Genomic DNA, 56,781 nt, shown 5'->3' with positions numbered 1-56,781 from the left:
CGGCTGCAGGCCAATGCGGTCAGCGGCAGTGTGTCGGCGGCCGGCCGCAGCGGCGAGACCACGTTGAGCACGGTCAGCGGCGGGATCCGTTCGCAGGTGCAGACGCCACGCCTGGACCTGCGCGCAGTCAGCGGGTCAGTGCAGGCCGCTGGCGGGGTGTCGGGCGAGGTGGCGGTGGAAACGGTGTCGGGCAGCATCAAGGTGGACGCGGGCCGGGTACAGCGTCTGGCCGCCGAAGCGGTATCGGGCAGCTTGAACATCGCCGCATCCGGCGTGGCGCCGGGCGGGAAGGTGACGTTGCAGACGGTGAGTGGTTCGATCGGGCTGCAGTTGCCGCGGTCGGTGTCGGCACAGCTGAGCGTGAAAACGTTCAGTGGCGATATCCAGTCCGATGCGGGTACGGTGGAGCGGCCGCGTTATGGGCCGGGCCGTACGCTGGATACGAAGCTGGGCGGTGGCGATGGGGACATCGCGATCAATGCCCATTCGGGCAATGTGCGGGTGGGGCTGGGCGGACGTTGAGTGCGGCCACCGCACCGGCACTGGGCCGGTGCGGACGGCTGCAGGTCAGCCGGCTCTCTTCAGTGCCAGGGTGTTGCCGAGCACTTCGATCTTGCCACCACTCTTGCGGAACGCGGCCAGGTCGGCTGCGATGCTGGCGCTGTTGACTGCGGTGCTGGAACCTTGCTTGCGGTCAACGCGAACGGTGTTGCCTGCCTTGGGGGAGGTCTTTGGCGTACGGGCCATGGATGCTCCTGTCATGGTTAACACGTGGATAAAATCGCCGACAGGTCGTGCTGTTGTCGACGGTAGTCCTGCCGCACATGGCGGCAGTCATCGCCGCCCATGTCAAACTGGCGGCAGATGGCGGGACGCTGCGAATAGATCGTGCAGCGCAGGTGATAGGGGTCGATGGCGGCACACCAGCCTTCGTCGTTGCGCGCCATGACGGTGCGCCCGGCCTCGTCGCGGTCCAGCAGGTAGCCGGGAACGGCGTCGCTGGGCATGACGGTGACCGACATCCGGCAACACACCGCGTCACAACGGCGGCAGTCGATGGGGTCGGGTTCGGCAGCGGAAACTGGGGCTGGTACAACCAGGCGTTCGCCCAATCGAATCTCTCTTGGCGGCTCAGGGGCGGTGCGCTGGGAACGAGCCGGATCACAGCGTAAAAGCGATCCCGGCGCCCGGGACGGATCCGAAGGCGGCAGCATCGAGAAGGACGGTGGCCTGTACCAGGCCCGGGATGACATGCGCGTTGCGCACTGAAGCAGAAAGATGATAGCGCTTTTGGCGTAACGTTTTGTTAATGCCGTCCCGGAATGGGGCGGAAAGCCTTGTGCCGCCTGGATTTCCCGCTACTGCCGAGGTCTCTATCTGGGGCCAGAAGGTCGAAGTTCAAGTGCACAACTCAGGGCCCAGGCACGGGTCCAGCCACCGTCATCAGGGAACGTTCGGGAAGGGCGCGCCACAGGGCTTGAGCGCACCGACCATCAAAAACCGGTAGAGCCGACCGTTGGTCGGCTGGGGCGGCGCAGCCATCTGCGGTACAGAGCCAAGCGCTGCACGTTCTGCGCTGCCATCGGTAGTGCCGAGCCACGCTCGGCACCTCTCCATCCAACCATAACGGCGGCGCTTCCATGGGAACCGACGCACTGTCGAGGGGCGGGGGGTGTGGGTGGCCGGGACCGTCAGGCGCCAGGGATGGCGCCTGCGAGCTTACAGGGACGTACTTGCAGCGTGTCCGGGCCACCCACACCCCCCCGCACCATGCCAGCGAAACCGACGGCTCCAGACGCGCCTCGGATTCAATCAGCCGCCGCCCACGCCAACCCATGCACCACGCCGAAGGACGGATTGCCACGCACCAGCGTCGCGCCCGGGAATGCAGCAGCCACCGCATCCTGCAGATAACCGGCGCGCGACATCCCGCCGGTGAGGAACACCGCCGCCGGATCGTGGCCGATGTCGGCACGGACCTGCTCCAGCAGTGTCCGCAGTTCGCCCAGGTAGTTGCCCGCAGAGGCTTCCAGGCGTGCGCGCTCCACCTGCACGGCCATGCCGCGCTCGATGAAATCCAGCGCACTGTCGTGCGCGGCGGTGCTGCTCAGCGCGATCTTGCAGCGTTCCACCTCGCGGTACAGGCGCGCCGTGTTGCCGGTGTCCTGCAGCGCCTGCATGCGCTTGCCCCACGGCTGCTCGGCGTCGCGGTAGCTGTGCTGGCGGAAATCGCGTTGCCGGGTCATGTCCTGCACCATCGCCGCCTCCACGTAGTGGTGGGCGGGGATACGGCTCACGCCGCGACCGAACATCGGCATGTATGCGCCCAGACTCAGGGCCAGGTCGATATCGGTACCGCCGCGCGCGATGCCCCAGGCGCGATGGATCTTCGGTGCCTGGGTGCCGCCCACGCGCGCATGCGCGATGTCGGTGGTGCCGCCGCCGATGTCGACCACGATCGCCTCGTGTTCCTGCGTGCTTTCGGCGTGGTAATGCATCGCCGCCGCCGCCGGTTCCTCGAGGAAATCGACGTCGTCGAAACCGGCGGCGATCGCCGCGGTGTGCAGGATCTCCAGCGCCTGGTCGTTGCCGGCTGCGCCGATCGAACTGCGGAACTGCACCGGCCGGCCCAGCGTGGCCGTGCGTACCGGCCGGTCGAGCTGGCGTGACGCGGTCAGGCGGATGTGTTCGAGGATGTGGGTGGCGATGCCGGTGATGGTCTGGCGCGCGCGCGGATGCAGGTTGTAGCCGAGCATCGATTTGGGGCTCTGCACCAGGTTGCCTTCGTTCTCTTCGAAGTAGGCTTCCAGCGCATCGTCGCCGTAGACGGCGTTCTGCAGCAGCTTGGTGGAGGTGAGCGGGGCGCGCATCTGCTCTTCCATCCACTGCCGGCGCACCACGCGCAGGGCTTCGCGGCGCAGCGCATCGGGCGCGCGCTCCTGGCCGGCGGCACGCGCATCGCGTGCGGCCGCGTCGATCAGGCGGGCCAGCTCGTGCTCCAGCGCCGGGGTCAGCTCGAAATCGTTCGGGTCGCGCATCACCTCCGGGAAATACACCGTGGTGCGGAACTGCTCGGCCTGGCCGAACTGGATCGGTACCACCCTGCCGTCCACCACCGCAGCGGCGGCGGAGTTGCTGGTGCCAAAGTCGATGCCGATTTTCATGCAGGCCGGGCCGGAGGTCAGGGGGCGCGCACTTTGCGGCAAGCGGGCCAGCGGTGCAAGGGCCGGGGGGGCCGGGCGGTTACAATAGGGGTTGTTCAGTTTACGAAGGCCTCACCATGTCCACCGCTCCTGCCTGCCCTCAATGCTCCCTGGAAAACACCTATGCCGATGGCGCGCTGTGGATCTGCGCCGACTGCGGGCATGAGTGGACCGCGGCCGAGGGCGGCGGTGAGGCGCTGGTGGTGCGCGACAGCAATGGCAACGTGCTGGCCGGCGGCGATACGGTCACGGTGATCAAGGACCTGAAGGTGAAGGGCTCGTCGATCCCGCTCAAGCAGGGCACGGTGATCCGCAACATCCGCCTGGTCGACGATGACGCCGAACACATCGAAGGCAATTCGGACAAGATCAAGGGTCTGGTCCTGAAGACCTGCTTCCTCAAGAAGGCCTGAAACCGGCTCAGTTGACCGCGGCGCTGCGCTGGCGCCAGCGGTTCAGGCTGTCCAGCTTGGCCTGGTACTGGGCCTTGAGCACATCGGCGTTGTCGCCGGCCAGGTCGCGTGCGCGGGCCATCTCCTTCGATGCCCGTGCGTTGTCGCCGGCCAGGAAGTACGCCCGCGCCAGCCCGAAGTGGAACGGGTGCGCGGTGGGATACAGGCTCACCGCGCGGCGGTAATAGCCGACGGCCGCCGCGTAGTCCTGGCGCTGCTCAGCCTCGTTGCCGAAGCGGAACTGTGCGAACGGATCGCCGCGTTGCACCTGCTGCAGGCGATTGGCCAACTGCGCGGCCTGGCGGGTGTCGCCCAGGCGCCGATACAGCGCGCTGGCATTGGTCAGGCTGGCGGCGTTGCGCGGCTGCAGCGTCAGCGCGGTGCGGTAGTCGCGCTCGGCCTCGGCGAGATTGCCGCTGCGTGCGTCGAGTACGCCCAGATTGTTCCAGCCGGCGACGAAGGTGGGGTCCAGCGCCAATGCCGCCTGCAGATAGGTGCGGGCCTGTGCCAGATCGTCGGCCATCCACATCGCCCCGCGATTGTTGTAGAAGTGCGCCAGCGCGCGCTTCTGCTCGATCGGCTGCGGACCGTAGCGGTCGTAGAGCACGTTGCGGTCCAGGTCGACGACGGCGGTGTTGCCATTGAGGGTCACCCCCGCGTTGACGTGGCCCACGTTGTAGATCACGCCCTGGTCCTCGTACCAGGTGACCACCTGGGCCACTTCCTGCACGCGCGCGTCGATGCCGGCCGCGCGCGCCAGGGTCACGAACAGCAGGGTGAAAGACAGGCAGTTGGCGCGGTGGGTCTGCCAGGTTTCGGTCAGGGTGTGGGTGGCGTAGGGGTCGTAGGACAGCTGCATGCCGTCGTCGTCGAAGATCAGATGCACCAACCGCTGTACGCGCTGTTCGCGCGAGAAGCTCGGGGCGATCACCCGTTGCTGCAGCAGTGCGCGCAGTTCGGGGGGAATGGCAAGAATCTGTTCCGGGGTGGGGGGCGGCGGGGGCGCAGGCGACACCGCAGCGGCCGGTTCTGCCGCACCGGCTGACAGCGGCACCACCGCTGCTGCCAGCAGGGTCAGCACCAGCAGGAATCTCCAGGCGGACATCGCGTTTACCTCGCAGGGCTACCGACGTAGCCGCCCCAGTCTAGGCCTGGGCCGGGAGGATGGGGTGCCGCTCGTCGGCCCGATCGGCCATCCACAGCCGGTGTGGATCAGCCCCGGGCAAACCTGTGGATAAGCACGCGCACGCGCCGTGCACCAGGCGTGGCGCGTGGCTGGTCAAAAAACCGCCAATGACGATCCGCTTGCCAGTTGCCGCGGCGGCCGTCACTGTTTGCCCATGCGCTTTGAACCGATGCCCCTGCCGGCGGCGATGCAGGCCGACCTGGAAGCCGCCTACGCGATGCCGCCGCGGGCATACCACAACTTTTCGCACGTGCAGGCGGTGCTGCAGCATTGCCAGATCGTTGCCGACGGCCCGGGCTGGCAGCAGCCGCGCGAGGTGCAGCTGGCCGCGCTGTACCACGATGCGATCTACGACGCCGGGCGCAGCGACAATGAAGCGCGCTCTGCCGCGTTGGCGCGCGAGGCGATCCTGCGCTGGCTGCCCGCCGAGGGCATCGACGTGGCGCGGGTGGTGCAGCTGATCGAATTGACTGCCCGGCATGGCGCGCTGGCCGCAACCGACATCGACGCCGAAGCGGCGCTGTTCCTGGATTGCGACATGGCCATCCTCGGCGCGCCGGCGGCGGTGTTCGATGCCTACGACCAGGGCATTGCGGAGGAATATGCCGGCCATGTGCCAGGATTCCTGTTCCGGCTCAACCGGCGCCGCTTCCTCAAGCAGCTGCTGCTGAAGCCGCGGATCTTCCTGAGCGGGTTCTTCCACCAGCGGCTGGACGGCGCGGCGCGCGCCAACCTGCGTCGCCGCATTGGATAATGGTGGCTCTCCGCCCCCTTGATGCCCATGTCCGAGCTCGTCGCGCTTCCCGACCCCGATCCACGCCCGCAGCCACCGGAAGAACCCGGCCCGAACGAGTGCTGCGGCAGCGGCTGCCCGCTGTGCGTGCTGGATCTGTACAGCGATGAGCTGCAGCGCTACCGGGCCGCACTGGCGGCGTGGACGCTGCGTCATCCGGATGCGATCGACTGAGTACGGCGCCGATGAATGATGGCGCCTCGGCACGCCCGTCCACGCGGCCGCAGGCCAGGGCCGCGCTGCTGGCCATGGTCGCGTTGGTGGTGTTCATCGCCACGGCGCTGTGGACCCAATGGGTCCGCCAGGACCTGGATTGGGTGCAGGCCACGCTGAGCCTCTACCTGCACGGGCCATGGGGCCTGGCATTGCGGTGCGCCTACGGCGCGCTGGCACTGGCGATCATGCTGCTGGCGTACGCGCTGCACGTCGACAGTCGCTCGCCACGGCGCAGCGGGGCGGCGCCGGGGCTGTTCTGGGCGGGCGCACTGGGCCTGCTCGGCGTGGCCATCGGCGACAGCTGGTTGCCCCAGCGGGCGCCGCTGCTGGCCCCACTGGTGCATGGGCTGGCGGCGAACACCGCCTTCCTGTGCGTAAGCGTGGCGATGCTGCTGCAGAGCTGGTACCTACGCGCCGACCCCCGCTGGTCGCGTTGGGCCGGCCTGGCCTGGGCCTGGGCATGGCTGTGCTTCGTGCTGCTGTGGCTGCACGTGCTGTGGCGTGGTCCGCCACGCGGCGCGGGGCAGAAGCTGGTGATCGCCGTGCTGGTGCTATGGCTGCTGGCGGTGGCCGTACGGCAATGGCGGACGACGCGGGAGGCCGGGGTCGCCACGCCTGGCTGAGCGGTGCAGCCAGTCTGTGTACATGCCGTTGGCGGGGGACCGGCGTATCGTGGGCGCGACTCTTTTGGGATGCGTGACGATGCGGCGAGCCGGGTGGGGGAAGGTACTGGGTCTGGTGATCGGTGGATGGGCGTCGATGGCCGCGGCCGCGACACCGCAGCAGGTCAGCCATGGGCGGTTCCAGCAGGTGCCGGTGTTCCTGCCGGAAGGACACCTGCAGCGGGTGGTGGTGTGGTTCGACGGCGGCCGCGAGCACGAACGCACCCGTCAGCGCATCGATGCGCTGCGTGCGCGGGGCGCGCTGGTCGCCCAGGTCGATGTCGCCCGGCTGCGCAAGGAACTGGCCCGCGAAGGCGGCGGTACCTGCGGGTTCGGCGCCGGCGATGTGGAGAATTTCTCGCGCTGGTTCCAGGCCTACCTGCATCTGCCCGGCTACCGCCTGCCGCTGATCGGCGGCGACGGGGAAGGTGCCGAGCTGGCCTATGCGGTGGCTGCGCAGGCCGACACCCAGGTCTTCGCCGGCCTGCTGACCACCGACTTCTGTCCGGACCGGGCGCGCGAGCGCATGGTCTGCGGCGCCGGCGTCAGCCACGGCCGGCTGCAACCGGCCGACCTCAATTTCCCGTGGCTGAACGCTGCCGGCGACGCACGCTGCAAGGTCGGCGATGCGGCCGCGTTCGTGCGCAAGGTGAGCATGGGCCGACAGTTCGAGCGCAGCGCAGAGGGTGGCGACCTGCCCGGGCTGCTGGCGGCGGCGCAGGTGATCGGTGCTCAGAAGGGAGTGAGCCTGGCGCCCCCGCCAGATGACCTCAAAGGCTTGCCGGTGATCGAACTGCCGTCCAGCAAGCCGGGCGACACGTTTGCGATCTTCGTGTCCGGTGACGGCGGCTGGGCCGGGCTGGACAAGGAAGTGGCCGCCGCCCTCAGCGAGGGCGGGGTGTCGGTGGTGGGCGTGGATTCGTTGCGCTATTTCTGGACCGCCCGCGATCCGCAGGGCTTCGCCCGCGACCTCGAGCGCATTGCCGCGCATTACAGCCGGCAATGGCAGCGCAAGCGGGTGGTGCTGGTCGGCTTCTCGCAGGGCGCCGACGTGCTCCCGGCGGCGATCAATCAGTTGTCACCGGCGATGCGCGACAGCGTGGCGATGATCGGGCTGATGTCGGTGGGCAAGACCGCCGATTACGAGTTCCATGTCAGCAACTGGCTGGGCGGCGGTGGCGACGGCCTGCCGATCGCGCCGGAGATCGCCAGGTTGCCGGTCGGCAAGACGCTGTGCCTGTATGGCGAGGACGACGATGATGCGCTGTGCCCGGACCTGCCGGGAGGCAATGCGCAGGTGGTGAAACTGCCGGGCGACCATCATTTCAAGGGCGATTACGATCGCCTGGCGCAGACGTTGCTGGAGCATCTGCCGGCGCGGTGACGCGTGCGGTGGGGGATCCATGCCGGATCCCCCACCAAGGTCAATCGTGGCGGCGCGGATCCAGCGAGATCAGCCGGGTAGCATCGAGCAGTGCAGCCGGCAGGTGCACGCCGCCGGGCGCGGCCAGGTAACGGGCACGCCACTGCGGGGCGAACTTGGACTTGAAGCGGCGCAGACCGCTGAAGCCGTAGAAGCGCTCGCCATGCCGGGCCACGATATTGGCAAAGCGATTCCAGCGCCCGGCCAGGCGATGCTGGGCCAGTCCCGACAGCGGCGCCATGCCGAGCGAGAACCGGTGGAAGCCGTTGGCGCGGCCCCACAGGAACAGCTCGATGAACAGGAAATCCATGGTGCCCTTGGGCGCATCGTCGATATGCCGCATCAGATCCACCGACAACTCGTGCCCGGCCGGCGCCTGCCACAGGTTGGCGAAGGCGACGATGCGGCCCTCCGCTTCCACCAGCGCCATCGGGAAGCGCACCAGGTAGTCCGGATCGAAGCTGCCCAGCGAGAAGCCCTTTTCATCGCCGGCCTTGTCATCCAGCCATTCCTGTGAAATTGCTTCCAGCGCCGGCAGCAGGGCGGGCACCTCGGCCGGGGTGGCCACGCGGAAGCTCAGGCCGCTGCGCTTGCCGCGGTTCCAGGCCTGGCGCAGGTCGGCACGCTCGCGTCCTTCCAGGCCGAAGTCCTGCAACGGCACCATCGCCTCTTCGCCGAGCTTGACCAGGGTCAGGCCGAGGTCGAGGTAGGTCTGCCAATGCGCTTCGCCGACCTGGTAGAACACCGGGCGCAATCCGAGCCGGTCGGCTTCCTCGCGGAAGCGCCAGATCAGTCCGCGCACCACCTCCGGCGGACCGACCGGGTCGCCCATCGCGATCAGCGAGCCGCCGTAGCGCTGCATCATCACAAAGCCGCGCTGGTCGGCATCGCGCAGCACCGCCTTGTCGGCGGTGAGGACCAGGCACGCCTGGGTGTCTTCGGCGGCAGCCAGAATCGGGGCCAGTGCGTCCAGGGTCGGGGCGTCGGCGGCCGGCAGCGGGCTGCGCGTGCTGTGCAGCAGCCGGGCCAGGCCGAAGATGGTCAGCGCGATGGCCACCACCAGCAGCGCCCGCAGCGCACGCGGGGCGTTGCCCTGCAGCGCGAACTGCCACCACAGCTCGTTCTGGTATTCGACGTGGCTGTAGACGAAGAACAGCAGCCAGATCACCGCGACCAGGACCAGGCCGAGATTGCGGATCCACGGCCACGACCAGGCTTCGTCGAGCAGCGCCCCTTGGCGGTAGAACTCACGGCGCGAGGCCCACAGCGCCATCGCCACCAACAGTGCCGACAGCGCGATCAACACCTGGCCGCCGCGCAGCCAGATCGGCAGCGGCGCGATCACGCAGATGCCCAGCGCGAGCATCCAGGCCGCGTGGCTGCGTCGTTGCAGTCCCTGCCCGATCAGCAGCAGGGCCACGCCACCAAGACTGCCGAGCAGGTGCGAGGTTTCCAGGATCGGCAGCGAGGCGTTGACCAGGTGCCGGCGCGGGGTCGGCAGGGTGCCGTCGATGACCAGTGCGGCACCGACGCTGAACACCGCCAGCGCGATGATCTGCGGCAGCCACGGACGCAGCGCGGTCCAGCCGGCGCGGGTGGCCCCGGCGCCGACCCGCAGCGGCTTGCGCATTGCCGGGCCCAGGGCCAGCAGCGTGGCCAGCAGCAGCGGCAGCACGTAATAGGTGACGCGGTAGATCAGCGCGGCGGCCAGCACCGACGCCGGTGCCACCTGCGGCAGCAGCTTGAGCAGGCTCCACTCGAACACGCCCAGCCCGGCCGGCACGCTGGAGATCAACCCGGCCAGCACCGCCACCAGGTACAGGCCGACAAAGCCGGCCAGGCCGGTGGGGGTATCCATCGGCAGCAGCACGTAGAACGCGGCGCTGGCCAGGACCAGTTCCACTACGCTCAGCGCGGTGACGCCAAGCATGGTGCGGCGGTCGGGCAGCCACAGGCTGTGGCCACGGATCTGGAAGGTACGTCCGTCGCGACCGACCAGCAGCAGCGTGCCGAGGTAACCGAGCAGGCCGACAATGCCGAACACGCGCACCGCCTGCACCGACACCGGCAGCGCCAACGCGGCCGCACCCGGTTCGAGGATGAAGGCCAAGGCCAGCAGCAGCCACGCGCCGAACACGAAGCCAAGCGTGCTCATCAGCACCACCTGGCCGATTTCGCCCAGGCTCAGCCCGGCCCCGCCATAGCCGCGCAGGCGCACGGCGCCGCCGGTGAGCGCGGCAAACCCCAGCGTCTGGCCGAGCGTGTGGGCCAGGAAGGCGGTGATGCCCACACGCGCCGGGTGCAACTGCTTGCCGCTGCGACGCAGGCCAATGGCATCGAAACCGATCAGGCAGGCGTAACTGGCCAGGCCGAGCACCACGGTCAGCGCGATCTGGCCGGCACCGAGGTGGCGGAACGCTTCGCGGATGGCGCGGTAGCCGTGTTCGTCGAACTCGTTGGCCAGCCCGCGCAGCGCCAGGGCCAGGATCGCCAGGCTGAAGATGACGGTGGCGGCGCGGCGCCAGGCCAGGCATGCCGGGGCGGGAGCAGGGGTCGTTTCGGTCATCGGTGTAGCGTGCTCCGTGGGGGGCGATGAAAGAGTCAAGGCAGGAGGCGGTGCAGGGTGCGGGCGCATCGTGCGCCTGATGCGCACGCTTGCCAAGGGTGTGCGCTGTGCACGCCGTGGCGGCAAGGACACCGGGCACGGACAGGCGCACACCGCATCGGTGACAATGTCCCTTCATCCAGAGGAGAACACGCCATGTTGGAACGTTTCGATGTCGGTCCGCGCATGTCCGAAATGACCGTACACAACAAGGTCGCCTATCTGTCCGGGCAGATTCCCGAAGACACCAGCCAGGACATCACCGGCCAGACCCGGCAGGTGCTGGAAGAGATCGACAAGCTGCTGGCGCTGGTGGCCAGCGACAAGCAGCACGTGTTGCGTGCGGAAGTGTTCCTGGCCGACATCAACGATTTCGCCGGCATGAATGCCGCGTGGGATGAGTGGGTGGTGGCGGGCATGACGCCGGCACGCGCGACGGTGGAGGCCAAGCTGGCCGATCCGAGCTGGAAGGTGGAGATCGTGATCACCGCGGCACTGCCGTAACGGGCCGAATGGCAGCCGGGCATATCGCTCGGCTGCACGGCATCAGCGCGCTGCGATCAGGTCGATGCAATCCACCGGGCACGGTGGAATGCACAGCGCGCAACCGGTGCACAGGTCGGCGATGACGGTGTGCATGTATTTGGCACCGCCGACGATGGCATCCACCGGGCAGGCCTGGATGCACTTGGTGCAGCCGATGCAGTCCGCCTCGATGATCAGCGCCACCTGCGCGGGCGTATATTCGCCCCGGCTGCGGTCGAATGGCACTGCAGGTACACCCAGTACACGCGCCAGTGCCCGGGCGCCGTCATCACCGCCGGGTGGGCAGTGATCCACGCCGGCCTCGCCGCGGGCCATGGCCTCGGCATAGGGACGGCAACCGTCATAGCCGCATTGACCGCATTGGGTCTGCGGCAGCAGGCGGTCGAGGCGTTCGGTCAGGGACGTTGGGGTGATCATGCGTGGCGTCGGCTGCGCGGGGTCTTCATTTCAAAGGTTTGCCGCGATACCAGCGATCGTGGGCGAGGGCCAGCATCGGACGGTCTTCCGCGCTGTCGCCGTAGGCGTGGATGCGCTGGAAGCGTGACAGGTCGTAGCGCTGGCGGATGTGTTCGACCTTGCGTGGGCCACAGTCGCCATCGGCGTAGCGACCGGTGAGGCGTCCATCGCGGCTTTCCAGACGGTTGCAGATCAGGCCCAGACCAAGCGATTCGCACCACGGGCGCAGGTACAGATCCAGCGAGCCGGACACGATCACCACGGTATGCCGTTGCTGCAGGTGCCAGCGGATCTGTTCCAGCATCTGCGGGCGCACCACGTCGGGCAGCACATCGCGCGCATAGCCGGCGGCCTGGGTGGCGATGTCATCGCTGTGACGGTTGCTGAAGGTCAGGCGGGTGACGCGGGCGCGGATGCGCGCGGCCGATATCAGCTTGAGCCGGTAAGCCAGCAGCCACGGCCCGACTTTCCACCAGGCCTGGGCGAGCTGCTCCGGCGTCGCCACGCGGCGCAGGAAACGGCCGTACGTGTCGCAGGTGGTGACCGTGTGGTCGAAATCGAACAAGGCCAGTTCCAAACCGCAGCTTCCTCCGTGCAGGCCAGCAGGACAGGGCGGCAGGGCCGCCCCTTCGTTGCGATCAGCGCACCGGCATGCCGGGCTGGGCGCTGCTGTCGGCATCGAGCAGGGCCAGGTCGCCGCCGTCGAAACCGGCCGAGAGGATCATGCCCTCGCTCAGGCCGAAACGCATCTTGCGCGGGGCCAGGTTGGCGATGAACACCACGCTGCGGCCGACCAGTTTTTCCGGCTCGCCGTAGCTGGCGCGGATGCCGGAGAAGATCTGGCGCTTGCCGAGATCACCGGCATCCAGTTCGAAGCGCAGCAGCTTGTCCGAGCCTTCGACGAACTCGCAGGCCAGCACCTTGCCGATCCGCAGGTCGAGCTTGGCGAAGTCGTCGATGCCGATATAGGCCGGGCCGTCGGTCGGGGCGGCGGCTACCGCCGGTGCGGGCGCGGGTGCCGGCTTGGCAGGCTTGGCCGGGGCGGCGGCGGGGGCGGGGGCGGCGAGGGTGTCTTTGGAGGCGTCGGTCATGGCGTCGATCATTTTCGGGTCGATTCGGGTGAACAGCGGTGCGTACACCGCGATGGTGTGTGCGGTCAGCGGGCGGGCGATGTCGGTCCAGTCCTGCACCGGTGCGGCGAGGAAGGTTTCGGCCTGCGCGGCGGTGGCCGGCAGGATCGGCCGTAGTGCGGTGACCAGCACGCGGAACAGGTTCAAGCCCTGGGTGCAGACCGCCTGCAGCTGCGCGTCGGCGCCGTCCTGCTTGGCGATCACCCACGGCTTCTGGTCGTCGATGTAGCGGTTGGCTTCGTCGGCCAGGGTCATGGTCAGGCGCACGGCGGCGGCCGGGTCGTTGCGCTCGTACGCCTCACGGATCGGGGCGAGGGCGGCGACGAAGCGGTCGTACTGGGCGGCATCGGGCAGGCTGTCGGCCAGGCGGCCATCGAAGCGCTTGCTGATGAAGCCGGCGCAGCGGCTGGCCAGGTTGACGAACTTGCCGACCAGGTCGGCGTTGACGCGCGCGATGAAGTCGCCCAGGTTGAGGTCGAGGTCTTCAACGCCGCCGCCGGACTTGGCGGCGAAGTAGTAGCGCAGCGCTTCGGCTTCCAGGCCGACATCCAGGTAGGTACGCGCCATGACGAAGGTGCCGCGCGACTTGGACATCTTGGCGCCGTCGACCATCAGGTAGCCATTGACGTGCAGGCGCGTCGGCGCGCGATGGCCGGTGCCGTGCAGCACGGCCGGCCAGAACAGGCCGTGGAAATTGACGATGTCCTTGCCGATGAAGTGGTGCAGTTCGGTGCTGGAACCGGCGCGCAGGTGGGCGTCGAAATCTTCCCCGTTCTTGGCGCACAGGGTCTGGAAGCTGGACAGGTAGCCGATCGGCGCATCCAGCCAGACGTAGAAGTACTTGCCGGGCTGGCCGGGGATTTCGAAGCCGAAGTACGGCGCGTCGCGGGAAATGTCCCAGGCGCGCAGGCCGCCTTCGGCATTGAGCCATTCGCCGAGCTTGGCCTTGACGCCGGGCAGGGCGACGTCGCCGTCCAGCCACTCGCGCAGGAAGCCTTCAAAGCGGCCGACTTCGAAGAAGAAATGTTCGGAGTCGCGCATTTCCGGGGTGGCCCCGGAGATGACCGAGCGCGGGTCCTTGAGTTCAGTGGGGCCGTAAGTGGCGCCGCACACTTCGCAGTTGTCGCCGTACTGGTCCGGGCTGCTGCAGACCGGGCAGATGCCCTTGATGTAGCGGTCGGGCAGGAACATGCCCTTGGCCGGATCGTAGAACTGGGCCACGGAGCGGCGCGCGATGTGGCCTTCGGCCTCAAGCTTGAGGTAGAAGGCTTCGGTCAGGGCTTTGTTGGCGGCCGAGTTGGTGGAGTCGTAGTGGTCGAAGGCGACGCCGAAGGCGGCAAAGTCGCGTTCGTGACTGGCCTGGATGTTGGCGATGAAGGCTTCCGGGCTGACGCCGGCCTTTTCGGCGGCGAGCATGATCGGGGTGCCATGGGTGTCATCGGCGCAGACGAACCAGGTCTTGCCGCCGCTCATTCGCCGCGCGCGCACCCAGATGTCAGCCTGGATGTAGCCGACCAGGTGGCCCAGGTGGAGCGGGCCGTTGGCGTAGGGCAGGGCGGTGGTGACGAGAGCGGTGCGGGTCATGGTCTGCGTTGTTGCTTTGGGGACTGGGGATTATCGCATGGAGGGGGTGGGCGCCTGCGGCGGGCTTTTTTTCGAAACTGGAGCCAGGGCCACAGCCGAAGCCGAAGCCGAAGCCTATTGACCGGTCTGCTGGGGGAGGGCTGGGGTGGGTGAGGCCGCGGGGCACGCTGCAAGTCCCGCTCCGCGGCCCGGCCCAGCCGCTGGCGGCTGTGCGTTCGGACGCATGCGAGGCAGTGCCTCGCAAGCAATGCGCCCTCACCCATGTAAGCTCCGCCACCGCATCCATGCGGTGGAGGGCCCCGCAACCTCACCCACCCCAACCCTTCCACAGTTGGCTGGTGTGCAGGGGAAAGGCGGGTGGGGCCGAAGCTGAGCGGAGCGGGCCGGACCGAAACGGATCGAATCGAATCGAAATGGGCTGCGCTTCTGCGTACCGAAGCCGGAGCCAGAGCGGTTTGGTTCGGGGTGTGGGGGGGAGTTGAAATGCAAAAGGCCGAAGCGGCGCAGCCGCTTCGGCCTTCTTCTCCCGGTGGGGTTGAACCCGCCTCGACCACACCGCAGCAATGACTAGACAAACAGCGCCAGATTACTCACGCACCCATGTCTGGGAGCGGCAGATGAAGGCGATGCAGCCGGAGACGTCGAGCTTGGCGCCGCCGGTCTGCAGCTTGGCCTTGGACTTGTAGGTCTTGCCGTTGCCCGGGTCCAGGATGGTGCCGCCGGACCAGGCGTTGGCGCCGTCGGCCTTGAGGTTCCACAGGATCGTCATGCCCTTGACCGGCTTGTTCTTGTTGGCGCCTTCGCAACCGTCGCAGACCGGATTGGGGCCCTTGTCCGAATGCAGGATCTCCACCACCTTGCCGGTCAGGGTGCCGTTGGTGGCCTGGGTGATCTCCACGATCGACTTTACCTTGCCGGTCTTGTCGTCGATGGTTTTCCAGCGGCCGACCGCACCATCGGCCGCACTGGCCGACATGGCGGCCAGCATCAGCGGCAGTGCCAGCAGCAGGGTCTTCAAAGTCTTGCGCATGTTTCCCCTCCCAGGGAGTTCGTGAATGCCGGCGCTGGGCCGGTACAGGCCGACTGTATACCCATTCGCTCCGGTACGGAACGCACCGCCGACCCTGTTCAGCCGCCCTCGGCGGGGATCTCGTACAGCTCCAGCGGCAGTCCGTCCGGGTCGGCGAAGAAGGTGAAGCGGCGGCCGGTGTATTCGTCGGTACGGATCGCCTCGCAGGCGACATCGGCCGCGGCCAGGCGCGCGATCATCGGCTCCAGCGCCGCTACCCGGAACGCGAGATGACGCAGCCCCTGGGCTTCCGGGCGGCTTGGGCGGGGCGGGGCGTGCGGGAAAGAGAACAGCTCCAACTGGCTGCCGTCGGGCAGGGCCAGGTCGAGCTTCCAGGAATCGCGCGCGGCGCGGTAGTTTTCGTCCAGCACCCGCAGGCCAAGGACCTCGGTGTAGAACGCCCTGGAGCGCGCGTAGTCCGAACCGATCAGCGCCACATGGTGGACGCCGAGCAGCGGGGTGTCGTGGTCGTGGGTCATTGCAGGGTGTCCAGCCAGCGTCGTGCGATCTGCTGCGCCAGCGGATAGGGTTCGGGGCCGTCGCGGTTGCTCAGGATGATCACCGTCAGGCGGTGTGCGGGATAACGCAGGATCACGTTGCGGAAGCCGATGCTCTCCCCGCTGTGCCATTGCGCCTGGCCGTTGAGGCGCCAGCCGAAGCCGTAGAACGGCACGTCCGGTTCCTCGGTGGCGGTGGCCGGCGCGAATGCCTGGCGCAAGGACGCTGCCTTCAGCAGACGCGTGTCGTACAGTGCCGCGTCCCATTTGGCCAGGTCGGCCAGCGAGGAATAGATGCCGCCGTCGCCGAGTACCGCGCTGGTGGGGCTCTGGTCCGTGCGCTGCCAGCGTCCGTCGATCTGGCTATAGCCGTACGCGCGATGCGCCACATCGTCCACGCCGTCCTGGTGGGCGACGCTGGCATCCATCCCCAGCGGGCTGAAGATACGCGCCTTCAGAAAACTGGCGAAATCCTGCCCGGACGCCTTGGCCACCACCAGCGCCAGCAGCGCATATCCGCTGTTGCTGTAACGGTAGCGGCTGCCGGGGGCGAAGCGCGTGCGGTCCTGGGTTTCCAGCAGGTGCAGCACGTCGTTGTCGTGCACCTGTGCCGTCGCACCGGGCGGCAGCAGGTCTTCGTAGTCGAGCAGGCCGCTGGTATGGCTGAGCAGTTGGCGCAGGGTGATCGCATCGGCGGCGCGCGGCAGCGAGGGCAACCAGCGCTTGAGCGGGTCATCCAGGGTCAAACGGCCATCCTCGGCCAACAGCAGGATCGCCGCCGCGGTGAACTGCTTGCTCAGCGAGGCCAGGCGGAAGTTGCTCTGTGCGGTCACCGAGGTGCCGTCCTCGAGGACGGCCAGGCCGTAGCCGCGCTGGAACACCGGCTGTCCGTCGTGCAGCACCAGCACCGCCGCGCCGGGCACCTGGCCGTCGTAGCGCTGCAACAACGCATCGATGCCCGGGTCCGGCGGCGTCAGCACCGGCGCGGCGAAGACGCTGCCGGCCGCGAGCAGGCCGATGCACATCGCGTTGATCCAGCGCGGACGCGGTGTCATGTGCATGGCCGGTTCCCGGGGCGAGGTCAGGGACTGGCGGCGGGCGCCGGCGTGCCGGCGGTTTCACTGGCGATCCAGCGCTGCAGCTTGGCATCGAGGATATCGAGCGGCATCGAACCGTCGCGCAGCACTTCCTCGTGGAAGCGACGCAGGTCAAAACGCGGGCCCAGTGCAGCCTTGGCACGGTCGCGCAGCTCGAACATCTTCAGTTCGCCCAGGCCATTGGGCAGCGTCTGCCCGGGCAATGCCATGAAGCGTTCCACTTCAGCAGTGGCATCTTCGGCCGGCATGTCGGCGGTCTTGACCAGGTAGTCCACCGCCTGGCGCTTGCTCCAGCCCTGCGCATGCAGGCCGGTGTCGGCGGCCATGCGCGCGGCGCGGGTCAGCGCGGCCTGCAGGTAGCCGATGCGTTCGTAAGGATCCTGGTAGACGCCGAGTGGGTCGCCCAGCGATTCGGCATACAGGCCCCAGCCTTCGATGAAGGCGATGTCGCCGCCCAGGCGACGGAAGCGCGGCAGCTTGTCCAGTTCCTGCTGCAGGCCCAGCTGCACGTGGTGGCCCGGGATGCCTTCGTGCAGGAACTGCATCGGGGTGGCCCAGCGCCGCCGGCTTGCCAGGTTGCCGGTGTTGACGTACAGGATGCCCGGGCGCAGGCCATCCGGCAGCGGCTGCTGGTAACTCACCGCCGAGGCGGCTGCAGCGCGCTCGGGTTCGACCGCGTGTATTTCCATCGGCGCCTTCGGCAGCGTGCCGAGCAGGGCCGGCAGGCGGCCGGCGACCTGGGTCTGCAACTGCCGGTAGCGGTTGAGCAGGGCCTCGCCATTGGCGTATTGGAAGCTCTTGTCCGTGCGCATGTTGCGCAGCACTTTCTGCTGCGAGCCGCGGATCCTGTTGTCCTTCAGAATGCCCGCGATCTGCGCCTGCAGGGTGGCCACGCGTTGTTCGGCCATGCTGTGGATCTGCTGCGCATCCAGGGTGGATGCAGTGCTCTGCACGATGTTCTGCCCATACCAGGCCTGGCCCTTGGGCAGCGCGCCCAGGCCATCGCTGCTGCGCGTGGCGGGCAGGTATTCGGTGGCGATGAAGCCGCGCAGGGCGCGGTAGGCCGGCATGATCCGGTACTCGATCATGCGTTTGTATTCGGCGGCGATGCGGGTCTTTTCCGCGTCCGGGATGTCGGCGGGCAGGTTGCGCACCGGCGCCCAGAACAGGGTTTCCTCGGCAGTGGGCTTGATCACCGCATCCAGCTGCGGCAGCACCTTTTCCATCAGGTCGCGCGGCTGCACGACGCCGGCGGCCATGCCCTGGCGCATGTTGGCGATGGCCTGGTCGAACAGCGGGCCGATGCCCAGCGAACGCTTGGACCAGTTGTCGTAATCCTTCACCGTGTTGAACGGCTGGGCGCCCGAGCCGGAGCCGAGGATCGCCATGATGCTGCCCAGGTTGTAGTACTGGCTGACCGGCAGCATCCAGCTGGGATACTGCTCGGCGGCGACGGACATGCGCGCGTCGCGTACGAAGATCTCGTAGCTCAGCAGGTCCTGGCCGGTGAGGCCATCGGGGCCGATCTTCTCCACTTTGCCCAGCCATTCCACGGTGAAGTCGTGCGACTGCTGGCGGTAGGCGGCCGAGAGAATGTTGGGCAGTTGGTCGTTGTGGCGGCTGTCGCCCTGGAAGGTGGCCTGCAGCGGATTGAGCCGCATCGAGGCATCCCAGTATTCATCGTAGATGCGGTTGAGCTGGGCGGCCTTGGTCTGCTGGCGCACGAGGGGCTGGCGGGCCGGCGCCGCGGCGGGGCGCGGGCGCGGTTTTGCCTTGGGTTTGGCGGCCTGCCGGGTCTGCGCGGCGGCCGGCCGGTTGGCCTTCTTCTTGGCGGCTTCTGCCGGTGCGGCGGTGCTGAACACCAGCAGGGCGGCGATGGCGAGCGCCAGGGCGCGGGCGGGGTGGGGCATCGGCGGTATCCGTAACACTACACAGACCGGGGAGCTTGCCCGATCCGCGCGCGTACGGCCAGCGCCGCACCACCGCGCGTCAGCAGGGGTAAAGACCCGCTGCCGTCCCTGGTGGCGCGCCTCTAGCGGTCTCCGGCGCGGGTGAACGGCACGGTTTCCGGGGCGACGGCGCCGCCGGAGATGATGAAGCTCATGGCCTGGTCGACGGTCCAGTCGGTGGGCGTGAGCAGTTCCACCGGCACGATTTCCAGGTAGCCGGAGGTCGGGTTGGGCGTGGTCGGCACGTACACCGCAGCCAGCTCGCGACCGGTGCCCTGTTCGCGGATTACCCGAGTGACCAGCCCGACCGATTTCATGTCACGGTGCGGGAAATCGATCAGCACCACGCGTTGGGTGCTGCCCGGCTCGGTCTGCAGCATGTCCAGCAGCTTCTTGGCGCTGTCGTAGATGATGCTGGCCAGTGGAATGCGCTTGATCACCGCGCCGAACCAGCGCAGCAGGCGCTGGCCGATCACCCGGCGGCTGAGCACGCCCACGCTGAGGATCACCAGCAGGGTGGCGGCCAGGCCGATCACGTTCTGCATCCACTCGACCTTGACCCAGCCCAGGTAATGCGGGAACGAGGCGGCGATCTGCTCGGACAGGGGCACCACCACCGGGCTGGAAATGCCCGACAACAGCACAAAGACGAATTTGACCACCACCCAGGTCAGCCAGATCGGCAGCAGGGTCAGCAGGCCGGTCAGGAACAGGCGCTGCAGGGAGGGGCGCGGGACGAGTTGGGGGGCTTCGGGCGACATGCCGCATTGTAGCCGTGCCGCCGCCCGGATTACCCTGCCGGCCACCGCAGGAAGCGGCGCGCTGGAGGAATGCTGTGTTGAACGGAGTGAAGTGGGTGGGCATGGCCGTGCTCGGGATGGGCGCGCTGCTGGTGGTGGTGGTGCTGGTGTCTTGGCTGCTGCCGGTGCCGGCCGCCGAGCGTGCGGCGCTGGCGGCGATGGAGGCCGCGCCGCGCGACCAGGTGCCCGAGCGCAATGCGTTCCCGCCGCTGTGGCTGTTGCCCTACGACGGCATCGATCCTGCCCGGATGCGCGCGCTGACCACACGCGATACGCAGGCGTTCGCGCAGGCGATTGCCGCGGAAACCTCGCAGCCGTGGACGACCAGCGTCGCCGAAGGGCGATACCCGAAGGCCACGCCCGCCCACGGCTGGTGCGGGCGCGCCACCGACAGTTGCCTGGACGACGTACGCGCGCATGCGGCGGAGGTGGCCCAGGCGCATCGCGGGCATGACGGGCTGCATGCGCGCATCAGCGCGTTGAGCCGTAACGACCATTACCGCAATCTGTTCGCCAGTGACGTGTCGATGCCGTTTCCGCCGATTCAGGCGTTGATGGAGCGGCTGTCGCTGCACGCGCTGGAACAGGTGCGCGGCAACAGCAGCCAGGCCCTGCAGGGCGTCTGCGAGGACATCGGCACCGGGCGCATGTTGATGCGCAGCAGCGACAGCCTGCTGGTGGCGATGGTGGGCGGTGCCATGGCCAGTCGCAATGCGTCGCTGTTCACCGAGATAATGTCCGAGCTGCCGGCCGATGCGTCTCTGCCGACGATCTGCCAGCAGGCCTTGGCCGCACCGACGGTGGCCGAGCTGGACCTGTGCGTGCCCATGCGCGGGGAGTTCGCCTTCCAGCGCGCTGCAACCGCACGCCTGCCGGACGGCCAATCGCGCTGGCTGTACGACACGGAAAAGACCCAGGCACGCAGTGCCGCGCTGCTGTCACGCAGTTGCGCGACCGAGGTGCAGCAACAGATCCGCGACGACCGCAGGGTGACGCTGGCCACGCCGCCGTCGGTGTGGTCGTTGCAGTGCGTGGCCAATGCGGTGGGCTGCATGCTGCAGGACATCGCCGGGCCGGCATATGACGAGTACAGCTGGCGCATGCAGGATGCCGGCGCGCAGCTGCGGCTGGCCGCGGCGATGTTGTGGCTGCGTGGACAGCCGAACGACGGCAAGGGTGCGATGGCCACGCTGGCACGATTGCCCGATCCACTCCGCAGCGCGCACCGCCCGCTGCAGCCCAGCGCCGATGGTCGAGGCGTGCAGGTGCGACGCTTTGCGCGGCCTTCCACCGACGCGAGCGCGATGATCCGCGCGCGGCTGCCGTTGGCCTGGCAGCCGCAGTAACGCATGACGTCGGCGCCACGCGGGCGCCGGGCGTCCGTGGCTAGGGCAACGGTTGAAACGCTCCCCCGTCACCAATGCTGTTCAGTGTCCAGCGTTTGGTCGACGGCAGCGCTTCCCACTGCACCTGGTCGCGGTCGTCTTCAATGCTGCCATGCGCGCGGCGCAGCCTGCCGGTGGAATAGTTGATGCTCAGTGCCTCGGTCTCCCCGGCGTTGCGCATCAGCGACCGGCTGTCGTAACCGATCAGCGCGAAGGCCTGGTCCTGCCAGCGGAAGGTAAAGGTCGTCGAGCCGGTGGACCAGCTGCCGGCGTTGGAGAAGAAATACAGCTGCACCTGCAACGTGCCGCGCACGATCGATACGCCGCCGGAACCGTCCTCGAATACATCGGACATGTTCGGGTATTCGTGGCGCGGGATGAGGGTGTGGTTCTGCGCGGCCAGCGCATAGCTGCCGTCCGGGTTGGACCATGCGACGGCAAGCAGGCGCGGATTGCTGTCCAGCGGGCTGATGCCCAAGCCCTCATGCTCGACCACGTTGTGCCGGTCCTGCTGACGCAGCACCAGCACCAGGTCGGCGCGCTTGTCCGCGTTGAGGTCGCCGTCCAGGCGCTGTTCGATGCGCCACCCGTCTGGAACGAAGCCTTCAGCATTGCTGGCGACAGCCGGCAGACGCGGATACGCCACCGGCGGAACCTCCAGGGCCAGCGCAGGTATGGGCAGGCACAGCAGGGGCAGGGCAGCAGACAGCAGGCGCATGAGGTCGTCGGTGAAACGCAGGGGCACCGAGGATAGCAACCACGTGCCGGATCAACCCTTGCTGTCGGGCGCCTTGGGGCTGCGCGCGTCAGGCTTGAGCCGCAGGTAGACCTGCTTGCGCACGCGTGCGACCACCTCGCCCTGCGCATCGAGGATGTCGTTGCTGAACCAGTGCAGGTACTTCTCGCCGCCGGCGGTCGCCGCGCGCAGCTGATCGAGCAGTGCATCATCCAGGCGGAACTCGGCCGTCACCGTGCCACGACCGGGCTTGATGAATTCGATGGCACCGGCGCGGTCCCATACGTAGTAATCGCGGCCCAGGTTCTGCATCACGGTAAGCATCCAGAACGGATCGGTCATCGCAAACAGGCTGCCACCGAAATGGGTGCCCACGTAGTTGCGGTTCCACGGGCGCATGCGCAGTTCGACGCGCACGTGGCGGTAGTCGTCGCTGACCTCGGTGACGTGGATGCCGGTAAACAGGAATGGCGGCCACAGGTTAATGCCATGGCGGAAAACGGTGGCCTTCATCGGGACGGGCTGCGCAGGGGAAGGTGGCCGGAGTCTAACATTCGCCTGCGTATGGTGTGCGCGTGGGCTCAGCCGCCGTCATCGGCCGCATAGCCGTCGCGGCCTGCCGCCTTGGCCCGGTACAGCGCCGCATCGGCGCCTTCAAAGTAATGGCGCGGCTCGCTGTCGCTGGCAGGTACGCGGGTAAAGATGCCCACGGTCAGGGTGATCTGCAGGGTCTGCCCCGGCCCGGCCGGGACCTCCATGGCCCGCGTCCGCGCCAGCAGATCCTCGACCACCTGCACGGCGCCCTCGGCGCTGGTGTCGGGCAGGATCAGGGCGAACTCGTCACCGCCGAAGCGGGCGGCCATATCGCGCGGGCGGCGTGCATGGGCGCCGATTTCGCCGGCGATCTGGCGCAGCACGCTGTCCCCGGCATGGTGGCCGTAGAGATCGTTGTGGTGTTTGAAATGATCCACGTCGATCAGCACCAGGCTGAGCGGGCGGCCACTCCGGCGGCCGGCCTCGTGTTCCTGCTGCAGGGTCTGCTCGAAGCGCAGCCGGTTGCCCAGCCCGGTCAGTGCATCGCTGTTGGCCTGGCGTCGCCATGCGCTGATGCGCCACAGCACCCAGGCGGCAATCACCGCGAGCATGCCGGTGAGTGCGGCGGCCGGGGCGAACCACAGGTTGCCGGCACGCAGCGCCACGAAACTGATCAGCAGGGTAACGGGCAGGGCGAGCAGGGCGCTGGCCGCCGCCCGCGGCAGGGTCAGGCCGAGGCAGCACAGCGCCACCAGCACCCCGCTGAGCAGGTCCTGCCACAGCGTGGGCAGCAGCCGGATGACCTTGTCATCGAGCAGCATCGAGGCCACGTTGGCCTGGTATTCGCTGCCGCTCATCCAGCGCTCGCGGGTGGTCGGGGTGAGCAGGCGTGGGGCGATGCCGCTGGCGGTCATGCCGACCAGCACCCGCCGCCCATGCAGCAGTGCCGGATCGACCTCGCCGTTGAGCACGTCCACGTAGGACACCTGCGGGAAGGTCTCCGGTGGGCCGGCGTAACGCACGCGCACGTAGTGGTTGCGGCGCCACTGGTAGGGCGAGGACTGCGCCGGATCGGGATCGCGCAGGCCCGGCAGCGGGCCGGGCGTGTCGGCCAGCGCCAGCCCCAGGGCCGGCCAGTGCGGTGAGCCGATCCCGGCCGTGAGGTACAGCCCGCGCGCGACGCCATCGGCATCCACTTCGACGTCGCTGTGGCCGAGCGTGGCCGCGTTGGCGGCAATCAGCGGGATCGGCAGCAGTTCCTCGGCCATGCGTGGGCCACTGGCCGGGGCGGCCAGTACCGGCAACACGACATGCCCGTTGCGGCGGATCGCCGCGGCCAGGTCGGCGTCCTGCGCCGCATCCTGGCGGTCCGGTTCGGACAGCATCAGATCCAGCACCACCCGCGCGCTGCCGACTTGGGTAAGACGGTCCAGCAGTTGGGCGTGGGTGGCGCGTGGCCACGGCCATTGGCCGATCTGCTGCAGGCTGTTGTCGTCGATCGCCACGATCAGCAGGCGTGGGTCGGGACGGTATTCCCAACGGCCGACGTAAGCGTCGTACACCGCTTCATCCTGCTGCCAGAACCACTGCAAATGACTGGCCGCCGCCGCCAGCGCGCCGACCAGGGTCGACAGCACGATGCGTTGCGGCCAGGACAGCAGCAGGGGTTTCACAGCAGCAACCACAACAGCAGCGCGCCGCCGCCAGCGCCATAGCAGGTACGGCAGGGCAATTTGATCTGCTGCGCCGGCGAGAACGGGCCGGCGTAGCCATCGTCGTCGATGTACTGCACGCGCACGTGCAGGGCGCCGTGCCACGGACGTTTGAGCGAGACCTCGGGTTGATCGACGTCGCGGTCCAGCAGCGGCTGGGCGAAATCGCCTTTGCGGTCCAGCTGCACGCGATAGCGCTGGCCGGGTGCGCCGGCCTGCCAGCGCAGCGTCAACTGGCCCTTGGCGGCCTGCGGCGGCTGCAGTGCCGGATCGACCGGGGCATCACTGAGGGTGAGCGCCACCGGTTGGCCGAAACGGCCGCGGTGGCCGGCGGCATCGCGCGACGCCACGCGCCAGAAATAGGCGCCCGGCGCCAGCGCCTGGGTCGGGCGCAGATGGGTGCCGCGGCTCTCCTGCTCCAGCACCGGTTCGAGGAACTGCGCATCGCGCGCGATCTGCAGCACGGTGGCCTCGGCGTCGCTGACCTGGCTCCATTCGAATCGCGGCCGCGCGCTATTGACGGTTTCCTGGTTGACCGGGCGCACCGTCAACGGGGCCACCGGCTGGTCGCGCACCACGAAGTCGCGCTCGGCATCCAGGCCTTCCACGCCATCGGCACTGACCGCGCGCACCAGCAGGCGCAGCTCGCCCGGGGGCAGGTCGGGTACGGTCAGCGTGGTGGCGGCAGTGTCCCGGGCGAACAGCAGGATCTCCGGCTGGTCGGCACGGACCACCTCGACCCGGTACTGAGCGGCGCTACTCACCGCCGACCATGACAGCTGCGCCGGCAGCGGGTCCAGGTGCAGCCGCGCGGGGTCCAGCACCGGTCGGGGCAGCAGGGCTTCCACGTCGCCCGGACGTGCATCGACGGACACACTGCGGCTTGCCTGGCCACGCGTGACCAGGCGCTGGCCGCGGCGATTGCCGACCTGCACCTTGCCTTCGATCACCTCGGTGGACGCGTTATGGGTGGCATCGCCCGCGCTGACCCGGAACACCGTGCCGCGCACGCTGCTGGTCGCACTGGGGGCGTCGATGATGTACCGCGACGCCGGGCCTTTGGCCGGCGTCACCCGGCTGCTGGTGCGGCCCTGTTCCAGGCGCAGGCGTGTATCGACCATGCCGGTGCGACCGTAGCGGCTCAGCTGGTCCAGGCGCAGGCGCGAGTTCTCGCGCAGTTGCAGCCGCGAGGCATCGGCGAAGGCGATGGTGACACTGGCGTCGGCGCCGGTAACCAGTTGCTGGCCGATCGTCAGCAGCTCACCTTCGATGACCGCACGCAGCGTCGTCCGACCGGCATCGCCAACCTGGACCCGGCCGCGGACGGCCAGCACACGCGCCGGCGCAGGTTGCACGGCCAGCCAGGGGATGGGAAAGCGCAGCTGGGTGCCCGGCGTCAGGCGATACGGATCGGCCACGTGGTTGTGCGCCTGCAACTTTTCCCAAGGCACCGACGGTTTGAGATAGCGCGCGCCGAGGTCCCACAGGGTGTCACCCGGACGGACCCGGTAGGTCCAGTCCTGGGCCAACACGGGCAGGGCGGTCAACAGCAGGGCCGCCAGCATCAGCAGGCGGCCGCTCAGGGAGGGAACGTGTGGCAAGCGCATCGAACTCACGGTCATCTGGCCCAGCAGGGCGGGGCGTAGCCCTGCGACCCCGATGGGCCCAGACCTCATCCCCCCGAATGAATCGCGACGTCCAATACGCCGCGCCGGCATTATTGCCCGGGCGTCGTGCAGGGTTTCTGAACGTGACCGGGATCACGCCTAGGACACGTGGAATCCGTTAGAAGTCGGTGTCGCATCCGGCATCTCCCGGGCGACACCGTGCCGGGATCAGAACAGCAGCGAGGCCATGCGCCGGCGGTAGCGGCCGATCAGGTCATCGTCCCCGATCACCTTGAAGGCATCGATCAGCAGCTTGCGCGGCAGGCCTTCGGCGAAACCGCGGTCGCGGCGCAGCATCTCCAGGAAATGCTCCAGCGCGGCCTCGTCCTGCCCGCCCAGCAGCAGCTGCACACCGCGCAGGTGGCGGGCCTGCAGGTCATCGCCGTTGGCGGCAATGCGTGCGTCCAGCACCTCAGGCGCGGGCGCATCCTGCAGGGCAATCGCGAAATCCAGACGCGCACGGGCGCGCACCGCACGGTCGTCGGTGGCCAGGTTGGCGGGCAGCGCGTCGATCAGCGTGCTGGCTTCGGCGCTGGCGCCGGTCTGCAGCAGGGCCAGGGCGAGGTCCAGCTTGAGTTCGTCCTTGTCCGGCTCGGCGGCGATCGCCGCACGCAGCACATCCACCTGGGCCTGGGGATCCAGCGGCTCTGGTTCGGCCACCGCCTCGGTGACCGGCTCGGCCGGGGTAACCCCGTGCTGGGCCAGGAACTCGCGGATCTGGCCTTCCGGCAGCGCGCCGGGGAAGCCGTCGACCAACTGGCCGCCCTTGACCAGGAACACCGTCGGCACCGAGCGGATCTGGAAGGCGGCCGCGATCTGCTGCTCCTGGTCCACATCGACCTTGGCCAGTTCAAATGCGCCGTGGTATTCGCCAGCCAGCTTTTCCAGCATCGGGCCGAGTGTTTTGCAGGGCTCGCACCAGGGGGCCCAGAAATCCACCAGCACCGGCGTCTGCAGGGACTTCTGCAGGACCTCGGCTTCGAAGGTGGCGGTGGTGGCGTCGAAGACGTGCGGCAATTCGCTCATGGTCGGCAATCAACGAGTAAAGATGTACGCAGTGTATGGGTGCGCCGGTTGCGGGACGCAACCCCGACGCACGGGATCGGCGGAAACCGGTGACAATGCGCGGCGTTCCCTTGGGCCCAGGCAGACCTTCATGCACATTTCACCCCGTATCGATCGCGGCATCGGCGCGCTTGCCGCGTTTGTGTTCGTCGTGGCGGTCGCCGGCTTCGGTGCGGCGCTGCCGGGGTACCGCGCGCTGTCGCATCCGGTAGCGCTGCTGGGCGCAACCGGGGTGCCGCATGCGCAGGCGTTCAATTGGCTGGCGCTGGTGCTGCCGGGGGCGTTGGCCTGCGGCGTGGCGCTACGCCTGCTGCGGCGCGTGCCGCGCACGGCGCCCTGGACGCTGCGCGTGGGCGTCCAGTTGCTCGTGCTGGCCGGGGCCGGCTTCGCCGCGATGGGGCTGCTATCGCTGGATGCCAGCGATATCGAAAGCCCGGCCAGCCAGTTCCACGCCAGTGCGTGGATGGTGTGGGTGCTGGCATTCGTGCCGGGCACACTGCTGTATGGGCTGGGTGCGCTGCGCGTGCCGGGCTGGCGCGCGCAGGCGTTCCTGCACCTCGGCTGCGCGGCGGGGATGGTGCTGGCCGCGTTCGTGCTGCAGGCATGGATGCCGGCGCCGCTGGCGCAGCGGCTGGCCTTCGCCGTCTGGGCGATGTGGCTGGTGGCGGCGCTACCGGTAGCGTTGCGCAAGGTGCGGGGCGCGATTTAGCGCCCCGCTGGTTTCAGTCTTCGTGGCACTGAAGGGTGAAGCCGGCCGTTGGATGGTCCCGACGGATCAGCACAATGGCCTGGTTGGTGGCATCGGTGCCATCGGCCGCCTCCACCGGGTACATCCCGAAACTTCCGTCATCGAGCGTGTAGGCACAATTGAAGCTGGCGGCATGGGCCGAAGCAACCCCGCCGATGGCCATGCCGACGGCAAGAGCCGCCTGAGCAATGCGCTGCATGATGTGTATCTCCTTGATCGGCTCCGAAAGGGCGGCCTTGGCCGTGCAGGGCCGGGAGCCGGGCAACCCCTGCGCCACAAGGCTGCTGCAGGCGGCGGTCGGCCCGGGATAGGGAATCTCCTGTGTCCTTGGCGGGAAAAGCCGCGTTCCAGTCTGAGGTTGTCACCGTGCGGGAGCCCCTGGCACGGCGTCCCGCCCCCCCCGATCAGCGCACCGTGGGGCTTGCGCCGGCGGGAGAGCGAGGCGGGCCGGGCGTTCCGGTGCTCGATTGGAGCGCCTTGCCGCACTGCGGTATCCTCTCCCGCTTTGCCGCCGCACTAGCGTTTCCATGACCAGCGTCGAACCCAACGTTTACGATCCGCAGCAGGTTGAATCCGCCGCCCAGAAGTTCTGGGATGCCACGCGTGCCTTCGAGGTCACCGAGACCTCGGACAAGCCGAAGTACTACTGCCTCTCGATGCTGCCGTACCCGTCCGGTGCGCTGCACATGGGCCACGTGCGCAACTACACGATCGGCGACGTGATCAGCCGCTACAAGCGGATGACCGGGTACAACGTGCTGCAGCCCATGGGCTGGGACGCGTTCGGCCTGCCGGCCGAGAACGCGGCGATCAAGAATAAGACCGCACCGGCCAAGTGGACCTACGCCAACATCGAGCACATGCGTGGCCAGTTCAAGTCCATGGGCTATGCGATCGACTGGTCGCGTGAGTTCGCCACGTGCACGCCGGAGTACTACGTGCACGAGCAGCGCATGTTCACCCGGCTGATGCGCAAGGGCCTGGCCTACCGCCGCAATGCGGTGGTCAACTGGGACCCGGTCGACCAGACCGTGCTGGCCAACGAGCAGGTCATCGACGGCCGCGGCTGGCGCTCGGGCGCCCTGGTGGAAAAGCGCGAGATTCCGCAGTGGTTCCTGCGCATCACCGATTACGCCCAGGAACTGCTGGACGGCCTGGATGAACTGCCGGGCTGGCCCGATTCGGTCAAGACCATGCAGCGCAACTGGATCGGCCGCTCCGAAGGGCTGGAAATCCAGTTCGACGTGCGCGATGCCGACGGCAGCGCGCTGGATCCGCTGCGCGTGTTCACCACCCGTCCGGATACCGTGATGGGCGTGACCTTCGTGTCGATCGCCGGCGAGCACCCGCTGGCCCAGCATGCGGCCAAGACCAATCCCGCGCTGGCCGCGCTGCTGGCCGAGATGAAGCAGGGCGGCGTGTCCGAAGCCGAACTGGAGACCCAGGAAAAGCGTGGCATGGATACCGGCCTGCGCGCCGTGCATCCGGTCACCGGCGCCCAGGTGCCGGTGTGGGTCGCCAACTTCGTGCTGATGGGCTATGGCACCGGCGCGGTGATGGCCGTGCCCGGCCACGACCAGCGCGACAACGAATTCGCCAACAAGTACGGCCTGCCGATCCGCCAGGTCATCGCGCTGAAGACGCCGCGCAAGGACGAGGCGGCCTACGACGCCACCCGCTGGCAGGACTGGTACGGCGACAAGACCCGCGATACCGAGCTGGTCAACTCCGAAGAGTTCGATGGCCTGGACTTCCAGGGTGCCTTCGAAGCCCTGGCCGAGCGTTTCGAGCGCAAGGCCCAGGGCCAGCGCCGCGTCAACTACCGCCTGCGCGACTGGGGCGTGAGCCGCCAGCGGTACTGGGGCTGCCCGATCCCGGTGATCTACTGCCCCAAGTGCGGCGCGTTGCCGGTGCCCGAAGAACAGCTGCCGGTGGTGCTGCCGGAAAACGTCAATTTCGTCGGCACCGGTTCGCCGATCAAGGCCGACCCGGAATGGCGCAAGACCACCTGCCCGGACTGCGGCGGCGCGGCCGAGCGCGAGACCGACACCTTCGACACCTTCATGGAGTCGAGCTGGTACTACGCGCGCTACACCTCGCCCGGCGCCCGCGATGCGGTCGACAAGCGCGGCAACTACTGGCTGCCGGTGGACCAGTACATCGGTGGCATCGAGCACGCGATCCTGCACCTGATGTACTTCCGTTTCTTCCACAAGCTGCTGCGTGATGCGCGGATGGTGGACAGCAACGAACCGGCGCAGAACCTGCTGTGCCAGGGCATGGTGATCGCGGAAACCTATTACCGGCCCAACCCGGATGGCTCCAAGGACTGGATCAACCCGGCCGACGTGGACGTGCAGCGCGACGATCGCGGCCGCATCACCGGCGCCACCCTGATCGCCGACGGCCAGCCGGTGGTGATCGGCGGTACCGAGAAGATGTCCAAGTCGAAGAACAACGGCGTGGATCCGCAGGCGATGGTGGGCAAGTACGGGGCCGACACCGTGCGCCTGTTCTCGATGTTCGCCGCGCCGCCGGAACAGTCGCTGGAGTGGAACGAAGCCGGCGTGGACGGCATGGCCCGCTTCCTGCGCCGCTTGTGGGCCCAGGTGCAGAAGCATGCCGCCGAGGGCGTCGCCCCGGCGCTGGACGTGGCTGCACTGAGCGCCGAGCAGAAGGTGCTGCGTCGCAAGACCCATGAAACCATCGGCAAGGTCAGTGACGACTATGGTCGCCGCCACAGCTTCAACACCGCCATTGCCGCGGTGATGGAACTGATGAACGCCTTGGCCAAGTTTGACGATGTCAGCGAGCAGGGCCGCGCGGTCCGCCAGGAAGCGCTGCAGGCCACCGTGCTGCTGCTCAACCCGATCACCCCGCATGCCAGCCATGCGTTGTGGCAGGTGCTGGGCCATGGCGAGACGCTGCTGGAAGACCAGGTGTTCCCGCAATCCGATCCGGCCGCGCTGGTGCGCGACGCGGTGACGCTGGCGGTGCAGGTCAACGGCAAGCTGCGCGGCACCATCGAGGTGGCCGCCGACGCCGCGCGCGACCAGATCGAAGCGCTGGGCCTGGCCGAGCCGAACGCGGCCAAGTTCCTGGACGGTCTGACCGTGCGCAAGATCATCATCGTGCCCGGCAAGATCGTGAACATCGTGGCCGCCTGACCGCGGCCGTCTGTCTCAAGTCACGTTCACGCGGCATCGGGCATCTTCTATGCCTGTTGCCGCGCCCGCCCGGCTCCCCCAGACTGTGCCCATGACCCGATTCCTGCTTGCCCTCGTTCTGACCGCGACCCTCGCCGGGTGTGGCTTCCATATGCGCAACAAGCTGATGCTGCCGGCCGACACCGCCGCGGTGCAGGTGGTCTCCAGCGCCCCCTACAGCGAACTGGCCAAGCTGCTGCGTCGCGGGCTGCAGGCGTCGGGCGCGCAGGTCGCCGAGCCGGACAGCGCCGCCGAACCGGGCAGCACCGGCAAGGTCGCGCAGCTGCAGGTGATGTCCGAGCGTTGGGGCGATCTGCCGATCGCCATCGATGCACAGGGCCGCTCCCAGGAATACAGCCTGCGCTACGCGGTGATCTTCAAGTTCCTGCGTGAGGATGGCAGCGAGCTGGTGCCGCAGCAGGTGATCGAGCTCTCGCGCGATTACGTGTCGCCGCCCACCGACGCCACCGGTACCACCACCGAGCGCGAAATCCTGGCCGACGAACTGCGTCGTGAGATGTCGGCGTCGATCATGCGTCGTATCGACAGCGTGGTGCGGGCCGAGATGGAAGGCCGCGTGCCGGCCAAGCCGGCCGCCCCGGCCACCGCACCGGTTGAACCGCCGGTGCCGCCGCCGGCCGCCCCCACCCAGGGGCACTGACCGGTCCGCCCGCGGACCGGCGCGCCAGGATGGAACTGCGACCCGAACAACTCGCCAGTCAACCGGCCAGCCAGGGGCTGTCACCGGTTTACCTGATCGCCGGTCCGGAAACCCTGCGCGTCCTCGAAGCGGCCGATGCGGTGCGTGCCCGCGCGCGTGCCGATGGCATCGACGAGCGTGAGGTGTTCGATGCCGATGGCCGCGATTTCGATTGGGACCAGGTCGGTGCCAGTTTCAATGCGCCCAGCCTGTTCAGCGCCCGCCGGCTGATGGAGCTGCGCCTGCCCAGCGGCAAGCCGGGCAAGGACGGCGCCGAGGTGATCAGCCAGTTCTGCGCCAACCCGGCGCCGGACGTGATCCTGATGATCACCTGCAACGAATGGAGCAAGGCCCACCAGGGCAAGTGGGCCGAGGCGGTCAATCGCGTCGGCGTGCTGTCGGTGGCCTGGGCGATCAAGCCGCATGAACTGCCCGACTGGATCGAGCGCCGCCTGCGCGCCAAGGGCCTGCGTGCCGAGCCGGCCGCGGTGCAGCGCCTGGCCGAGCGGGTGGAAGGCAATCTGCTGGCCGCCGCGCAGGAGATCGACAAGCTGGCGCTGCTGGCCGCCGGCCAGACCCTGGACGTGCAGACGATGGAGTCGCTGGTTGCCGATGCGGCCCGCTACGACGTCTTCCGCCTGCTCGAAGCCAGTTTCTCCGGGCAGCCGGCGGCGGTGCTGAGGATGCTGGCCGGGCTGCGCGGGGAGGGTGAAGCGGTGGCCGCGTTGATGCCGATGGTGATCCGCGAGCTGCTGTCCACCGCCGGACTGGCGCGGGTGCAGGCGCGGGGCGGCAACGTGGCCGCAGAGATGAAGAGCCGCGGCATCTGGGAATCGCGCCAGGCCCCGTTCAAGCGCGCCCTGCAGCGTCATCCCGAGCCCAAGCGCTGGGACCGTTTCGTGGCCGAGGCCGGGCTGGTCGACCGCATGGCCAAGGGGCGCGCCGACGGCGATCCCTGGCTGGGCGTGGAGCGCCTGCTGCTGGCGGTGTCCGAAGCCCGCGCGGTGCGCCTGCTGGCCCGCGCCTGAGCGGCATGGGCCTGCGCATCCATTACGGCGGCACCTTCGATCCGGTGCATCTGGGGCACCTGGCCATCGCCCGCGCCGCGCGCGACCAGCTGCAGGTCGCCGTGCGTCTGCTGCCAGCCGCCGACCCGCCCCACCGCGCCCCACCGGGTGCCGATGCTGAACAACGCGCCCACATGCTGGCCCTGGCCATCGGCGAGGAGCCGGGCCTGCTGCTGGATCGCCGCGAGCTGGCGCGGGCGGCACGCCAGCCGGGGGTACCGTCCTACAGCGTGGACACCCTGCGCGAACTGCGCGCCGAGCTGGGCCCGCACCAGCCCCTGGCCTGGCTGGTCGGCGCCGACAGCCTGCTTGGCCTGACCGGCTGGCATGAGTGGGAGGCACTGTTCGGGCTGGCCCACTTCATCGTTGCCGACCGTCCCGGCAGCCCGCTGGAGCAGGACCTGCCGCCGGCCCTGGCCACCGCGCTGGAGGGCCGCTGGGCCCGCCACGAACGCGAGCTGCTGGGCGCGCCGGCCGGGCGCGTGCTGCGGCTGCAGGCCCCGTTGCGCGAGGAATCGGCCAGTGCGGTACGCCAGCGGATCGCGACTGGCGGCGACTGGCGGGCGCTGCTGCCGGCGGTGGTGGCCGACTACATCGCCGAGCGTGGCCTGTACGGCGCCCCTTCACCGTGAATACGCTCGGGCGCCCGGGCCCGTATAATCGGCCCCACATTTATCGAGTCCACCCGCTTTGAGCAACCAAGCCCAGCCCCAGACCATCAAGGTCCAAATGCCGAATCCGGCGCCGTCCACCCTCCAGCTGCTGGAGTGCGTGCGCAAGGCCACCGAAGAACTGAAGGCCAAGGATCTCGTCGAAATCGACGTGATCGGCAAGTCCAGCGTCGCCGATTACATGGTGATCGCCTCGGGCACCTCCAGCCGGCACGTGAAGTCGATTGCCGATGAGGTGGTCAAGTTCGCCAAGCAGCTGGGCATGATGCCGCTGGGCGTGGAAGGCGAGCGCGAAGCCGAGTGGGTGCTGGTCGATCTGGGCGACGTGGTGGTGCATGTGATGCTGCCGCGCGTGCGCGAGTTCTACGCGCTGGAGCGTCTGTGGACGGTCGGCGATCAGCCGCCGAGCCTGCTCGACGACGCTGATGAAGGCGACGAGTACAACCACGACGCGCGCTGAGCGCTCGCGTTGGAGTCACGATGACGGCGCCGATGGCGCCGTTGTCATTTCAACGGCATCGCCCCGATGCCGGGAGAGTGCAGATGAAGGCCAGGTTGATCGCCACCGGCGAGCGCGCCCCTGCGTGGGTGGCGCAGGGATTTGCCGAGTACCAGAAGCGCCTGTCGCACTGGTTGCCGTTCGAGCTGGTGGAGATCGAGCCGGGCCTGCGCGGCAAGGGCCGCGATGCGCGCCGTGCCACCGATGACGAGGGCAAGCGGGTGATCGCGGCATTGCCGAAGAATGCCTACGTGGTGGCGCTGGACGTGCCGGGCCGGCAGCTGAGTTCGGAACAGCTGGCGCAGCGTCTGGAGCACTGGCGCGGGCAGGGCAGGGACCTGGCGTTCCTGATCGGCGGGCCGGAGGGACATTCGTCGGAGGTATCGGCACTGGCCGACGAGAAGTGGTCGATCGGTCCGCTGACGCTGCCGCACATGCTGGTGCGACTGGTGGTGGCCGAGCAGCTGTACCGCGCGGCGGCGATGCTGGCCAACCATCCGTATCACCGGGCCTGATCGCACGCGTTGCAACGTGTGTGAAGAATTTCGCGGGAAACGGGTTACATCCTGTAAAAAACGGGCTACAATGCGCACCCCGCCCGAATAGCTCAGCCGGTTAGAGCACTTGACTGTTAATCAGGGGGTCGTTGGTTCGAGTCCAACTTCGGGCGCCAAGTTTTAAAAGCCTCGCAGCGATGCGAGGCTTTTTTTTGCTTTTTTTCCCCCACGTGGCAAGCAGGAAGCGGGCGCTGGACCTTTGCGGGAGCGGTAGTCAGTGGGTCGGGCGCTGGGCCGCCATGCCCTTTCCGGCGACGCCCCCGGCGTCGGCCTGCGGCCGCCCCCTCCTCGTTTATTTCGCCTCCAAAGGCATGGCGCCCAGCGCCCAACCCACTGACCAGCGGCAAATCAGCCTGCTTCCACCTGCTTACCGCAGCCGAGCCCCGTAGCGGGCGGTAGCTCCTGGGCAAAATAAAGGAGGAGGCCGCCAGGCCGGGGGACATTTGCGCCAGGGGCTACCGGCCGCTACGGGGCCCCCACGCTCGCGACATGCCAGAGCGGAGACACGAACAGATCCGCACGACGCTTGCACCCCGCACGCATGTCGCCGTGCGCCACCTGCTGAATCTTTCGGAACAAGACACTGCCCTCCATTGATGGAAGGATCTTGCAGATCGGGTTGGTCACGCAGTGTTGAACCCAAACAAAAAGCCCGGGCAGTGCCCGGGCTTTTCGTTCCCCAATGACGGTTACATCAATTGAAGGTGTACTTGGCCCCCACGGTGAAGTAACGGCCGATCGCGCCGCTGAAGTGCAGCGGGTTGTAGTTGACGCCGCCGTAGGTGGTCGGATCCAGCGGAGCGATGCGGTCGAACAGGTTCTGCACCGAGGCGTTCAGTTCGAAAGCTTCGGTCACGTTCCAGCGACCGGACAGGTCGAAGGTGGTGAAGGAAGAGATCTTGGTAACGTCGGTACCATCGGCGTAGGAGAACTGGTACGAACCATCCGGACCGCGGAAGTCGGTGTTGTCCATCTTGGAGATGTAGTTGGCCACGCCGCTGACGCTCCACGGGCCCTGCTTCCAGGTGGTGCCGAAGTTGATGCGGTCCTTCGGCGTACCGATGCAGTTGGTGACATCGCAGTTGCCGTGGGTACCGGCGTAGTCCACGGTCACGTCGGCATCGGTGCGCTCGAACTTGAGCACATGGCTCCACTGCAGGTCCATTTCCAGCTGGCCCGGACCGATGTCGAAGGTCTGGCGGATGTCGGTATCGATACCGCGCACGCGGGTCGAGGCGGCATTGATGTAGTCCGTGTTGACCGCCAGGATGGTGCCGGTGCCTGCGACGCCATTGATCAGGTCGATATCGCGCAGCACATTGCCGGCTGCGATCGCATCCGCAGTGGCACCCTGAGCGATTTCATTGGTGCGCTTGATCTGCCACGCATCCACCGTCAGCGAGGTGCTGGAGGTGGGCTGCAGCACGACACCGAACGAGTAGCTCTTGGATTCTTCCGGCTTCAGGTCCTTGTTCGGACGGGTGATGATGGCCACCGGACGCGAGCTGCAGTTGGTGCCGACATCGGCGATCGGGCTGGCGGCGCAACGCACCGGATCGCGGGCGTTGGAGAAGGCGGCCAGGCCACCGTCGCCGTTTTCGGCCGGGTTGGGCGCACGGAAGCCTTCGGCGTAGCTGCCGCGCACCGCGATCCAGTCGGCCGGGGTCCACTTGATGCCGACCTTCGGGGTTGCCTTGCCTTCGCCGCTTTCGTACTTGTCGTAGCGGACCGCGCCGGACAGTTCCAACTGCTCCAGCACCGGCGCGGACAGTTCGACGTAGCCGGCATACACGTTCTGCGTGCCGTCGTAGGCCGAATAGCCCAGGCCGATGATGTCGCCGGCATCGGTATAGGTCTGCGGAGTCAGGCTGTTGCTGGTCTTGCGCCATTCGGTACCCAGCGCCAGGCCAAGCGGACCGCCCTTGAGGTCCATCAGGCTGCGCGAGATGGTGAAGTCGAACATATCCAGGCTGGACTTGGCGCGCGCGCTGATGTCCGGCGAGATGTAGTCATACAGCGCCTGCGAGTTCAGACCGGCGTTGTCGCCGATGCGCCACACGCCGCCCGGGCAGGCCGGGTTGCCGAGCGCGCATTGCACGGCGCTGTAGCGCAGGAAGCCGGTGCGCTTGTTGACCAGATCGGTACCCGAATGCAGCAGGGCGGTGTCGTAGCTCCAATCGCCCCAGTTGCCCTTGACGCCAACCAGGAAACGGTTGAATTCATTGGTGTTGTTGGTGACGCGCGGACCCACGTCCCATGCCGAGTAGCGCAGGCGCGACGCCTGGCCCTGGATCGGGTTGTCCGGATGGGTCGGGCTCAGGACGACGGCGCCGGCGCCGCTGCTGGCGTTGCGCGGGCCTTCCGGATACCCCCAGCTGCCGGACACGCCCGACGGCGTGTTGCTGAAGGTGGTTTCTTTCTTGGAGTAACCGATCTCGGTGTAGATCTCGCCGCCTTCGCCGAAGGCGAAGCTGGCGCGACCGAACACATTGACGTACTTCTCTTCCGGGGTCAGGTCACGGTACTGCTGGTTTGGATCCCAGAGGCAGCCCTGCTGCTGTGCGGTTGCGTCGCTCTGACCGGGAATGGTGGTCAGGCCTGCGCAGCCCGGCAGGGCCACCAGCGTCGGCGTGACGCCCGTCGGCACGCGATCGTCGAACACCGAGCCGTTCGGGCCGGCGCCGCCGCTGGTGCCGCCATTGAGGAAGGCGCCACCGAGGAACTGCGCGTTGTTGCCATAGCCATAGCGCCGGATATCGCCGGTGCCGATCCACTTGCGGTCCTTGCGGTCGCTGATCTTGATCGCATCGGTCTTGCCCACGTCCAGGCTGAAGAACGCATTCCAGCCATCGGTGGCCAGGTCGCCGGTACCGGCGGTCAGCGTGGCCTTCTTGGCATCGCCGTCGCTGTCACCGGACAGGCCGTAGGAGGCGCGCAGGATGGCGCCGTTGAAGTCGCTGCGCAGGATGATGTTGACCACGCCGGCGATGGCATCCGAACCGTAGATCGCAGAAGCGCCGTCCTTGAGGACTTCAATGCGCTCGACCGCATCCAGCGGGATGGTGCTCAGGTCGGTGAAGACCTTCTGGCCGTCATCGGCCAGGCCATAGGTGGCCATGCGGCGACCGTTCAACAGCACCAGCGTGGAGCCGGCGCCCAGGCCGCGCAGCGAGATGCCGGCGCCGCCACCGGCAAAGCCGTTGCCGAACGTCTTGGGAATCGAGCCGGAACCGTCGGCGGTCAGGGTCTGCAGGTATTCGGCGACCGTGGTCTTGCCGGTGCGGTCGATTTCCTGGCGGGTGACCACCTGGACGGGGGAGGGCGTTTCGGTATTGGTGCGGGGGATGTTCGACCCGGTGACCGTGATGCGGTCGAGGTTGGTGGCCTGCTCCTGGGCGAACGCTGCGCCGGAAGCCAATGCGCCGGCCAGCAGCAGCACGCTGCCGGTGAGGGCGAGGGACACGGAATGGGCCAGGGTGTTGCGGCGGCTGCTGGTGAGCCGTTGGATCGGGTGTTTCACAGCTTCTCTCCTGACTGGGAAAACCAACGATGACGATGGATCGGCACGAAAATGAGTGACGACCGCGACAATCTAGGTTTACGGCAGGTGACGTCGTTGTGAAAAATTGCTTAATTCGTAACGTTCTGTATCAGCCGTTCCAACACGGGGAGTCTGAATGGACTCCCCGTGCCGAAGACCTCACTCCGGCAGCGAGAAGCTGACCGGGACCAGCCCATCGGCGGGCACCACCTTGCCGTCGACCATGGCCGGTTCGAAGCGCCAGTGGCGCAGCACCTGCTGACGTGCGGCAGTGTCCAGCGCCCGCGAGCCGCTGCTGCGCTCAATGACCACGCTGGAGGCCTTGCCGTCCGCCTCCACCCGCACCCGCAGCAGCACGGTGCCCTGCTCGTGGTTGCGCAGGGCCGCGACCGGGTAGGCCGGCGGCGGCGCGCTGCGGTACTTCAGTTGTGCGCCTGCACCGCCGGCGGCGGGCGTGGGCACGGCCGGGGCCAGGCTCGGGGTCTGCGCGTCGCTGGCCGGCAGCGGCACTACGGCCAGCGCGTCGTCGGCGCTGGCGGTCGGCGGCGACAGCGGGGCGACCTGCGGCTTGGGCACGGTGGTCTGCGGCTGGACCAGCTTGGGCGCTTCCTTTTTGAGCTCCGGCGGGGCCGGCGGGTTTTCCGCAGCGGGCTCCAGCAGGCGCACCTGCGTCCGCTCACGTGGCAGCGGCGCGGCCACGTACGCGGCCGGGATCAGCAGCAGCATCAGGGCCAGTACGTGCAGGGCCAGCGCGGTGCTCATGCCAAGCACGCGGGAGGCGTCGATGTGCAGCGGGACTACAGGGGGATGCGTACGGACCATTCGCCACTCTCCTTGCCAGATGTGCGGGAACATCAACGTGCGGGCGCGGCCGATGGGGTTGAAGCGGGGGTGCCGACGGGGCCGCGCAATGACAGCAATACCCGAGCCGGGCACGGGCCGGAAGTCAGGGGGCGTGTCGGTGTTTGGCTGGCGCTCAGGAAACCAGCCTGGACAGCACGACGGCGCCCGCAGGCGCCGTCGTCAGGGGATGCCGGGACCGGACTCAGCGGCCCAGGTCGAACACCACGTCAAGGTTGACCGACACCGCCGATTCGCCCGGCGACACCGGGGTGGACACGTCGGCGGCCATCGGCGCGGCTGCGGCGCGCATCATCACCGGGCGGAAGTTGCCGCCGCCGTTCTCGGAGATGCTCACGATGCGGCGCACGCGCAGGCCCAGCGACTTGGCGTAGGTTTCGGCGCGGGTCTGGGCCTTCTTCAAGGCGGCCAGGCGGGCTTCGTCGTAGACCGGCTCGGGCTGGTCGATCTCGAACTGCGGGCCGTTGATCTGGTTGGCGCCCTGCGCGGCCAGCGCGTCGAGCACCTTGCCCAGCTTGGCGATGTCGCGCACCTTCAGGCTGACCGTGTTGCTGGCCTGATAGCCGGTGATCTTCGGCGGCTCGTTGTCCACGTAACGGTACTGCGGGCTGAGGTTGACTCCACTGGTCTGCACGTCACGCTCGGCAATCCCGGCGGCCTTGATCGCGGCCAGTACCTTGACCATCTGCTCGGCGTTCTGGCGCATGGCGCTGTTGCCGTCCACGGCCTGGGTGACCACGCCGGCCGACAGCGTGGCCACGTCGGGCACGCGCTTGGCCTCGGCGTTGGCCGAGATGTTGAGCAGGGTGCTGTCGGCGGCGACGGCAACGGCAGGCTGGGACTGGGCGTGGGCGGTCATGGAGGTTCCCAGGGCAAGGGACAGGGCGAGCAGCAACGGGGACAGGGACGGGTGGCGCATGTACATCTCCTTGTGAAGACGTTGAGGTTGGTGTCGGGGCGATGAACGCGTCGTGAGGTTTGATGGGGTTGATCACGATTCGAACGGGTTGCTCGCGATTCAGACAGTGGGCTCAGGTTATGCTTCCTCGATGCTTTATCTTGCCTCTCGATCTCCCCGACGAACCGAACTGCTGACGCGCCTGGACCGACCGTTCCGCGCGTTGGACCTTGAGGTGCCTGAAGTCCGCGCCGCTGGCGAATCGGCCACCGCCTATGTGCAGCGGGTGGCCGCCGACAAGGCGCGCGCCGGGCTGGCCCTGGTTGGCGGCGACGCCGACGCGGTGGTGATCGGTTCGGACACCGAAGTGGTGCTCGATGGCCGGGTATTCGGCAAGCCGGTCGATGCCGCCGATGCGGCGGCCATGCTGGCGACCCTGTCCGGGCGCACCCACCAGGTGATGACCGCCGTGGCCGTGGTCGCCCAGGGGCGCCAGGACAGCGTGCTGGTGATTTCCGAGGTGAGCTTCATCGATATCGGGCAGGACGCCATCGCGGCCTACGTGGCCAGCGGCGAACCGATGGGCAAGGCCGGTGCCTACGCCATCCAGGGCGGCGCCGAACGTTACATCCGCCACCTGGCGGGAAGCTATTCGGGTGTGATGGGTTTGCCCCTGCAACAGACCGAGCAGTTGCTGCAGACGTTTGAACTGAAGGGAGTCGCCCATGTCTGAAGAAATCCTGGTCAATGTCACCCCGCGGGAAACCCGTGTCGCGGTCATCGAAAACGGCATGCTGCAGGAACTGCATATCGAACGTGGCTGGCGCCGCGGCGTGGTGGGCAACATCTACAAAGGCAAGGTGCAGCGGGTAATGCCGGGCATGCAGGCGGCCTTCGTCGAAGTCGGGCTGGAACGCGCGGCGTTCCTGCATGCCAACGATGTGATCCGCCCGGCCCCGGTGGCCAGCCCCGATACCGAGGGCACGACCCTGCCGCCGCCGTCCTCGGTGCCGATCGTGGAGCTGCTGCGCGACGGCCAGGACATCGTGGTCCAGGTGGTCAAGGACCCGATCGGGACCAAGGGTGCCCGCCTGACCACCCAGATCAGCATTCCCTCGCGCTACATGGTGCTGCTGCCGCAATCCAAGGTGGTCGGGGTATCGGCGCGGATCGAGGACGAGGCCGAGCGCACCCGGCTGAAAAGCCTGGTGACCGAATTGTCGGCACAGCACGGCGGCTACGGTTACATCGTGCGCACCAACGCCGAGGGCCAGCCGGCCGAGGCGATCGCCGAGGACGTGGCCTACCTGTCGCGGGTATGGAACGTGGTCGAGCGCCGTGGCCGCGATGCCGCCCCGCTCAGCGTGATCTATGAAGACCTGAGCCTGCCGCTGCGGTCGGTGCGCGACCTGATCCGCAAGGACGTGGACAAGGTCAAGGTCGACTCCAAGGAGACCTTCGGCCAGCTGCAGGCCTTCGTGGCCAAGTACATGCCGGTGCTGGCCGAGAAGATCGAGCTGTACAGCGGCGACCGCCCGATCTTCGACATGTTCGGGGTGGAGGACGAGATCGGCCGCGCGCTGGACAAGCAGGTGCCGCTCAAGTCCGGTGGTTACCTGGTGATCGACCAGACCGAGGCGATGACCACGATCGATGTGAACACCGGTTCGTTTCTGGGCCAGCGCAACCTGGAAGAGACGGTGTTCCGCACCAACCTGGAAGCTGCGCAGGCGGTGGCGCGCCAGCTGCGGCTGCGCAACCTGGGCGGCATCATCATCATCGACTTCATCGACATGGACGATGCCGAACATCGCCGCCAGGTGCTACGCACGCTGGAAAAGGCGCTGGCCCGCGACCATGCCAAGACCACCGTCTACGACTTCTCACCGCTCGGTCTGGTCGAGATGACCCGCAAGCGCACCGTGGAAAGCCTGGAGCGGCAGCTGTCCGAGCCGTGCCCGGAGTGCAGCGGGCGCGGCTCGATCAAGACCGCCGAAACGGTCACCTACGAGATCTTCCGCGAGATCACCCGCGCGGTGCGCCAGTTCGATGCGGCACGCCTGCTGGTGATCGCCTCGTCCAAGGTGGTGGCGCGGATCACCGATGAGGAATCCTCGGCGGTGGCCGAACTGGAGGAATTCCTCGGCAAATCGATCCGCTTCCAGGCGGACGAGCAATACCTGCAGGAGCAGTTCGATGTCGTGCTGCTCTGATCTCCACGCGTTGGCGCGCTCGCGCGCCGATGCTTTCGCGTCACGATGAGCACGCCGCTCCGACTGCGACTGCGAAGGATTCGCCGCCATGCCGTATATGCATTGGCGATCGTGCTGGTATGTGTGGCGGTGCTGGTGGGCACCGTCAGCCAAGCGTTGCCGTTTGCCGAGCGTCATCCGGACAAGGTGGCGGCCTGGCTGAGCGCGCGGGCCGGTCAGCCGGTGCGTTTCGATCACCTCGATACCGCCTGGACCCGGCGGGGTCCATTGCTGCAGCTCAAGGGGCTGCGCATCGGCGAAGGCCAGGGCATCGCCATCGGCGAGGCCGAGGTGCTGGTGTCGATGTACACCGGGTTGCTGCCCGGACATTCGCTGACCGAGCTGCGCCTGCGCGGGTTGGCGCTGGTGCTGGAGCGTGCCGACGATGGTCGCTGGTCGGTGCGCGGTCTGCCGCAGTCGGGCAGCGGCGATCCGCTGGACGCACTGCGCCGGCTGGGCGAGCTGCAGGTGATCGGCGGGCGGCTGCGGGTGGACGCGCCGTCGTTGAACCTGCAGGCCGAACTGCCGCGCATCGATCTGCGCCTGCGCGTGAATGGTCAGCGCCTGCGCGTGGGGGCACGCGCCTGGGCCGATCTCAATGGCTTGCCGCTGACCGCCGTGCTGGATTTCGAGCGCAATCGCGGTGATGGACAGGCCTGGCTGTCAGCCGACCCGGCCGATTTTCGCGCGTGGTCCAAGTTGTTGCAGTTCGCCGGCGTGTCGCTGCAGCAGGGCACCGGTGAATTGAACGCGTGGGTGGACCTGCGCGACCATCGGCCGGTGATGGTCACCGCCGATGCCGACCTGCGGGGCCTGCAACTGCGCGGTGCGCCGCTGGTGGACGGCACCCGCCCCGTGCTGGCGTTGGACACGCTGCAACTGCGCGCGCGCTGGCGCTGGGTGCAGGGGGGCTGGCGCGCCGATGCCCCGCAGCTGCGCATCGGCCTGGCCGGTACTGCGGACATACAACGCCTGGACGGGCTGTTGCTGGCCGGTGGCCAGCACATGGCGCTGGCCGGCGACAACATCGATGCCACCGCGCTGCTGCGCGGGTTGGCGCTCAGCGACCGGGTCGAGCCCAGCCTGCGCGAATGGTTGCAGCACGCCGCCCCGCACGCGCGGATGACCCAGGTGCGGATCGCCGCCGAGCGCGACGGCCCGGTATCGATCCAGGGCGAGCTGGCCGACGTCGGCTTCGCCCCGTCGGGGCATGCGCCGGGCCTGAGCGGGGTGGGCGGGCGCTTCAGCGGCGACGCCGATGGTTTCCAGCTGAACCTGCAGCCGACGCGCACGATGCACTTCGATTGGCCCAGCGGCTTTGGCGTGCGCCACGACGTGCGTTTGGCCGGGCAACTGGTGGGCTGGCGCGACGAGGCCGGCGGCTGGCGTTTCGGCACCCCGGCGCTGCGCGTGCAGGGCACGGACTACGCCGCCGACGTGCGCGGCAGCGTCTGGTTCCAGGGCGACGGCACCCGCCCGTGGCTGCAGCTGGCTGCGCGCATCGACGATGTGCCGATGACCGCGGCCAAGCGTTTCTGGATCCACTCCAGGATGACCAAGGGCGCCACCGACTGGCTGGATGCCGCGCTGGTGTCCGGGCAGGTGCGCGGCGGCATCGGCCTGGTCACCGGTGACCTGGAGGACTGGCCGTTCGACCGCAACAACGGCCGCTTCGAGGCCACCGGGCACATCAGCAACGGCACCATCCGCTTCCAGCACGACTGGCCGGCGATGGGCAAGGTGGATGCCGATATCGCCTTCATCGGCCCCGGCTTTGAACTGCATGGCAGTGGCGACCTGGCCGGGGTGGCGGTGAACCATTTCGACGCGGGCATCGTCGATTTCGGCCAGACCCCGCTGTACGTCAAGGCCACCACCCAGACCGACACCGGCACGTTGCTGGCGATGCTCAAGCAGAGCCCGTTGCACGCCACCTACGCCGACACGCTGGACAACCTGACCGCCAAGGGGCCGGCAGCCGTCACCTTCGATCTGCTGCAGCCGCTGCACCGCGACCAACCCGGCGGCCACCTGCAGGGTACCGTTGATCTCAACGGCGTGGCCCTGACCGAAAAGCGCTTCGCGCTGACCTTCGACAGCATGCGGGGGCAGGCCCGCTACAGCCGCGACGGCTTCGGCGCCGACAGCCTGAGCGTGCGCCATCTCGGCCAGGACGGGCAGCTCAGCCTGCGCGCCGGCGGCTATGTGCGTGACCCGCAGCAGGCGTTCGAATCGGAACTGAGCGCGGCGCTGGATGCGCATGCGCTGCTGGATCGTGCCCCGGAGTTGAGCTGGCTCAAGCCGTACATCCAGGGCAATTCGCGCTGGACGATCGGGGTGACCCTGCCCAAGGTCGCCGCGGGCGCCAAGACCGAAGCGCCGACCCTACTGACCCTGCGCTCGGACCTGGTGGGCACCCGGTTGGACCTGCCAGCACCGCTGGACAAGGTGGCCACCGTGCCGCTGGCGACCACCGTCAACGCGCAGCTGCCGATGGGCAGCGGGCGCGTGGATGTGGCGTTCGGGCAGCGTCTGGCGTTGACCGCGCGGACCCACAACAACCAGACCGGCGTGCAGGTCACGCTGGGCAGCGACAAGGTCGACCGCGAGCCGCCCGCCAGTGGGCTGGCGGTCAATGGCCGCAGTGGTTCGCTGGATGCTCTGGAATGGATCGGCCTGGCGCGCGCGCCGGGTGGCGGCGATGACAAGGATCCGATGCCGCTGCGCCAGGTGGATGTGCAGGTGGGGCAGCTGTTGCTGGCCGGCGGATTGTTCGCGCAGACCCGTCTGCAGCTGCGGCCGAGTCCCTCGGCGGTCGAGGTGCGGCTGGATGGGCCGTCGCTGGCCGGCACGCTGAGCGTCCCCAATGCCGACGGCGGCACCATCGTCGGCAAGCTCAGTCGTGTGCACTGGCAGTCGTTGCCCACCCCGGTCAAGGTGCCCTCCGGTGGCGCGCCGATCCTCCTGCCGGCCGACGCCACGCTGCCCGCACGGGTACAGGCCAGCGCCAACGACACCAACCCGGCGAAGATTCCGCCGCTGGCGCTGGACATCGAGGACCTGCAGTTCGGGAAGGCCAAGCTGGGCCAGGCGGTGCTGCGCACGCGTCCGTTCGGCAACGGACTGAGCGTGGACCAGCTGCAGTTCCGGGCGCCCAAGCAGGCCATCGACATCCAGGGTCGCTGGTTGGGGATGGGCGATACCGCCCGCACCCAGGTGACCGTTGACGTGAAAAGCGAGGACCTGGGCGGGCTGATGCAGAACCTGGATTACGGCGGCCAGCTGCGCGGCGGCCAAGGCCAGATCACGCTGGATGCCGGTTGGCGGGGCGGCCCGTCGGACTTCCAGCTGGGCGCGCTGCAGGGCCACATGCAGGTCAATGCCCGCAATGGCCAGCTGCTGGAACTGGAGCCCGGGGCCGGTCGCGTGCTCGGGCTGCTCAGCGTGACCCAGCTGCCGCGCCGGTTGATGTTCGACTTCCGCGACTTCTTCTCCAAGGGCTTCGCCTTCAACCAGATCGACGGTGCGCTGGCATTCGGCAACGGCATGGCCACCACCGACAAGGTGTTGATCGAAGGGCCGGCGGCCAATATCAGCATCCGTGGCCAAACCGATCTGCGCCGCCAGCAGTTCGACCAGACCATCGACGTCAACCCGCGCTCGGGCAACCTGCTGACCGTGGTCGGCGCGGTGGCCGGCGGGCCGGTCGGCGCGGCGGTCGGCGCGGCCGCCAACGCGGTGCTGGGCAAGCCGCTGGGCGCGATCGGCGCCAAGACCTACCGGGTCACCGGACCGTGGGCCGAGCCCAAGGTCGAAGTGATCGACCGCGAGGACGCGCCGCCGCCGCGTGCCGCTCCCGCCGCGTTGCCGCCTCCGGTACGCTGACTCCTTTCCCGCGCCCGGCTTGCGATGGCGGCCGGCGCCCTCAGATAGATGACATGACCGACAACGCACTCACCCTTGCCAACGAACGCCTGCTCCTGCCCGCCGGGCTCGATGCCGGCGGCCTGGAACGCACCTTCGGTACCCTGCTGGGACCGGGTATCGACTTTGGCGACCTGTATTTCCAGCACGCCCGGCGCGAGAGCTGGAGCGTAGAAGACGGCATCGTCAAGGACGGTGCGCACTCGATCGAGCAGGGCGTGGGCGTCCGCGCCATCGCCGGCGAAAAGACCGGGTTTGCCTACTCCGACGACATCCATGCCGATGCCCTGCTGTCCGCGGCGCAGTCGGCGCGGGCGATTTCGCGCGAGGGCGGGGCGCAGCAGGCGCGCTCGCTGGTGCGTGGCGGCGGGCGCGCGCTGTATCCGGCGCTGGACCCGATCGACGGCATGGGCAATGAAGCCAAGGTGGAGATGCTCAAGCGTCTGGACCGCTACCTGCGTGCCGCCGACCCGCGCGTGCAGCAGGTGATGGTGAGCCTGTCCGGCGGCGTGGACACGGTGCTGATCGCGCGCAGCGACGGCGTGCTGGCCGCAGACATCCGCCCGCTGGTGCGCTTGAACGTGCAGGTGATCGTCGAACAGCACGGTCGCCGCGAGTCCGGTTACGCCGGCGGCGGTGGTCGCTACAGCTACGAGGAATTGTTTGCCGACGGGCGCCCGGAAGGGTTCGCGCGCGAGGCACTGCGTCAGGCGCTGGTGAACCTGGAGGCGATTCCGGCTCCGGCCGGGGTGATGACCGTGGTGCTGGGTCCGGGCTGGCCCGGCGTGCTGCTGCACGAGGCGGTCGGCCACGGCCTGGAAGGCGACTTCAACCGCAAGGGCACCAGTGTCTACGCCGGCCGCGTCGGTGAGCGCGTGGCCGCGCCGGGCGTGACCATCGTCGACGACGGCACTCTCGATGGCCGTCGGGGGTCGTTGAACATCGATGACGAGGGCCACCCGACCCAGTGCACCACGCTGATCGAGGACGGCATCCTGGTGGGTTACATGCAGGATTCGCTCAATGCGCGGCTGATGGGCGTGGCCCCGACCGGCAACGGCCGCCGCGAATCGTTCGCGCACATGACCATGCCGCGCATGACCAACACCTACATGCGCGCCGGCCAGCACGATCCGGAAGAAATGATCCGCTCGGTCAAGAAGGGCCTGTACGCGGTCAACTTCGGTGGCGGCCAGGTCGACATCACCAGCGGCAAGTACGTGTTCTCGGCTACCGAGGCGTATCTGATCGAGGACGGGAAGATCACCGCGCCGGTGAAGGGCGCCACGCTGATCGGCAACGGCCCGGAAACCATGCAGAAGGTGCGCATGATCGGCAACGACCTGGCCCTGGACGAGGGCGTGGGCATCTGCGGCAAGGATGGCCAGAGCGTGCCGGTCGGCGTGGGCCAGCCGTCGCTGTTGATCGATGGCATCACCGTAGGCGGCACCCAGGCCTGAGCACGGTGATGCACCTGTCGTGCAGCCCGCCGCGCGCGGCCGCCAGCCCGAGGCTGGCGCCGTCGCGTGGGCACCGTGGCTCAGTCGTCGGCGTTCTCGTCGCCGTCGTCCTGCGCGTCGAGGTCTTCGTCGGACGTGTTCAGTCCTTCCAGGCCCAGCGCGGCCGGCAGCAGCAGCGTGCGCAGCACCTGGAAGATCTCGCGGTAGGCGCGCGGCGGCTTGTTCTTGGCCTTTTCGGCCTGGGCGTTGCGCACCAGCGTGCGCAGCTGCTGGCGGTCGGCGTGCGGATACTCGTCCAGCAGCGCGCCCAGCGCCTTGTCGCCGTCCTTCAACAGGCGCTCGCGCCAGTCTTCGACGCGGTGCATGGTGGCCACTTCACGACGCGAGGTGTCGCTGTTGGCATCCAGCGCATCGCGGATCGCATCCAGCACGGCGTCGTCTTCGCGGCGCATGTGCTTGGCCAGGAATGCCAGCTGGCGCTTGTGGGCGATATGGGCGGTGATGCGCTTGGCCTCGGCGATGTGCGGCAGCAGATCTTCGGGCACCGGCAGACGCGCCAGCTGCGCAGGGGTCAGCGACACCAGCTTCTCGCCCAGGGCCAGCACGTCCAGTGCAGCCCGGCGGTTCTGGCTACGGCTGATGTCAAGGAATTCACCGGTTTCTTCGTCGCGTCCGCGCATCGTCTTATTTCCACATCCAGAACTGTGCCCGGCGTTGCGCCAGGCACTCACCCGTACAGGATAAAGCATTGAACGTGATCTCCCCTGAAGTCTCCCCGGCCGACGACAGCCTGCAACGCCTGGAGCAGCTGGCCGACATCTCCCAGCGCCTGCTGGAGCGGGCCAAAGCCCTGGGCGCCACCCAGGCCGAGGTCAGCTGCAGCGACGAGCGCGGGCTGGATGTGAACGTGCGCCTGGGCGAGGTGGAAACGGTCGAATCCACCCGTGACCGCGGCATCGCGGTGACCGTCTACTTCGGCCAGCGCAAGGGCAGTGCCAGTACTGCCGACCTGCAGGAGGGCAGCCTGGCGTCGACCGTGGCCCAGGCGTGTGCGATCGCCCGGCATACCGAGGACGACGCGGCGGCCGGGCTGGCCGACGCCGCGCTGATGGCCCAGGACTTCCCCGACCTCGATGGCTGGCACCCGTGGGCGCTGGGCGCCGACCAGGCGCTGGACCTGGCCCTGGCCTGTGAAGCGGCCGGCCGCGAGGCAGACACGCGCATCAGCAATTCCGATGGCGCGTCGGCGGCGACCTCGCAGAGCCTGTCGGTGTATGCCAATTCGCACGGCTTCATCGGCCGCGAGCGCAGCAGTCACCATTCGATCGGCTGTGCGCTGATTGCCGGCCAGGGCGACGGCATGCAGCGCGACGGCTGGTACAGCAGCGCGCTGGCCCGTGAAGACCTCGAGTCTGCCGCGGCGATCGGGCGCCGTGCCGCCGAACGCACCGTGGCGCGCCTGCAGCCGCGTTCGATGGCCACCGCGCAGATGCCGGTGCTGTTCTCGCCGGAAGTGGCGCGTTCGCTGATCGGCCACCTGCTGGGTGCGGTTTCGGGGGGGGCGCTGTATCGCCGCGCCAGCTTCCTGCTGGACAGCGTCAACACGCGACTGTTCCCCGACTGGTTCCAGATCGAGGAACTGCCGCTGCTGCGCCGCGGCCTGCGCTCGTCCGCGTTCGATGGCGACGGCGTGGCCACGCGCAATTCGGCCCTCATCACCGATGGCGTGCTGCAGCGCTACATCCTGGGCAGCTATTCGGCCCGCAAGCTCGGCCTGCCCACGACCGGCAATGCCGGTGGCGTGCACAACCTCAAGGTGGCTGCCAACGCCGGGGACCTGGCCAGCATCGCGCGGCAGATGGGCCAGGGCCTGCTGGTGACCGAACTGATGGGGCAGGGCGTCAACGGCGTGACCGGCGACTACTCGCGCGGCGCCGGCGGCTTCCGGGTGGAGAACGGTGAGATCAGCTATCCGGTGGATGGCATCACCATCGCCGGCAACCTCAAGGACATGTTTGCCGGGATCGAGGCGGTGGGTAGCGACGTGGACCGTCGCTCGCACGTGCAGGTGGGTTCCATCCTGGTCGGCCGGATGACCGTTGCGGGCAACGATTGACGTATTCTATGGCCGCTGCCCTGGCAGGCGGGGAGCCTGCCGCGCAATACCCACACACCGAACAAGGAGTTTCACCGTGAGCGAATTCGACAACGTCACCGCACCGCCGCCGGCACCGGCCGGCACCGCCCCGGCCGACCAGCGCACCATGGCGCTGGTGGCGCACATCCTGGGCATCTTCACCGGTTTCATCGGAGCGCTGATCATCTGGTTGATCAACAAGGACGACACCACCAAGCCGTTCGTGATCGATCAGTCCAAGGAAGCGCTGAACTTCCAGATCACCGTGGCCATTGCCTACATCATCTCCAGCATCCTGGTGGTCGTGCTGATCGGCACGCTGATGCTGGCTGCCGTGTGGGTGGCCAACCTGGTGCTGTGCATCATGGCCGCAGTGAAGGCGAACAACGGCGAAGCCTACCGTTATCCCTTCACCCTGCGCCTGATCAAGTAATCCGCGCCGCAGGTGTGGCAACAAAAAACGCCCGGCAATGCCGGGCGTTTTTTTATTTCTTCGCCGCTGCGGGGGGGAAGCAAGGGCGTGCTTTGATCCTTTCAAAAGCGGGTGGTCGGCGGATCGGGCGGTGGGCCCCCATGCCCTTTCCGGCGAATGTCCCCCGGCCGCGGGGCGGCCTCCTCCTTTATTTCGCCTCCAAGGGCATGGGGACCCACCGCCCGACCCACCGACCAGAGCCAAAAAAGCTTGGCGTCCACCTGTTACCGCAAGCCGAGCCCCGTAGCAGCCGGTAGGCCCCTGGGCAAAATAAAGGAGGAGGCCGCCCGCGGCCGGGGGACATTTGCGCCAGGGGCCTACCGGCTGCTACGGGGCCCTAACGCTCGCGGAAACCCCAAACGGAGACACCACCCGCCCCACACGTCGCCGGCACTTCCCGTCCAAGCGTGTAGCGTCGTACTCACCCTGCGACGGCCCTTGCAACAAGCCGCTCCCCTCAGAGGGGAGAAAAACCTTTTTTTCGTAGGCGTGTCTCGCGAGCGAACCTACCGCAGGCCGACGCCGGAGGGACATTCGCCCGCAGGGGACGCGTGGCCCGACGTTCGACCCACCCGCGGTTCAGTGATCGCGTTCGACCGCCAACCGCCCGAGCGCACGCAATGCATCGGCGCGTTCGTCGTACCCGGCCAGACTGTCGTGCATGCGTTCGCTGAGTGCGGCCAGTTCGGCCTTGGCACCGTCCATGCCGAGCAGGGCGGGGAAGGTCGACTTGGCCTGCGCGACGTCCTTGCCGGCGGTCTTGCCGAGCTGCTCGGAGCTGGCTTCCACGTCGAGAATGTCATCGCGGACCTGGAAGGCCAGGCCCAGCGCGCTGGCGAATGCGTCCAGCTGCAGCAGATCGGTCTGCGGTGCGTCGCCACACAGCGCGCCCATCCGCACCGCCGCGCGGATCAGCGCGCCGGTCTTGAGCGCATGCATCCGCTGCAGTGCGGCCAGCGGCTGGGCGTGGCCGGTGGCGTCGATGTCCAGCGCCTGACCGCCACACATGCCGGCCGCACCCGAGGCATGGGTCAGCGCCTGCATGCAATGCACGCGCAGCTGCGCCGGCAGCGCCGCATCGGCGAGCAGGCCGAACGCGCGCGTCTGCAGGGCATCGCCGGCCAGGATCGCGGTGGCTTCGTCGAAGGCGATATGGGTGGTGGGACGGCCGCGGCGCAGGGCGTCGTCGTCCATGGCCGGCAGGTCGTCATGGACCAGCGAATAGGCGTGGATCAGTTCCACCGCCATCGCCGGCGCATCCAGGCTGTGCTCATCGGCGCCGACTATCTGGCCGCTGGCATACACCAGCAGTGGGCGCATGCGCTTGCCGCCGCCCAGCACCGCGTAACGCATCGCCTGGTGCAGGCGCTGCGGGGCGTCGTCGGGGGAGGGCAGGCTGGCGTCGAGCTGGTTTTCGATGCGGTCGCGCCAACGCGCGAACGTGGACTCAACCGTCATGGCTGGGCGGGTCGAAGTTCTCGGCGGTCTCAGGGCGGGCAGGATCGCTGAGCAGGCGCACGCGCAGTTCGGCCTGCTCCAGTGCCTGCTGGCACTGGCGGTACAGGCCGACGCCGCGCTCGTAGGCGCTGAGCGATTGTTCCAGGCTCAGATCGCCGGCTTCCATCTTCTCCACCAGCTGCTCCAGTTCTTCCAGCGACTGCTCGAAGTGGGCGACCGGGGAGGTTTCGTTGGGGGACTTCTTGGGCATGGGACAAGTGTGATGCGCCAATCCAGCCGGGTCAATTCACGCCACGCCCGGCGTCCAACGCAGCTGCGCGTCGTGTTCATCCAGCCAGTGCTGCAGCGCTGCGGCGATGATCCGGTCACCGGCGGCCATCAACGCCTCCCCGTCGAACAGCAGTGGCAACTGGCGGCGCTGCCACGGGGGCAGGCCGCGCTGCTGCAGCAGGTCCTTGAGCGCATGCGAATGGGTACGCCCGGGCAGCTGGATGCGTTCGCCGCCACGCCGTGCGCGGACCTGCAGGGGCACCGCCAGTCTCGGCGCGCCCAGCAGTTCCAGTTGGCCGCCATCGGGCAGCGGCAGCGGCGCGCGGCCGTCCCAGTGCACGCTCCAGTGCGGCGGCAGCGCCAACGTGGTGGAGAGCAGGTGCAGCTCGCCGCGCCAGCGCCGGATCCGCGCCCCTTGCCAGGCGAACTGGGCATCGCCATCGTGCGCGGCCGGCAGCAGCTCGCGTTCGATCGCCTCCACCCCGGCGGCGGGCAACGGCGGCAGGCCGCAGTTGCGCACCCATTGGCGCAGCAGCCGGGCGCGGCGTTCGTGCGGTTGCCGCAGCAGGCGTGCGCAGTCCAGTACGCCCGGGGCGACGGTGCAGCGGCGCAGCGCCTCGTGGTCGGTGTCTTCGAGCAGGCGTTGCGACTGCGCACACAAGGTGGCGCTGCGTGCAAACGCCGCATCGGCCTGCGGCCAGCGCTGCTGGAGCAGTGGCATCACGTGCAGGCGCAGGAAATTGCGGTCGGCCGTATCGCTGGCATTGCTGGGGTCCTCGATCCACGCCAGCCCATGGGTCTGGGCGTAGGCCAGCAACGCACTGCGCGGCACCTGCAGCAACGGGCGCCACACGCTGCCGGCGGCGAACGGCGCCTGCGCCTTGATCGACGCCAGGCCATCCACGCCGGAGCCACGCAGCGCACGCAGCAGGAAGGTCTCGGCCTGGTCATCGCGATGATGGGCCAGCGCCAGCTGCTCGCCGGGGTGCAGCGCGCCGGCAAAGGCGGTGCGGCGGGCGTGGCGGGCGGCCGCCTCCAGGCCTTGGCCGCTGTCGCGCGCGACCTCCACCGGGATCACCTGCAGCGCGATGGCCCATGCGGCACAGCGTGCGGCGCAGTGTTCGGCCCAGCCGTCGGCGGGTGCCTGCAGACCGTGGTGCACGTGCACCGCGCGCAGACCCGCGCTCCGTTGCGCCGGGGACTGGGCCAGCCAGTGCAGCAGCACGGTGGAATCCAGGCCGCCGCTGAAGCCGACCAGGACCGGAGCGGGTGTAGCCGGAGGCGGTGGCAAGGAGATCTTCATGAGGACGGCAGAATCAGGCAGGAGGGCAGTATCGGCGCAGTCGCGCGCCGATGCCATGCGCGGCCATCAGGGCAGGTCGATCTGATACACCGGCTGCCCGGCGCGGTCGATGCGGTGCCAGGTGCCGCCGACCATGGCCACATGGCCATCCGCGTCCGGGGTGCCACGCGTGCAACCGTTGCAGACCCGGGCCACGCCATCCTCGAAGGCCCAGCCGAAATCGAAGGTGGCCGGGAAGGCTTGGCGGAACTCGGTATCGAAGTAGCCGATGCGTTGACCGACACGGCCACGGACCAGCCCTTCAACCACATAGTCCGGTCCGTTGTCGAAGGTAATGACCGGCAGCTGCCGACCGTCGCGCTTGACGTAGTGGAAGCCGTCGCCGGCATGCACCGGTGCCAGTCCGTTGGCGTCGAAGGACAGCGCGGCCAATGCCCTGGCCTCCAATTGCAGGCGGCCGTCGACGAACTGGCAGCCGGCCAACGGCTGCAGGCCGTCTTCTTCGGTCAGCACCAGGCAGGGCGAACCGTCCGCCCACGCGCTGCCGGCGGCAAACAGGCCGGCCAGCAGCAGGTGCCGCGCGTGGCGGCCCCTGTGCTTTACGGCGCGGATCGGCGTTGCCATCAGTTGGCGTCGGTCTTGCGCTCGAAGGCGGTCGGCTTGGGCAGCTCCACCGGCACGCCCCTGGCGTCGCAGGTGCCGGCCTCGCACAGGCGCTGGCGCAGGCGCGGGGTGGCCTGGACGATCATGTGGTAGATCGTGTTCTGCTCCATGGTGCCGCGGATGGCCTTGCTGCCCGGGCCACGCGCCCAGATGCCGACGTCTTCGCCACCGTGGGTTTCGCTCTTGGTCGGCACCAGCGCTTCCTGCATGTAATCGGGATGCTCGGTATCGACGTGGCTCAGGTCCGGGCGACCGCTGGCGGGGTCGAAGCTGCTCGGATTGTGGGGGTAGGTCTTCGGACCGGCCGGCTGCTGGTTGGTCGCACCCGTGTAGCCGGGGCCATTGGCGTAGCTCAGCGTGGTGTAGGGCAGGCCGAGGCCGTCACGGGCCACATCCAGGCCGCCGGTGCCGTCTTCGCCACCCTTGTCCTTGACCTTGCCCAGGATCGGGTTGCCACGCGCCGGGTAGCCGACGAAATTCAGCGTGTGCGAGTGGTCGGCGGTGACGATGATCAGGGTGTCCTGGTCGGAGGTCGCCTCCACTGCGGCGCGCACCGCATCGGACAGGGCCACGGTATCGCTCAGGGCGCGGTAGGCGTTGCCGCTGTGGTTGGCGTGGTCGATGCGCGCGCCTTCGACCATCAGCACGTAGCCCTCCTGGTGTTTGGCCAGGTTGGCGATGGCCGCCTTGGTCAGCTCGGCCAGGCTGGGTTCGCCGGCCGGGTCGTCCTTGCGCTCGATTTCATAGCGCATGTGGTCCGGCTCGAACAGACCCAGCACCGCCGGGGCATTGGCCGCGGCCTGCAGCTGCCTGGCGTTCCAGACATAGGCGCCGCCCGGATGGGCCTGCTGCCACTCGGTGACCAGGCTGCGCCCGTCCAGGCGCTGGCCGACCTTGTCGTCGTATTCGGGATCGCGTTCTTCCACGGTGGTGAACTGGGCGCGGCCGCCGCCGAGGGCGACCAGCGGACCACGGCCATAGCGCGAGGTGGACAGCAGCTGCTGGGCGATGTCGGTGCAGCCGGCGGCCTTGGCCGCCTCGGGCACGTCGGCGTCGTTTTCCCAGTTGCGCTCGGGCGAGTGGGCGTAGGTGGCGGCCGGGGTGGCGTGGGTGAGGCGGGCGGTGGTGACCACGCCGGTGGCAAGGCCAGCGCTGTCGGCCAACTGCAACCAGGTGAGCAGGCCCTTGTTCAAGCTGTCCGCGCAGTCGTTGCGGGTGCCGGCACTGACGCCGATCGCGCCCATGTGGGTCTTCACGCCGGTGGTGATGGCGGTCATGGTGCCGGCCGAATCGGGGGTCTGCGAGTCGGTGTTGTAGGTCTTGCTGAACGCGGTGGCCGGGAAGCGCTCCCACGAAAGCAGGTTCTCTTCACCGGGATTGCCGTTGCGCTGGCCTTCGAAAATCCGCGCGGCGGCGACCGTGGTGAGGCTCATTCCGTCACCGAGGAACAGGATGACGTTCCTGGCCTTGCCGTCCATCGCGCCCGTGCTGGCTGCGCGCGCGGCGCCACTGCGGTACCACCACTGCGGGGTTTCACCGGCCGGGTGGGCCACGGCGGGGACCTCGACCTGCACGGCGCCCGAGGCGCTGGCGGCGGGCGTGGTGCTGGCGCAGGCGCCCAGCAGCAGGGTGGTGGCGATGGCTGCCACCAGGGACGTGGTACGGGACATGGACAGTCATATCTCATAAGTGAAACGGGCGTTCATTATGCAGAACGCAGCAAGGCACGCCGATGACACGCTGAATTTCCGTGTGCGCCTCGTTCCCCGGCCCGGGTTGGGCTAAGGTGCCTAGCTGTCGAATTCTCTCTGGAAGGCTCATGAAGCTGGTGTCTGCGTGGTTGCGGATTCCGTTCTGGCAACGCGTGCTTGGCGGCTTCGTGCTGGGCGCACTTGCCGGCTGGGTGTTGGGCCCGGCGGCGGAAGTCTGGTTCGGGCCGCTTGGCGATCTCTACGTCACGCTGATCAAGATGATCGCGGTGCCGCTGGTGTTCTTCGCGGTGATCAACGCGATCTCCTCGCTCCACGGCCAGAAATCGGTGGCCGCCCTCGGCGGGCGCACGTTCCTGTGGTTCATCATCACCGCCGCCCTGGCGGTCTGCGTGGGCCTGGCGGTGGGCACGATCCTGCAGCCGGGCACGGGCAACCTGAGCCTGAGCATGGACCACGGCTACACGCCGCGCGAAGTGCCGAGCGTGATCAAGGTGCTGATGGACGTGGTGCCCTCCAACGTGTTCTATGCGTTGACCGGCATCGGCACGCGGGTGAACGCTGCAGGTGAGACGGTGCTGGCGGCCGGGCGCGGCTCGATCCTGCCGGTGATCTTCTTCGCCGGTCTGCTCGGCTTTGCGATGGTGAAGCTCGGCGACAAGGTGGCCGAGGCGCGCAAGCTGACCGGTCAGATGAGCGACATCATGATCCAGGTAACGCGCTTCGTGCTGGAGATGACGCCGCTGGGAACCTTCGGTCTGATCGCCGGGCTGGTGGGCAGTTATGGCTTCGAGAAGCTACTGCCGTTGGGCAGTTTCGTACTGGCGCTGTACGTGGCGTGCGCGTTCCACATCGTGGTGGTCTACGGTGGGCTGCTGTTGTCGCACGGGTTGAACCCGCTGAAGTTCTTCCGTGGCGCGGCGCCGGGCATGCAGGTGGCGTTCGTGAGTTCGTCGAGCTTTGCGGCGATGCCGGCGGCGATGCGTTCGATCACGCACAACCTGGGCGTGAACAAGGACTACGCATCGTTCGCGGTGCCGCTGGGTGCGAGCATCAAGATGGACGGCTGCGGGGCGATCTATCCGGCGTTGTGCGCGGTGTTCATCGCGCAGTACACGGGGGTGCCGTTGTCGCCGGAGCAGTACATCGTGGTGCTGATCGCCTCGGTGCTGGGCAGTTTCGGTACGGCGGGCGTGCCGGGGACTGCAGTGGTGATGGCGACGGTGGTGTTGAGTGCGGCCAATCTGCCGCTGGAGACGATCGGGTATCTGTATGCGATCGATCGGATCCTGGACATGATGCGCACGATGACCAACGTGACCGGGCAGATGCTGGTGCCGGTGCTGGTGGCCAAGGAGACGGGGCTGCTCGATCGGGCGGTCTACGATAATCCTTCGACCAATCTGGGCGTGGACGAGATTGAAGAACGGACGTCCTGAGCGCGCTGCGCCATGGTTGAAAGGAACGGGCCCGCGAAAGCGGGCCTGTTTTTTTAAAGTTCTTTTTCCAAACGCGCTGTTCACTTTTCAGGTGCGGCGGTCGGTGGGTCGGGCGCTGGGCTCCCATGCCCTTTCCGGCGACGCCCCCGGCCGCGGGGCGGCCTCCTCCTCTATTTCGC

Annotated in this window: 50 protein-coding genes and 1 tRNA gene (1 of these 51 only partly in view); 23 read left to right on the top strand and 28 right to left on the bottom strand. The window is 68.2% G+C overall.

The genetic code is table 11. From position 1 onward, the window contains the following. Positions 1 to 522: the 3' portion of a DUF4097 family beta strand repeat-containing protein gene (locus NR101_RS16400; protein WP_256775875.1), read on the top strand. Its footprint begins 363 nt before the window's first position; 522 of the gene's 885 nt are visible here — the last part of the coding sequence; its start codon lies off the left edge, out of view; it ends in the stop codon at positions 520 to 522. Positions 523 to 567: 45 nt separating this feature from the next. On the opposite strand, the gene NR101_RS16395 is transcribed toward NR101_RS16400, so the two are convergent. The 3 genes from NR101_RS16395 to NR101_RS16385 all read right to left on the bottom strand — a co-directional run bounded on the left by NR101_RS16395 (position 568) and on the right by NR101_RS16385 (position 3,164). Next, on the bottom strand, positions 568 to 747 hold the full coding sequence (locus NR101_RS16395; protein ID WP_256775876.1) for a hypothetical protein: 180 nt from the start codon (positions 745 to 747) through the stop codon (positions 568 to 570). A 17-nt stretch (positions 748 to 764) separates the two neighbouring features. After that, positions 765 to 1,058: a YkgJ family cysteine cluster protein gene (locus tag NR101_RS16390; RefSeq protein ID WP_345779496.1), complete on the bottom strand. Its 294-nt coding sequence runs from the start codon at positions 1,056 to 1,058 to the stop codon at positions 765 to 767. A gap of 750 nt (positions 1,059 to 1,808) precedes the next feature. Continuing rightward, positions 1,809 to 3,164, bottom strand: a complete 1,356-nt coding sequence (locus NR101_RS16385) for an Hsp70 family protein (protein WP_256775878.1) — start codon at positions 3,162 to 3,164, stop codon at positions 1,809 to 1,811. A gap of 116 nt (positions 3,165 to 3,280) precedes the next feature. Between NR101_RS16385 and NR101_RS16380 the strand changes: the two genes are divergently transcribed. After that, the gene (locus NR101_RS16380; RefSeq protein WP_256775879.1) at positions 3,281 to 3,616 is read left to right on the top strand and encodes a zinc ribbon domain-containing protein YjdM; all 336 of its coding nucleotides are present in this window, start codon (positions 3,281 to 3,283) and stop codon (positions 3,614 to 3,616) included. Positions 3,617 to 3,623: 7 nt separating this feature from the next. Here the strand turns inward: NR101_RS16380 and NR101_RS16375 are convergent, their stop codons facing one another. Next, positions 3,624 to 4,760: a tetratricopeptide repeat protein gene (locus NR101_RS16375; protein WP_256775880.1), complete on the bottom strand. Its 1,137-nt coding sequence runs from the start codon at positions 4,758 to 4,760 to the stop codon at positions 3,624 to 3,626. A 235-nt stretch (positions 4,761 to 4,995) separates the two neighbouring features. Between NR101_RS16375 and NR101_RS16370 the strand changes: the two genes are divergently transcribed. The 4 genes from NR101_RS16370 (at position 4,996) to NR101_RS16355 (ending at position 7,896) form a co-directional block, all read left to right on the top strand. Beyond that, entirely contained in the window at positions 4,996 to 5,595 is a 600-nt protein-coding gene (locus tag NR101_RS16370) for a hypothetical protein (protein WP_256775881.1), read from the top strand. Between the two features lie 27 nt (positions 5,596 to 5,622). Continuing rightward, positions 5,623 to 5,808, top strand: coding sequence for an oxidoreductase-like domain-containing protein (locus NR101_RS16365; RefSeq protein ID WP_256775882.1), 186 nt, complete (start codon positions 5,623 to 5,625; stop codon positions 5,806 to 5,808). Between the two features lie 11 nt (positions 5,809 to 5,819). Continuing rightward, complete coding sequence (locus tag NR101_RS16360) at positions 5,820 to 6,473, top strand: DUF998 domain-containing protein (RefSeq protein WP_256775883.1); 654 nt, start codon at positions 5,820 to 5,822, stop codon at positions 6,471 to 6,473. A 79-nt stretch (positions 6,474 to 6,552) separates the two neighbouring features. Further along, positions 6,553 to 7,896, top strand: a complete 1,344-nt coding sequence (locus tag NR101_RS16355) for an AcvB/VirJ family lysyl-phosphatidylglycerol hydrolase (protein ID WP_256775884.1) — start codon at positions 6,553 to 6,555, stop codon at positions 7,894 to 7,896. A gap of 40 nt (positions 7,897 to 7,936) precedes the next feature. Here the strand turns inward: NR101_RS16355 and mprF are convergent, their stop codons facing one another. Beyond that, positions 7,937 to 10,501 (bottom strand): bifunctional lysylphosphatidylglycerol flippase/synthetase MprF, encoded by a 2,565-nt coding sequence (mprF, locus tag NR101_RS16350; protein WP_256775885.1) that lies wholly within the window; start codon positions 10,499 to 10,501, stop codon positions 7,937 to 7,939. 195 nt (positions 10,502 to 10,696) lie between these two features. Here mprF and NR101_RS16345 point away from each other — a divergent pair, with 195 nt between their 5' ends. After that, on the top strand, positions 10,697 to 11,044 hold the full coding sequence (locus tag NR101_RS16345) for a RidA family protein (RefSeq protein ID WP_038687069.1): 348 nt from the start codon (positions 10,697 to 10,699) through the stop codon (positions 11,042 to 11,044). Positions 11,045 to 11,086: 42 nt separating this feature from the next. Here NR101_RS16345 and rnfB read toward each other — a convergent pair whose 3' ends face one another. From rnfB to NR101_RS16305, 8 genes are all read right to left on the bottom strand, one after another. Then, complete coding sequence (gene rnfB, locus NR101_RS16340; protein ID WP_256775886.1) at positions 11,087 to 11,503, bottom strand: Rnf electron transport complex subunit RnfB; 417 nt, start codon at positions 11,501 to 11,503, stop codon at positions 11,087 to 11,089. Positions 11,504 to 11,528: 25 nt separating this feature from the next. Continuing rightward, the gene (locus NR101_RS16335) at positions 11,529 to 12,119 is read right to left on the bottom strand and encodes an HAD family hydrolase (protein ID WP_256775887.1); all 591 of its coding nucleotides are present in this window, start codon (positions 12,117 to 12,119) and stop codon (positions 11,529 to 11,531) included. A gap of 61 nt (positions 12,120 to 12,180) precedes the next feature. Continuing rightward, complete coding sequence (gene metG / locus NR101_RS16330; RefSeq protein WP_256775888.1) at positions 12,181 to 14,256, bottom strand: methionine--tRNA ligase; 2,076 nt, start codon at positions 14,254 to 14,256, stop codon at positions 12,181 to 12,183. A gap of 586 nt (positions 14,257 to 14,842) precedes the next feature. Beyond that, positions 14,843 to 15,286, bottom strand: a complete 444-nt coding sequence (locus tag NR101_RS16325) for a DUF2147 domain-containing protein (protein ID WP_256775889.1) — start codon at positions 15,284 to 15,286, stop codon at positions 14,843 to 14,845. Positions 15,287 to 15,384: 98 nt separating this feature from the next. Next, on the bottom strand, positions 15,385 to 15,804 hold the full coding sequence (locus NR101_RS16320; protein ID WP_256775890.1) for a VOC family protein: 420 nt from the start codon (positions 15,802 to 15,804) through the stop codon (positions 15,385 to 15,387). Further along, the gene (locus tag NR101_RS16315; protein WP_256775919.1) at positions 15,801 to 16,847 is read right to left on the bottom strand and encodes a serine hydrolase domain-containing protein; all 1,047 of its coding nucleotides are present in this window, start codon (positions 16,845 to 16,847) and stop codon (positions 15,801 to 15,803) included. The genes NR101_RS16320 and NR101_RS16315 overlap by 4 nt, the downstream gene beginning before the upstream one ends. A 56-nt stretch (positions 16,848 to 16,903) precedes the next feature. After that, entirely contained in the window at positions 16,904 to 18,829 is a 1,926-nt protein-coding gene (locus NR101_RS16310) for a DUF885 family protein (protein ID WP_256775891.1), read from the bottom strand. A gap of 122 nt (positions 18,830 to 18,951) precedes the next feature. After that, positions 18,952 to 19,629, bottom strand: coding sequence for a DUF502 domain-containing protein (locus NR101_RS16305; RefSeq protein WP_256775892.1), 678 nt, complete (start codon positions 19,627 to 19,629; stop codon positions 18,952 to 18,954). Between the two features lie 74 nt (positions 19,630 to 19,703). Here NR101_RS16305 and NR101_RS16300 point away from each other — a divergent pair, with 74 nt between their 5' ends. Then, positions 19,704 to 21,014: a hypothetical protein gene (locus NR101_RS16300; protein ID WP_256775893.1), complete on the top strand. Its 1,311-nt coding sequence runs from the start codon at positions 19,704 to 19,706 to the stop codon at positions 21,012 to 21,014. A gap of 40 nt (positions 21,015 to 21,054) precedes the next feature. Here NR101_RS16300 and NR101_RS16295 read toward each other — a convergent pair whose 3' ends face one another. The 5 genes from NR101_RS16295 to trxA all read right to left on the bottom strand — a co-directional run bounded on the left by NR101_RS16295 (position 21,055) and on the right by trxA (position 26,728). Next, the gene (locus NR101_RS16295) at positions 21,055 to 21,798 is read right to left on the bottom strand and encodes a hypothetical protein (protein ID WP_256775894.1); all 744 of its coding nucleotides are present in this window, start codon (positions 21,796 to 21,798) and stop codon (positions 21,055 to 21,057) included. A 24-nt stretch (positions 21,799 to 21,822) separates the two neighbouring features. Then, a complete protein-coding gene (locus tag NR101_RS16290; RefSeq protein ID WP_256775895.1) occupies positions 21,823 to 22,302 on the bottom strand; it encodes a DUF4442 domain-containing protein in 480 nt (159 codons plus the stop codon). Between the two features lie 68 nt (positions 22,303 to 22,370). Next, positions 22,371 to 23,996, bottom strand: coding sequence for a CHASE2 domain-containing protein (locus tag NR101_RS16285; protein ID WP_256775896.1), 1,626 nt, complete (start codon positions 23,994 to 23,996; stop codon positions 22,371 to 22,373). Further along, entirely contained in the window at positions 23,993 to 25,642 is a 1,650-nt protein-coding gene (locus tag NR101_RS16280; protein WP_256775897.1) for a FecR domain-containing protein, read from the bottom strand. Before NR101_RS16280 ends, NR101_RS16285 begins: the two co-directional genes overlap by 4 nt. 228 nt (positions 25,643 to 25,870) lie before the next feature. Continuing rightward, on the bottom strand, positions 25,871 to 26,728 hold the full coding sequence (gene trxA, locus NR101_RS16275) for a thioredoxin (protein ID WP_256775898.1): 858 nt from the start codon (positions 26,726 to 26,728) through the stop codon (positions 25,871 to 25,873). A 130-nt stretch (positions 26,729 to 26,858) separates the two neighbouring features. Here trxA and NR101_RS16270 point away from each other — a divergent pair, with 130 nt between their 5' ends. Beyond that, complete coding sequence (locus NR101_RS16270) at positions 26,859 to 27,476, top strand: DUF998 domain-containing protein (RefSeq protein ID WP_256775899.1); 618 nt, start codon at positions 26,859 to 26,861, stop codon at positions 27,474 to 27,476. Between the two features lie 13 nt (positions 27,477 to 27,489). On the opposite strand, the gene NR101_RS16265 is transcribed toward NR101_RS16270, so the two are convergent. Further along, on the bottom strand, positions 27,490 to 27,714 hold the full coding sequence (locus NR101_RS16265) for a hypothetical protein (protein WP_256777755.1): 225 nt from the start codon (positions 27,712 to 27,714) through the stop codon (positions 27,490 to 27,492). 328 nt (positions 27,715 to 28,042) lie between these two features. Here NR101_RS16265 and leuS point away from each other — a divergent pair, with 328 nt between their 5' ends. The 7 genes from leuS to NR101_RS16230 all read left to right on the top strand — a co-directional run bounded on the left by leuS (position 28,043) and on the right by NR101_RS16230 (position 34,331). Next, on the top strand, positions 28,043 to 30,682 hold the full coding sequence (gene leuS / locus NR101_RS16260; RefSeq protein WP_256775901.1) for a leucine--tRNA ligase: 2,640 nt from the start codon (positions 28,043 to 28,045) through the stop codon (positions 30,680 to 30,682). A gap of 91 nt (positions 30,683 to 30,773) precedes the next feature. Beyond that, positions 30,774 to 31,382: an LPS assembly lipoprotein LptE gene (gene lptE, locus NR101_RS16255; RefSeq protein WP_256775902.1), complete on the top strand. Its 609-nt coding sequence runs from the start codon at positions 30,774 to 30,776 to the stop codon at positions 31,380 to 31,382. Positions 31,383 to 31,411: 29 nt separating this feature from the next. Further along, positions 31,412 to 32,449, top strand: coding sequence for a DNA polymerase III subunit delta (gene holA / locus NR101_RS16250; protein WP_256775903.1), 1,038 nt, complete (start codon positions 31,412 to 31,414; stop codon positions 32,447 to 32,449). Positions 32,450 to 32,454: 5 nt separating this feature from the next. After that, on the top strand, positions 32,455 to 33,120 hold the full coding sequence (nadD, locus tag NR101_RS16245) for a nicotinate-nucleotide adenylyltransferase (RefSeq protein WP_256775904.1): 666 nt from the start codon (positions 32,455 to 32,457) through the stop codon (positions 33,118 to 33,120). A gap of 97 nt (positions 33,121 to 33,217) precedes the next feature. Beyond that, positions 33,218 to 33,619, top strand: a complete 402-nt coding sequence (rsfS, locus tag NR101_RS16240) for a ribosome silencing factor (RefSeq protein ID WP_256775905.1) — start codon at positions 33,218 to 33,220, stop codon at positions 33,617 to 33,619. An 83-nt stretch (positions 33,620 to 33,702) separates the two neighbouring features. Continuing rightward, positions 33,703 to 34,173: a 23S rRNA (pseudouridine(1915)-N(3))-methyltransferase RlmH gene (rlmH, locus tag NR101_RS16235; protein ID WP_256775906.1), complete on the top strand. Its 471-nt coding sequence runs from the start codon at positions 33,703 to 33,705 to the stop codon at positions 34,171 to 34,173. Positions 34,174 to 34,254: 81 nt separating this feature from the next. Then, a tRNA-Asn gene (locus NR101_RS16230) sits at positions 34,255 to 34,331 on the top strand. 578 nt (positions 34,332 to 34,909) lie between these two features. Here the strand turns inward: NR101_RS16230 and NR101_RS16225 are convergent. The 3 genes from NR101_RS16225 to NR101_RS16215 form a co-directional block, all read right to left on the bottom strand. Beyond that, complete coding sequence (locus tag NR101_RS16225; RefSeq protein ID WP_256775907.1) at positions 34,910 to 37,735, bottom strand: TonB-dependent receptor; 2,826 nt, start codon at positions 37,733 to 37,735, stop codon at positions 34,910 to 34,912. A gap of 180 nt (positions 37,736 to 37,915) precedes the next feature. After that, entirely contained in the window at positions 37,916 to 38,578 is a 663-nt protein-coding gene (locus tag NR101_RS16220) for an energy transducer TonB (protein WP_256775908.1), read from the bottom strand. Positions 38,579 to 38,801: 223 nt separating this feature from the next. Beyond that, a complete protein-coding gene (locus NR101_RS16215; protein WP_256775909.1) occupies positions 38,802 to 39,536 on the bottom strand; it encodes an SIMPL domain-containing protein in 735 nt (244 codons plus the stop codon). A 130-nt stretch (positions 39,537 to 39,666) separates the two neighbouring features. Here NR101_RS16215 and NR101_RS16210 point away from each other — a divergent pair, with 130 nt between their 5' ends. The 4 genes from NR101_RS16210 to tldD are packed head-to-tail and all read left to right on the top strand — an operon-like array spanning position 39,667 to position 47,151. After that, positions 39,667 to 40,248, top strand: coding sequence for a Maf family nucleotide pyrophosphatase (locus NR101_RS16210; RefSeq protein WP_256775910.1), 582 nt, complete (start codon positions 39,667 to 39,669; stop codon positions 40,246 to 40,248). After that, complete coding sequence (gene rng, locus NR101_RS16205; protein WP_256775911.1) at positions 40,241 to 41,728, top strand: ribonuclease G; 1,488 nt, start codon at positions 40,241 to 40,243, stop codon at positions 41,726 to 41,728. The genes NR101_RS16210 and rng overlap by 8 nt, the downstream gene beginning before the upstream one ends. Before the next feature lie 45 nt (positions 41,729 to 41,773). Next, positions 41,774 to 45,652, top strand: a complete 3,879-nt coding sequence (locus NR101_RS16200) for a YhdP family protein (protein ID WP_256775912.1) — start codon at positions 41,774 to 41,776, stop codon at positions 45,650 to 45,652. Between the two features lie 53 nt (positions 45,653 to 45,705). After that, entirely contained in the window at positions 45,706 to 47,151 is a 1,446-nt protein-coding gene (gene tldD, locus NR101_RS16195; RefSeq protein WP_256775913.1) for a metalloprotease TldD, read from the top strand. Between the two features lie 80 nt (positions 47,152 to 47,231). Here the strand turns inward: tldD and yjgA are convergent, their stop codons facing one another. After that, positions 47,232 to 47,831, bottom strand: coding sequence for a ribosome biogenesis factor YjgA (yjgA, locus tag NR101_RS16190; RefSeq protein WP_256775914.1), 600 nt, complete (start codon positions 47,829 to 47,831; stop codon positions 47,232 to 47,234). Between the two features lie 68 nt (positions 47,832 to 47,899). On the opposite strand from yjgA, the gene pmbA reads away from it, so the two are divergent. Then, positions 47,900 to 49,267 carry a metalloprotease PmbA gene (gene pmbA, locus NR101_RS16185; RefSeq protein ID WP_256775915.1) on the top strand — a complete coding sequence of 456 codons (1,368 nt, stop codon included), beginning with the start codon at positions 47,900 to 47,902 and terminating at the stop codon, positions 49,265 to 49,267. Positions 49,268 to 49,343: 76 nt separating this feature from the next. Further along, positions 49,344 to 49,721: a DUF4870 domain-containing protein gene (locus NR101_RS16180; RefSeq protein WP_256775916.1), complete on the top strand. Its 378-nt coding sequence runs from the start codon at positions 49,344 to 49,346 to the stop codon at positions 49,719 to 49,721. A 618-nt stretch (positions 49,722 to 50,339) separates the two neighbouring features. On the opposite strand, the gene NR101_RS16175 is transcribed toward NR101_RS16180, so the two are convergent. From NR101_RS16175 to NR101_RS16155, 5 genes are all read right to left on the bottom strand, one after another. After that, a complete protein-coding gene (locus NR101_RS16175) occupies positions 50,340 to 51,218 on the bottom strand; it encodes a farnesyl diphosphate synthase (RefSeq protein WP_256777516.1) in 879 nt (292 codons plus the stop codon). Further along, complete coding sequence (locus NR101_RS16170) at positions 51,208 to 51,468, bottom strand: exodeoxyribonuclease VII small subunit (protein ID WP_256777517.1); 261 nt, start codon at positions 51,466 to 51,468, stop codon at positions 51,208 to 51,210. Before NR101_RS16170 ends, NR101_RS16175 begins: the two co-directional genes overlap by 11 nt. A 36-nt stretch (positions 51,469 to 51,504) precedes the next feature. Continuing rightward, a complete protein-coding gene (tilS, locus tag NR101_RS16165) occupies positions 51,505 to 52,791 on the bottom strand; it encodes a tRNA lysidine(34) synthetase TilS (RefSeq protein ID WP_256777518.1) in 1,287 nt (428 codons plus the stop codon). A 66-nt stretch (positions 52,792 to 52,857) separates the two neighbouring features. After that, positions 52,858 to 53,415, bottom strand: coding sequence for a WG repeat-containing protein (locus NR101_RS16160; RefSeq protein ID WP_256777519.1), 558 nt, complete (start codon positions 53,413 to 53,415; stop codon positions 52,858 to 52,860). Next, complete coding sequence (locus NR101_RS16155; RefSeq protein ID WP_256777520.1) at positions 53,415 to 55,124, bottom strand: alkaline phosphatase; 1,710 nt, start codon at positions 55,122 to 55,124, stop codon at positions 53,415 to 53,417. Before NR101_RS16155 ends, NR101_RS16160 begins: the two co-directional genes overlap by 1 nt. A gap of 149 nt (positions 55,125 to 55,273) precedes the next feature. On the opposite strand from NR101_RS16155, the gene NR101_RS16150 reads away from it, so the two are divergent. After that, positions 55,274 to 56,602 carry a dicarboxylate/amino acid:cation symporter gene (locus NR101_RS16150; RefSeq protein WP_256777521.1) on the top strand — a complete coding sequence of 443 codons (1,329 nt, stop codon included), beginning with the start codon at positions 55,274 to 55,276 and terminating at the stop codon, positions 56,600 to 56,602. Positions 56,603 to 56,781: the final 179 nt, after the last annotated feature.

Origin of the sequence: Stenotrophomonas sp. Ste86, assembly GCF_024519465.1 — a bacterium.
In the GTDB taxonomy this organism is placed as follows: domain Bacteria; phylum Pseudomonadota; class Gammaproteobacteria; order Xanthomonadales; family Xanthomonadaceae; genus Stenotrophomonas.
The sequence above is the reverse complement of the archived record's forward strand: the minus strand, read 5'-3'. Positions and strand labels throughout refer to the sequence as shown.

Bases quoted from the DNA above. Each gene is read 5' to 3' on its own strand.
- NR101_RS16395 (WP_256775876.1), bottom strand. From the start codon at position 747: ATGGCCCGTACGCCAAAGACCTCCCCCAAGGCAGGCAACACCGTTCGC.
- NR101_RS16385 (WP_256775878.1), bottom strand. From the start codon at position 3,164: ATGAAAATCGGCATCGACTTTGGCACCAGCAACTCCGCCGCCGCTGCG.
- NR101_RS16380 (WP_256775879.1), top strand. From the start codon at position 3,281: ATGTCCACCGCTCCTGCCTGCCCTCAATGCTCCCTGGAAAACACCTAT.
- NR101_RS16375 (WP_256775880.1), bottom strand. From the start codon at position 4,760: ATGTCCGCCTGGAGATTCCTGCTGGTGCTGACCCTGCTGGCAGCAGCG.
- NR101_RS16370 (WP_256775881.1), top strand. From the start codon at position 4,996: ATGCGCTTTGAACCGATGCCCCTGCCGGCGGCGATGCAGGCCGACCTG.
- NR101_RS16365 (WP_256775882.1), top strand. From the start codon at position 5,623: ATGTCCGAGCTCGTCGCGCTTCCCGACCCCGATCCACGCCCGCAGCCA.
- NR101_RS16360 (WP_256775883.1), top strand. From the start codon at position 5,820: ATGAATGATGGCGCCTCGGCACGCCCGTCCACGCGGCCGCAGGCCAGG.
- NR101_RS16355 (WP_256775884.1), top strand. From the start codon at position 6,553: ATGCGGCGAGCCGGGTGGGGGAAGGTACTGGGTCTGGTGATCGGTGGA.
- mprF (WP_256775885.1), bottom strand. From the start codon at position 10,501: ATGACCGAAACGACCCCTGCTCCCGCCCCGGCATGCCTGGCCTGGCGC.
- NR101_RS16345 (WP_038687069.1), top strand. From the start codon at position 10,697: ATGTTGGAACGTTTCGATGTCGGTCCGCGCATGTCCGAAATGACCGTA.
- rnfB (WP_256775886.1), bottom strand. From the start codon at position 11,503: ATGATCACCCCAACGTCCCTGACCGAACGCCTCGACCGCCTGCTGCCG.
- metG (WP_256775888.1), bottom strand. From the start codon at position 14,256: ATGACCCGCACCGCTCTCGTCACCACCGCCCTGCCCTACGCCAACGGC.
- NR101_RS16325 (WP_256775889.1), bottom strand. From the start codon at position 15,286: ATGCGCAAGACTTTGAAGACCCTGCTGCTGGCACTGCCGCTGATGCTG.
- NR101_RS16320 (WP_256775890.1), bottom strand. From the start codon at position 15,804: ATGACCCACGACCACGACACCCCGCTGCTCGGCGTCCACCATGTGGCG.
- NR101_RS16315 (WP_256775919.1), bottom strand. From the start codon at position 16,847: ATGTGCATCGGCCTGCTCGCGGCCGGCAGCGTCTTCGCCGCGCCGGTG.
- NR101_RS16310 (WP_256775891.1), bottom strand. From the start codon at position 18,829: ATGCCCCACCCCGCCCGCGCCCTGGCGCTCGCCATCGCCGCCCTGCTG.
- NR101_RS16305 (WP_256775892.1), bottom strand. From the start codon at position 19,629: ATGTCGCCCGAAGCCCCCCAACTCGTCCCGCGCCCCTCCCTGCAGCGC.
- NR101_RS16290 (WP_256775895.1), bottom strand. From the start codon at position 22,302: ATGAAGGCCACCGTTTTCCGCCATGGCATTAACCTGTGGCCGCCATTC.
- NR101_RS16280 (WP_256775897.1), bottom strand. From the start codon at position 25,642: ATGCGCTTGCCACACGTTCCCTCCCTGAGCGGCCGCCTGCTGATGCTG.
- trxA (WP_256775898.1), bottom strand. From the start codon at position 26,728: ATGAGCGAATTGCCGCACGTCTTCGACGCCACCACCGCCACCTTCGAA.
- NR101_RS16270 (WP_256775899.1), top strand. From the start codon at position 26,859: ATGCACATTTCACCCCGTATCGATCGCGGCATCGGCGCGCTTGCCGCG.
- NR101_RS16265 (WP_256777755.1), bottom strand. From the start codon at position 27,714: ATGCAGCGCATTGCTCAGGCGGCTCTTGCCGTCGGCATGGCCATCGGC.
- leuS (WP_256775901.1), top strand. From the start codon at position 28,043: ATGACCAGCGTCGAACCCAACGTTTACGATCCGCAGCAGGTTGAATCC.
- lptE (WP_256775902.1), top strand. From the start codon at position 30,774: ATGACCCGATTCCTGCTTGCCCTCGTTCTGACCGCGACCCTCGCCGGG.
- holA (WP_256775903.1), top strand. From the start codon at position 31,412: ATGGAACTGCGACCCGAACAACTCGCCAGTCAACCGGCCAGCCAGGGG.
- nadD (WP_256775904.1), top strand. From the start codon at position 32,455: ATGGGCCTGCGCATCCATTACGGCGGCACCTTCGATCCGGTGCATCTG.
- rsfS (WP_256775905.1), top strand. From the start codon at position 33,218: ATGCCGAATCCGGCGCCGTCCACCCTCCAGCTGCTGGAGTGCGTGCGC.
- rlmH (WP_256775906.1), top strand. From the start codon at position 33,703: ATGAAGGCCAGGTTGATCGCCACCGGCGAGCGCGCCCCTGCGTGGGTG.
- NR101_RS16220 (WP_256775908.1), bottom strand. From the start codon at position 38,578: ATGGTCCGTACGCATCCCCCTGTAGTCCCGCTGCACATCGACGCCTCC.
- NR101_RS16215 (WP_256775909.1), bottom strand. From the start codon at position 39,536: ATGCGCCACCCGTCCCTGTCCCCGTTGCTGCTCGCCCTGTCCCTTGCC.
- NR101_RS16210 (WP_256775910.1), top strand. From the start codon at position 39,667: ATGCTTTATCTTGCCTCTCGATCTCCCCGACGAACCGAACTGCTGACG.
- rng (WP_256775911.1), top strand. From the start codon at position 40,241: ATGTCTGAAGAAATCCTGGTCAATGTCACCCCGCGGGAAACCCGTGTC.
- NR101_RS16200 (WP_256775912.1), top strand. From the start codon at position 41,774: ATGAGCACGCCGCTCCGACTGCGACTGCGAAGGATTCGCCGCCATGCC.
- tldD (WP_256775913.1), top strand. From the start codon at position 45,706: ATGACCGACAACGCACTCACCCTTGCCAACGAACGCCTGCTCCTGCCC.
- yjgA (WP_256775914.1), bottom strand. From the start codon at position 47,831: ATGCGCGGACGCGACGAAGAAACCGGTGAATTCCTTGACATCAGCCGT.
- NR101_RS16175 (WP_256777516.1), bottom strand. From the start codon at position 51,218: ATGACGGTTGAGTCCACGTTCGCGCGTTGGCGCGACCGCATCGAAAAC.
- NR101_RS16170 (WP_256777517.1), bottom strand. From the start codon at position 51,468: ATGCCCAAGAAGTCCCCCAACGAAACCTCCCCGGTCGCCCACTTCGAG.
- tilS (WP_256777518.1), bottom strand. From the start codon at position 52,791: ATGAAGATCTCCTTGCCACCGCCTCCGGCTACACCCGCTCCGGTCCTG.
- NR101_RS16160 (WP_256777519.1), bottom strand. From the start codon at position 53,415: ATGGCAACGCCGATCCGCGCCGTAAAGCACAGGGGCCGCCACGCGCGG.
- NR101_RS16155 (WP_256777520.1), bottom strand. From the start codon at position 55,124: ATGTCCCGTACCACGTCCCTGGTGGCAGCCATCGCCACCACCCTGCTG.
- NR101_RS16150 (WP_256777521.1), top strand. From the start codon at position 55,274: ATGAAGCTGGTGTCTGCGTGGTTGCGGATTCCGTTCTGGCAACGCGTG.